The sequence below is a fragment of the Larsenimonas salina genome, from assembly GCF_023736155.1.
Taxonomy (GTDB): domain Bacteria; phylum Pseudomonadota; class Gammaproteobacteria; order Pseudomonadales; family Halomonadaceae; genus Larsenimonas; species Larsenimonas salina.
Genome location: NZ_JAMLJJ010000006.1, coordinates 1 through 57,535, shown reverse-complemented (window position 1 = coordinate 57,535; position 57,535 = coordinate 1). Strand labels below are relative to the sequence as shown.

At 60.5% G+C, this 57,535-nt stretch carries 51 protein-coding genes and 3 tRNA genes (1 of these 54 cut by a window edge); 42 read left to right on the top strand and 12 right to left on the bottom strand.

Going from position 1 to position 57,535, the window contains the following annotated elements; genetic code table 11:
* Together fdxA and mutS are read right to left on the bottom strand one after the other, a co-directional pair.
* Positions 1-97, bottom strand: the 5' portion of a protein-coding gene (gene fdxA / locus NAT23_RS12235) for a ferredoxin FdxA (RefSeq protein WP_251591663.1). It extends 227 nt beyond the left edge of the window; the window shows 97 of its 324 coding nt (coding positions 1-97); the start codon lies at positions 95-97; its stop codon lies off the left edge, out of view.
* A 157-nt stretch (positions 98-254) separates the two neighbouring features.
* A complete protein-coding gene (gene mutS, locus NAT23_RS12230) occupies positions 255-2,855 on the bottom strand; it encodes a DNA mismatch repair protein MutS (protein ID WP_251928757.1) in 2,601 nt (866 codons plus the stop codon).
* 95 nt (positions 2,856-2,950) lie between these two features.
* Here mutS and NAT23_RS12225 point away from each other — a divergent pair, with 95 nt between their 5' ends.
* From NAT23_RS12225 to NAT23_RS12185, 9 genes are all read left to right on the top strand, one after another.
* Positions 2,951-3,466, top strand: coding sequence for a CinA family protein (locus NAT23_RS12225; protein WP_251928755.1), 516 nt, complete (start codon positions 2,951-2,953; stop codon positions 3,464-3,466).
* Positions 3,467-3,609: 143 nt separating this feature from the next.
* Complete coding sequence (recA, locus tag NAT23_RS12220) at positions 3,610-4,671, top strand: recombinase RecA (RefSeq protein WP_251591644.1); 1,062 nt, start codon at positions 3,610-3,612, stop codon at positions 4,669-4,671.
* Positions 4,672-4,725: 54 nt separating this feature from the next.
* Positions 4,726-5,205 (top strand): regulatory protein RecX, encoded by a 480-nt coding sequence (locus tag NAT23_RS12215; RefSeq protein WP_251928753.1) that lies wholly within the window; start codon positions 4,726-4,728, stop codon positions 5,203-5,205.
* A gap of 194 nt (positions 5,206-5,399) precedes the next feature.
* Entirely contained in the window at positions 5,400-8,006 is a 2,607-nt protein-coding gene (alaS, locus tag NAT23_RS12210) for an alanine--tRNA ligase (RefSeq protein WP_251591634.1), read from the top strand.
* A gap of 60 nt (positions 8,007-8,066) precedes the next feature.
* Positions 8,067-9,323, top strand: coding sequence for an aspartate kinase (locus NAT23_RS12205; protein ID WP_251928752.1), 1,257 nt, complete (start codon positions 8,067-8,069; stop codon positions 9,321-9,323).
* Positions 9,324-9,483: 160 nt separating this feature from the next.
* Positions 9,484-9,669 (top strand): carbon storage regulator CsrA, encoded by a 186-nt coding sequence (gene csrA / locus NAT23_RS12200; protein WP_251591631.1) that lies wholly within the window; start codon positions 9,484-9,486, stop codon positions 9,667-9,669.
* Positions 9,670-9,805: 136 nt separating this feature from the next.
* A tRNA-Ser gene (locus NAT23_RS12195) sits at positions 9,806-9,898 on the top strand.
* 23 nt (positions 9,899-9,921) lie between these two features.
* A tRNA-Arg gene (locus NAT23_RS12190) sits at positions 9,922-9,998 on the top strand.
* 58 nt (positions 9,999-10,056) lie between these two features.
* Positions 10,057-10,133, top strand: a tRNA-Arg gene (locus NAT23_RS12185).
* 111 nt (positions 10,134-10,244) lie between these two features.
* Here the strand turns inward: NAT23_RS12185 and NAT23_RS12180 are convergent.
* From NAT23_RS12180 to lexA, 3 genes are all read right to left on the bottom strand, one after another.
* The gene (locus tag NAT23_RS12180) at positions 10,245-11,225 is read right to left on the bottom strand and encodes a tRNA dihydrouridine synthase (RefSeq protein ID WP_350028335.1); all 981 of its coding nucleotides are present in this window, start codon (positions 11,223-11,225) and stop codon (positions 10,245-10,247) included.
* Positions 11,226-11,330: 105 nt separating this feature from the next.
* On the bottom strand, positions 11,331-11,948 hold the full coding sequence (locus NAT23_RS12175) for an IMPACT family protein (protein WP_251928750.1): 618 nt from the start codon (positions 11,946-11,948) through the stop codon (positions 11,331-11,333).
* Positions 11,949-11,951: 3 nt separating this feature from the next.
* Positions 11,952-12,428, bottom strand: a complete 477-nt coding sequence (gene lexA, locus NAT23_RS12170) for a transcriptional repressor LexA (RefSeq protein WP_251591627.1) — start codon at positions 12,426-12,428, stop codon at positions 11,952-11,954.
* Between the two features lie 185 nt (positions 12,429-12,613).
* Here lexA and ccmA point away from each other — a divergent pair, with 185 nt between their 5' ends.
* From ccmA to NAT23_RS12105, 13 genes are all read left to right on the top strand, one after another.
* Positions 12,614-13,264, top strand: coding sequence for a cytochrome c biogenesis heme-transporting ATPase CcmA (gene ccmA / locus NAT23_RS12165; protein ID WP_251928748.1), 651 nt, complete (start codon positions 12,614-12,616; stop codon positions 13,262-13,264).
* On the top strand, positions 13,254-13,949 hold the full coding sequence (ccmB, locus tag NAT23_RS12160; protein ID WP_251928746.1) for a heme exporter protein CcmB: 696 nt from the start codon (positions 13,254-13,256) through the stop codon (positions 13,947-13,949). The genes ccmA and ccmB overlap by 11 nt, the downstream gene beginning before the upstream one ends.
* A 37-nt stretch (positions 13,950-13,986) precedes the next feature.
* Positions 13,987-14,739, top strand: a complete 753-nt coding sequence (locus tag NAT23_RS12155) for a heme ABC transporter permease (protein ID WP_251928744.1) — start codon at positions 13,987-13,989, stop codon at positions 14,737-14,739.
* 2 nt (positions 14,740-14,741) lie between these two features.
* Positions 14,742-14,918, top strand: a complete 177-nt coding sequence (gene ccmD / locus NAT23_RS12150) for a heme exporter protein CcmD (protein WP_251928743.1) — start codon at positions 14,742-14,744, stop codon at positions 14,916-14,918.
* On the top strand, positions 14,915-15,409 hold the full coding sequence (ccmE, locus tag NAT23_RS12145; RefSeq protein ID WP_251928742.1) for a cytochrome c maturation protein CcmE: 495 nt from the start codon (positions 14,915-14,917) through the stop codon (positions 15,407-15,409). Before ccmD ends, ccmE begins: the two co-directional genes overlap by 4 nt.
* A 31-nt stretch (positions 15,410-15,440) precedes the next feature.
* Positions 15,441-17,408, top strand: coding sequence for a heme lyase CcmF/NrfE family subunit (locus tag NAT23_RS12140; protein ID WP_251928741.1), 1,968 nt, complete (start codon positions 15,441-15,443; stop codon positions 17,406-17,408).
* Positions 17,405-17,938 (top strand): DsbE family thiol:disulfide interchange protein, encoded by a 534-nt coding sequence (locus NAT23_RS12135; RefSeq protein ID WP_251928740.1) that lies wholly within the window; start codon positions 17,405-17,407, stop codon positions 17,936-17,938. Before NAT23_RS12140 ends, NAT23_RS12135 begins: the two co-directional genes overlap by 4 nt.
* On the top strand, positions 17,923-18,420 hold the full coding sequence (locus NAT23_RS12130) for a cytochrome c-type biogenesis protein (protein ID WP_251928739.1): 498 nt from the start codon (positions 17,923-17,925) through the stop codon (positions 18,418-18,420). The genes NAT23_RS12135 and NAT23_RS12130 overlap by 16 nt, the downstream gene beginning before the upstream one ends.
* Positions 18,413-19,687, top strand: a complete 1,275-nt coding sequence (gene ccmI / locus NAT23_RS12125; RefSeq protein WP_251928738.1) for a c-type cytochrome biogenesis protein CcmI — start codon at positions 18,413-18,415, stop codon at positions 19,685-19,687. Before NAT23_RS12130 ends, ccmI begins: the two co-directional genes overlap by 8 nt.
* Before the next feature lie 53 nt (positions 19,688-19,740).
* Positions 19,741-23,244 carry a chromosome segregation protein SMC gene (gene smc, locus NAT23_RS12120; RefSeq protein ID WP_251928737.1) on the top strand — a complete coding sequence of 1,168 codons (3,504 nt, stop codon included), beginning with the start codon at positions 19,741-19,743 and terminating at the stop codon, positions 23,242-23,244.
* Between the two features lie 194 nt (positions 23,245-23,438).
* Positions 23,439-24,320: a cell division protein ZipA gene (gene zipA, locus NAT23_RS12115; RefSeq protein WP_251928736.1), complete on the top strand. Its 882-nt coding sequence runs from the start codon at positions 23,439-23,441 to the stop codon at positions 24,318-24,320.
* A gap of 115 nt (positions 24,321-24,435) precedes the next feature.
* On the top strand, positions 24,436-26,475 hold the full coding sequence (gene ligA / locus NAT23_RS12110; protein ID WP_251928735.1) for an NAD-dependent DNA ligase LigA: 2,040 nt from the start codon (positions 24,436-24,438) through the stop codon (positions 26,473-26,475).
* A complete protein-coding gene (locus NAT23_RS12105) occupies positions 26,472-26,759 on the top strand; it encodes a YheU family protein (RefSeq protein WP_251928733.1) in 288 nt (95 codons plus the stop codon). Before ligA ends, NAT23_RS12105 begins: the two co-directional genes overlap by 4 nt.
* A gap of 62 nt (positions 26,760-26,821) precedes the next feature.
* Here the strand turns inward: NAT23_RS12105 and NAT23_RS12100 are convergent, their stop codons facing one another.
* Positions 26,822-28,126: a 2-hydroxycarboxylate transporter family protein gene (locus NAT23_RS12100; RefSeq protein WP_251928731.1), complete on the bottom strand. Its 1,305-nt coding sequence runs from the start codon at positions 28,124-28,126 to the stop codon at positions 26,822-26,824.
* A 262-nt stretch (positions 28,127-28,388) separates the two neighbouring features.
* Here NAT23_RS12100 and NAT23_RS12095 point away from each other — a divergent pair, with 262 nt between their 5' ends.
* From NAT23_RS12095 to NAT23_RS12075, 5 genes are all read left to right on the top strand, one after another.
* Positions 28,389-30,020, top strand: coding sequence for an ATP-binding protein (locus NAT23_RS12095; RefSeq protein WP_251928730.1), 1,632 nt, complete (start codon positions 28,389-28,391; stop codon positions 30,018-30,020).
* The gene (locus tag NAT23_RS12090) at positions 30,004-30,735 is read left to right on the top strand and encodes a response regulator (protein ID WP_350028334.1); all 732 of its coding nucleotides are present in this window, start codon (positions 30,004-30,006) and stop codon (positions 30,733-30,735) included. Before NAT23_RS12095 ends, NAT23_RS12090 begins: the two co-directional genes overlap by 17 nt.
* A gap of 322 nt (positions 30,736-31,057) precedes the next feature.
* Positions 31,058-32,233 carry an NAD(P) transhydrogenase subunit alpha gene (locus tag NAT23_RS12085; protein WP_251591562.1) on the top strand — a complete coding sequence of 392 codons (1,176 nt, stop codon included), beginning with the start codon at positions 31,058-31,060 and terminating at the stop codon, positions 32,231-32,233.
* Entirely contained in the window at positions 32,230-32,529 is a 300-nt protein-coding gene (locus NAT23_RS12080; protein ID WP_251591561.1) for an NAD(P) transhydrogenase subunit alpha part 2, read from the top strand. The genes NAT23_RS12085 and NAT23_RS12080 overlap by 4 nt, the downstream gene beginning before the upstream one ends.
* The gene (locus NAT23_RS12075; protein WP_251928729.1) at positions 32,526-33,914 is read left to right on the top strand and encodes an NAD(P)(+) transhydrogenase (Re/Si-specific) subunit beta; all 1,389 of its coding nucleotides are present in this window, start codon (positions 32,526-32,528) and stop codon (positions 33,912-33,914) included. Before NAT23_RS12080 ends, NAT23_RS12075 begins: the two co-directional genes overlap by 4 nt.
* A 100-nt stretch (positions 33,915-34,014) precedes the next feature.
* Here the strand turns inward: NAT23_RS12075 and mnmC are convergent, their stop codons facing one another.
* The 3 genes from mnmC to NAT23_RS12060 all read right to left on the bottom strand — a co-directional run bounded on the left by mnmC (position 34,015) and on the right by NAT23_RS12060 (position 37,004).
* Positions 34,015-35,994, bottom strand: coding sequence for a bifunctional tRNA (5-methylaminomethyl-2-thiouridine)(34)-methyltransferase MnmC2/FAD-dependent 5-carboxymethylaminomethyl-2-thiouridine(34) oxidoreductase MnmC1 (mnmC, locus tag NAT23_RS12070; protein WP_251928727.1), 1,980 nt, complete (start codon positions 35,992-35,994; stop codon positions 34,015-34,017).
* A gap of 140 nt (positions 35,995-36,134) precedes the next feature.
* A complete protein-coding gene (locus NAT23_RS12065; protein WP_251928726.1) occupies positions 36,135-36,434 on the bottom strand; it encodes a YciI family protein in 300 nt (99 codons plus the stop codon).
* 3 nt (positions 36,435-36,437) lie between these two features.
* Positions 36,438-37,004 carry a septation protein A gene (locus NAT23_RS12060; RefSeq protein ID WP_251591553.1) on the bottom strand — a complete coding sequence of 189 codons (567 nt, stop codon included), beginning with the start codon at positions 37,002-37,004 and terminating at the stop codon, positions 36,438-36,440.
* Positions 37,005-37,156: 152 nt separating this feature from the next.
* Between NAT23_RS12060 and NAT23_RS12055 the strand changes: the two genes are divergently transcribed.
* Positions 37,157-38,053 carry a PHP domain-containing protein gene (locus NAT23_RS12055; RefSeq protein ID WP_251928723.1) on the top strand — a complete coding sequence of 299 codons (897 nt, stop codon included), beginning with the start codon at positions 37,157-37,159 and terminating at the stop codon, positions 38,051-38,053.
* A 64-nt stretch (positions 38,054-38,117) separates the two neighbouring features.
* Positions 38,118-38,738: an L-threonylcarbamoyladenylate synthase gene (locus NAT23_RS12050; RefSeq protein ID WP_251591549.1), complete on the top strand. Its 621-nt coding sequence runs from the start codon at positions 38,118-38,120 to the stop codon at positions 38,736-38,738.
* 70 nt (positions 38,739-38,808) lie between these two features.
* On the opposite strand, the gene NAT23_RS12045 is transcribed toward NAT23_RS12050, so the two are convergent.
* A complete protein-coding gene (locus tag NAT23_RS12045) occupies positions 38,809-39,684 on the bottom strand; it encodes an ion transporter (RefSeq protein WP_251928721.1) in 876 nt (291 codons plus the stop codon).
* Positions 39,685-39,853: 169 nt separating this feature from the next.
* On the opposite strand from NAT23_RS12045, the gene NAT23_RS12040 reads away from it, so the two are divergent.
* Entirely contained in the window at positions 39,854-41,806 is a 1,953-nt protein-coding gene (locus tag NAT23_RS12040) for an EAL domain-containing protein (RefSeq protein WP_251928720.1), read from the top strand.
* Between the two features lie 69 nt (positions 41,807-41,875).
* On the opposite strand, the gene NAT23_RS12035 is transcribed toward NAT23_RS12040, so the two are convergent.
* Positions 41,876-42,745, bottom strand: coding sequence for a CYTH domain-containing protein (locus NAT23_RS12035; RefSeq protein ID WP_251928716.1), 870 nt, complete (start codon positions 42,743-42,745; stop codon positions 41,876-41,878).
* A 103-nt stretch (positions 42,746-42,848) separates the two neighbouring features.
* On the opposite strand from NAT23_RS12035, the gene NAT23_RS12030 reads away from it, so the two are divergent.
* The 6 genes from NAT23_RS12030 (at position 42,849) to glrR (ending at position 50,571) form a co-directional block, all read left to right on the top strand.
* Positions 42,849-43,529: a TIGR00153 family protein gene (locus tag NAT23_RS12030; protein ID WP_251928713.1), complete on the top strand. Its 681-nt coding sequence runs from the start codon at positions 42,849-42,851 to the stop codon at positions 43,527-43,529.
* A 63-nt stretch (positions 43,530-43,592) separates the two neighbouring features.
* Positions 43,593-44,861 (top strand): inorganic phosphate transporter, encoded by a 1,269-nt coding sequence (locus tag NAT23_RS12025; RefSeq protein ID WP_251928710.1) that lies wholly within the window; start codon positions 43,593-43,595, stop codon positions 44,859-44,861.
* A 190-nt stretch (positions 44,862-45,051) separates the two neighbouring features.
* Positions 45,052-46,365: an amino-acid N-acetyltransferase gene (gene argA, locus NAT23_RS12020; protein WP_251928693.1), complete on the top strand. Its 1,314-nt coding sequence runs from the start codon at positions 45,052-45,054 to the stop codon at positions 46,363-46,365.
* 769 nt (positions 46,366-47,134) lie between these two features.
* Positions 47,135-48,616: a sensor histidine kinase gene (locus NAT23_RS12015; protein ID WP_251928690.1), complete on the top strand. Its 1,482-nt coding sequence runs from the start codon at positions 47,135-47,137 to the stop codon at positions 48,614-48,616.
* A 22-nt stretch (positions 48,617-48,638) separates the two neighbouring features.
* Positions 48,639-49,166 (top strand): hypothetical protein, encoded by a 528-nt coding sequence (locus NAT23_RS12010; RefSeq protein WP_251928687.1) that lies wholly within the window; start codon positions 48,639-48,641, stop codon positions 49,164-49,166.
* Positions 49,167-49,194: 28 nt separating this feature from the next.
* Positions 49,195-50,571, top strand: a complete 1,377-nt coding sequence (gene glrR, locus NAT23_RS12005) for a two-component system response regulator GlrR (protein WP_251928684.1) — start codon at positions 49,195-49,197, stop codon at positions 50,569-50,571.
* A gap of 11 nt (positions 50,572-50,582) precedes the next feature.
* Here glrR and xseA read toward each other — a convergent pair whose 3' ends face one another.
* Positions 50,583-51,920, bottom strand: coding sequence for an exodeoxyribonuclease VII large subunit (xseA, locus tag NAT23_RS12000; RefSeq protein ID WP_251928682.1), 1,338 nt, complete (start codon positions 51,918-51,920; stop codon positions 50,583-50,585).
* Positions 51,921-52,042: 122 nt separating this feature from the next.
* Here xseA and guaB point away from each other — a divergent pair, with 122 nt between their 5' ends.
* The 6 genes from guaB (at position 52,043) to NAT23_RS11970 (ending at position 57,413) form a co-directional block, all read left to right on the top strand.
* Positions 52,043-53,509 carry an IMP dehydrogenase gene (guaB, locus tag NAT23_RS11995; RefSeq protein ID WP_251928680.1) on the top strand — a complete coding sequence of 489 codons (1,467 nt, stop codon included), beginning with the start codon at positions 52,043-52,045 and terminating at the stop codon, positions 53,507-53,509.
* Positions 53,510-53,623: 114 nt separating this feature from the next.
* The gene (guaA, locus tag NAT23_RS11990) at positions 53,624-55,198 is read left to right on the top strand and encodes a glutamine-hydrolyzing GMP synthase (RefSeq protein WP_251928678.1); all 1,575 of its coding nucleotides are present in this window, start codon (positions 53,624-53,626) and stop codon (positions 55,196-55,198) included.
* A 101-nt stretch (positions 55,199-55,299) separates the two neighbouring features.
* Complete coding sequence (locus NAT23_RS11985; RefSeq protein WP_251928675.1) at positions 55,300-55,776, top strand: hypothetical protein; 477 nt, start codon at positions 55,300-55,302, stop codon at positions 55,774-55,776.
* A gap of 13 nt (positions 55,777-55,789) precedes the next feature.
* Complete coding sequence (locus NAT23_RS11980) at positions 55,790-56,434, top strand: dCTP deaminase domain-containing protein (protein ID WP_251928673.1); 645 nt, start codon at positions 55,790-55,792, stop codon at positions 56,432-56,434.
* Positions 56,435-56,478: 44 nt separating this feature from the next.
* Positions 56,479-56,880 (top strand): hypothetical protein, encoded by a 402-nt coding sequence (locus NAT23_RS11975; RefSeq protein WP_251928670.1) that lies wholly within the window; start codon positions 56,479-56,481, stop codon positions 56,878-56,880.
* Positions 56,881-56,882: 2 nt separating this feature from the next.
* Positions 56,883-57,413, top strand: coding sequence for an Nmad2 family putative nucleotide modification protein (locus NAT23_RS11970; RefSeq protein ID WP_251928667.1), 531 nt, complete (start codon positions 56,883-56,885; stop codon positions 57,411-57,413).
* The last annotated feature ends 122 nt before the right edge of the window (positions 57,414-57,535 follow it).

Genomic DNA, 57,535 nt, shown 5'->3' with positions numbered 1-57,535 from the left:
GAAAGTTCGGCCCTTCATAGAAGCAGTCCACCGGGCAGACTTCGACGCAGTCGGTGTATTTGCACTGGATACAGTTTTCGGTGACGACAAACGTCATTGTTGTTACTCCTCGGTCACGGATCGGCACGGTTCTTGGACCTGTGTGCCGTTATGGTCGGTATTCTAGGTGGGGCGAGCGCGTGGCAGCAAGCCAAGCGCGCGCGTCCCTTTATCAATAATGGTGAATAGCCTGATCGGCTTAGAGTGACGCAGCTTTAAAGCGTGCTCTTTAACCGGTAGATCGCATCCAGCGCGTCGCGCGGCGAAAGTGTATCAGGATCAAGGCGCTCAAGCGCCTCGATCACCGGATGCGAAAGCGTTTCGAACATGTCGCCCTGCGAGGGCGATGCCGGGCCACCTTGCGGTGAAGGTTCAAGGGCATCGTGCGGTGAGGGGGCAGGCGTCGGTGTGCCCTCGAGGCGCTCAAGACGAAGTCTTGCTCGTTCGATGACCGGGCGAGGCACGCCCGCGAGCTGGGCAACCTGAAGCCCGTAGCTCTGATTGGCTGCGCCGGGTTCGACCTTGTGCATGAAAACGATCCGCTCGCCGTGCTCGACCGCGTTCAAGTGAACGTTGGCCACGCCTTCGTGCTGGTCGGCCAGAGCGGTCATCTCGAAGTAGTGCGTGGCAAAAAGCGTGTACGCGCCGACCTGAGTCAGGTGCTCGGCGCTGGCCCAGGCAAGCGATAGGCCGTCGAACGTGCTGGTGCCGCGGCCGATCTCATCCATCAGAACCAGACTTTCATGCGTTGCGTTGTGCAGGATGTTGGCGGTTTCGGTCATCTCGACCATAAAGGTCGAGCGTCCGCCGGCCAGGTCGTCCGAGGAGCCGATGCGGGTGAAGATGCGATCGATTGGCCCGATCAGAGCGGCATCGGCCGGTACGAAGCTGCCGGTATGCGCTAAAAGCACGATCAGGGCATTCTGGCGCATGAAGGTCGATTTACCGCCCATGTTCGGCCCGGTAATGACCAGCATGCGGGTATCGCCGTCAAGGCCCATGTCATTGGGCACGAATGGGTGATCGGAGACCCGCTCCACCACCGGGTGGCGGCCGCCCTCGATTCGAAGGCCCGGCGTTTCCTGAAGCGCCGGGCGCGAAAGCGCGAGCGTCTCGGCCCGCTCGGCGAAGCAGGCCAGTACATCCAGTGAGGCAAGGGCCTGGGCGGTGGACTGAAGCGCGGTCAGTACCTCGTTCAAGGTCTCGATCAGTTGATCATAAAGCCACTTCTCGCGCGCCAGCGCCTTGCTCTTGGCCGAGAGCGCCTTGTCCTCGAATTCCTTGAGCTCGGGCAGGATGAAGCGTTCGGCATTCTTGAGCGTTTGGCGGCGGATGTAATCAGCGGGTGCCTCGCCGGACTGGGCGCGAGACAGCTCGATGTAATAGCCGTGTACACGGTTATAACCGACCTTCAAACTCGACAGGCCAGTGCGCTCCTTTTCGCGCCGCTCCAGCTCGACCAGATACTCGCCTGCGTGTTCGTGCAGACCGCGCAGTTCATCAAGTTCGCTGTCAAAGCCTTCGGCAATGACGCCACCGTCGCGCACGACGACCGGCGGGTTCTCGACCAGTGCCCGATAAAGCGTATCGGCAAGCTCGGGATAGGGCGCGATGTGTGGGGTCAAATCGTCGAGCGCGGTGCCTTCGGGCAGCGCATCGAGCGCGTTCTGAAGTGAGGGCAGTTGAAGAAGGGCGTCTCTCAGGCGCGCAAGATCTCTTGGGCGCGCGCTCTTGAGCGCCACCCGGGCAAGAATGCGCTCGATGTCGCCAATCGGGCTCAAAAGCGTTCTGAGCGCCTCGCTCTGCGCGTCCTGCAGCAATAGCTGTACGGCGTTTTGACGCGCCGCCACTCGGGACTGGTCCCTGAGGGGGCGGTTCAGCCAGCGTCTTAGAAGGCGAGCGCCCATGGCGGTACAGGTTGTGTCCCAGATGCCTGCAAGCGTATTGTCGCTGCCGCCGGCCAGGTTGCGATCGATTTCGAGGTTGCGACGGCTGGCGGCGTCGATCACGATGGCGTCGTCGCGCTGCTCGACCCCGAGCGAGGTGATATGAGGAAGCTGGGTTCGCTGGGTGTCGCGCACGTAATCGAATAAGGCGCCGGCGGCGGTAATCGCGTGAGGCAAATGGGCACAGCCGAAGCCTGTGAGGTCCTTGACCTTGAACTGATCGCACAAAAGCCGCTCGGACGTGTCGTAATCGAACTGCCAGTCGTTCAGTCGGCGAAGGCCGGTGCGCTCGGCAAGCTGGCCCGGGAGCGTCAGCGAATCGCGTACCAGAAGCTCGGCCGGGGCGAGGCGATGCACTTCTGCGAGCATGTCGTCATCGCTTGTGGCCTCAAGGACTGCAAATCGGCCGCTCGAGAGCTCGAGCCAGGCCATGCCCCAACCACCGTTGGCGGCGTGAATCGCCAGCAGCAGATTGTCGTGATGGGCTTCGAGCAGTGCCTCGTCATACAGGGTGCCTGGCGTGACGATACGAACGACCTGGCGCTCGACCGGGCCCTTACTGGTTGCCGGGTCGCCGATCTGCTCGCAGATGGCGACCGATTCACCGGCCTTGACCAGTCGCGCCAGATACGCCTCGGCGCTGTGGTAGGGCACACCGGCCATCGGGATTGGCTGGCCGGCGGATTGGCCGCGCGCGGTAAGCGTGATGTCTAAAAGCTTGGCCGCACGCCGGGCATCTTCATGAAACAGCTCGTAGAAATCGCCCATACGGTAGAACAACAGGATGTCCGGATGCTCTCGCTTGATCTTGAGGTATTGGGCCATCATGGGGGTGTGCGTTGGGGCCTTTTGCGTCACGATCGTGCTCATCTGCGTTGGATCATCGATAGGAAGGCGCAAGGGTAGCATGGCCCCTTGATCGGATGTAGAGACAGGGGCGTATCACACCATCGAAGGGAGTGAACATGAACGAGGACATTCTGGCGCTGTCGGCGCGCCTTGGCGAAATCTGCCGCGCGCGCGGGATCACGATCACAACGGCCGAATCCTGCACCGGTGGCGGGGTGGGCTGCGCGATCACGGCGGTTTCCGGCAGCTCCGAGTATTTCGAGACCGGCTTTATCACCTACTCAAACGCTGCCAAGACGCAGCAGCTCGGGGTCAGTGCAAGCGAGCTTGCCGAGCACGGCGCGGTAAGCGCGGTCGTGGTGAAGGCAATGGTGGCCGGTGCGTGCCGGGCAAGCGGGGCGCACTACGCGGTCGCCCTGAGTGGCGTTGCAGGCCCGGGTGGGGGCAGCGCCGAGAAGCCTGTCGGTACGGTATGGATCGGATTTGGGTCGCCCAATGCGTCGGACGCGCTATGCTATCGTTTCGACGGTGATCGTCATGCGGTGCGAACGGAGGCTGTCGAGCAGGCGCTCGCGGGGTTGATCGAGCGCTTGAGTGGTGTGCCTGACCCCAACGATTCATCCATACTGTAAATAGAGCTGTATATCTGTACATGGTTTTGGCGATCCATTATACTGCCACCCCATGAGAAATGATCGGCCGGCCCCGAAAGAAACGCGCGTGTGACGTCGCAGGCTCGAGCCGCTGATTCCCCTGATTTTCGAAGGAGGCCTTAATGGCACAGGACGACAATCGCAGCAAGGCACTCAACGCCGCGCTTTCCCAGATCGAGCGTCAGTTCGGCAAGGGTGCGGTCATGCGGATGGGCGATACGCCCCGGGTGTCGCTGCCGTCAGTATCCACCGGCTCGCTTGGCCTCGATGTGGCGCTTGGCATCGGCGGGCTGCCGTACGGTCGGATCGTCGAGATCTTCGGGCCGGAATCCTCGGGCAAGACCACGATCACGCTGTCGGTGATCGCTCAGGCCCAGAAGCAGGGCAAGGTGTGCGCCTTTATCGATGCCGAGCACGCGCTCGACCCGAGCTACGCTGAAAAGCTCGGCGTCAATCTCGATGACATGCTGGTCTCCCAGCCCGATACCGGTGAGCAGGCACTTGAGATCTGCGACATGCTGGTGCGCTCCGGCGGCGTTGACGTCATCATCGTCGACTCGGTTGCGGCACTGACGCCGCGCGCCGAGATCGAAGGCGAGATGGGCGATTCCCACGTGGGCCTTCAGGCGCGTTTGATGTCACAGGCGCTTCGCAAGGTGACCGGTCACATCAAGAACGCCAACTGCATGGTGATGTTCGTCAATCAGATCCGCATGAAGATCGGTGTGATGTTCGGAAGCCCCGAGACCACCACCGGCGGTAACGCGCTGAAGTTCTATTCGAGCGTGCGGCTTGATATTCGCCGTACCGGCTCGGTCAAGCAGGGTGACGAGGTGGTCGGTAACGAAACCCGCGTCAAGGTCGTCAAGAACAAGGTGGCGCCCCCGTTCCGTCAGGCCGAGTTCCAGATCATGTACGGCAAGGGCATTCACCACGCAGGTGAAGTGGTCGATCTTGGCGTGCAGTGTGGGCTGGTCGACAAGGCCGGTGCCTGGTACAGCTATAAAGGCAACAAGATCGGCCAGGGCAAGGCCAATGCGTCCCAGTATCTGGAAGAGAACCCGGCCGTCATGAAGGAAATCGAAGACCAGATTCGCGGCCAGCTTCTCGATACGCCTGCCCCGGAGTCTGATACCGAGCAGGAAGGTGTCGCTGCCGACACCGACCCGGACGAGACAATCTGATCGAATGCACTGAAACGGACCCCGCGATGCGGGGTCTTTTTGTTGGATGCTGCTATGGCCTTTAACGCTCCCCCTTCAAGTGACACTCCCAAAACCTCCCCGCGCGACGCCGCGATCATGTTGCTTGCGCGCCGCGAATACAGCCGTCATGAGCTCGAAGAACGTTTGACGCGAAAGGGGCATGCGCTTGACGACATTGCCCCCGTTCTTGATGCCTTGATTGATGAGGGGCTTCAAAGCGATGAGCGCTTTGCCGAGCATTTCGTGCGCGGGCACGTGCTTCGTGGCAATGGCCCCTTGAAGATCCTGTCGGGGCTTCGAAGTCGCGGCATCGATAAAACACTTGCCAAGGAGGCATTGGCTGCAAGTGAGGTCGACTGGTACTCGGCGGCCTGCGAGGCGCTGCAGAAACGGTTTTCAGGCCCTGGTGACAGCGCGCCTGAAAAGGCCAAGCGACTTCGTTTTCTCGCCTCGCGCGGGTATGAAAGTGCACACGCCTACCACGCCATAGAGGTTGCCTTTTCAGACGAATAAGTCTTCGATTCCTACCGAGCAAGCTCCCAGCCTGATTTTCGATCGCCGGTTCTCGGCATGATTGCCCTTTAGTCGCAGCGTGAAGGCGTTATACTAGATCGTCATACAAGCGGCTTGGGGAGGCGTTTTTTAACTCCCGGCCCGTCGACGTCGATGATTTTGGTGCACAACGGCGGCACCACCACGGGAGCATTATGAAAAGCGCAGCACTACGACAGGCGTTTCTTGATTTTTTCGAGCGCGAAGGGCATACCAAGGTGCCTTCCGGCTCACTTGTCCCCGAGAACGATCCTACCGTTCTGTTTACCGTTGCCGGTATGGCGCCGTTCAAGGATGTCTTTCTTGGGCGTGAGCAGCGCCCTTATACGCGCGCGGCGAGCGCGCAGCGCTGCGTACGTGCCGGCGGCAAGCACAATGACTTGGATAACGTCGGTTACACCGCGCGTCACCATACCTTTTTCGAAATGCTCGGCAATTTCAGTTTCGGCGATTACTTCAAGCGCGAAGCCATCGATTTTGCCTGGCGGTTTCTGACCGAAGAGCTTGGCCTGCCCAAGGAAAAGCTCTGGATCACGGTGCACGTCAGTGACGATGAGGCGGCGTCGATCTGGCTTGATGAGGTTGGGGTGAGCCCGGACCGGTTCTCGCGACTCGATGAAGACAACTTCTGGCAGATGGGCGAAACCGGCCCGTGCGGGCCAAGCTCGGAAATCTTTTTCGATCACGGCCCGGAGGTGGCAGGCGGCCCGCCGGGAAGCCCTGATGAAGACGGCGACCGCTACATCGAAATCTGGAACCTGGTCTTCATGCAGTATGACCGCGACAGCGAAGGCACCATGAACCCGCTGCCCAAGCCGTCAATCGATACCGGCATGGGGCTTGAGCGCATGGCGGCCGTGCTTCAGGGCGTGCATTCCAACTACGAGATCGACCTGTTCGAGCGCCTGCTCAAGGCAGCGGCTTCAGCCACCGGTCAGACCGACATTCAGCAGCCGTCGCTGCGCGTCATCGCAGACCACATCCGCTCGTGCTCCTTCCTGATTGCCGATGGTGTACTGCCTTCCAATGAAGGTCGCGGCTATGTGCTTCGTCGTATCATCCGTCGGGCAGTGCGCCATGGCCACAAGCTCGGTCAGGATGAACCGTTTTTCCATACGCTGGTCGAGGCGCTCGATCAGGAAATGGGCGAGGCGCATCCCGAGCTTCACAAGGCACGAGCGCAGATTGAGCGCGTGCTGCTCAAGGAAGAGGAGCAGTTCGCTCGCACGCTCGATCACGGCATGAAGCTTCTGACAGACGCCATCGAGACGCTCGAGGGTGACACGCTTGACGGCGATACCATCTTCAAGCTGTACGACACCTATGGCTTCCCGTTCGATTTGACCGCCGATGTGGCGCGTGAGCGCGGTATTGGACTCGATGAGCTCGGCTTCCAGCGCGCCCTTCAGGCGCAGCGCGACCGTGCTCGTGCTGCCAGCCAGTTTGGCGCCGATTACACCCCGAGCGTCGAGCTCGAGGGCACGACACAGTTTACCGGCTATGAAGCGACCTCCGGCGACAGCGTAGCGGTCATCGGGCTGGTCGATGACGATGGCAATGTTCAGGAGCGCATCGACGAAGGGCAAACTGCGGTCGTAGTTCTTGCGGAAACGCCTTTTTACGCCGAGTCCGGCGGTCAGGTCGGTGACACCGGTGCGCTGGTCAGTGGCGATACCGTGTTCGAGGTGCGAGATACCCAGAAAAAGGGCGCCCACCACTTTCATTACGGCCGGGTCACGCGGGGTGCGTTGACGCGGGGCGAAACGGTACGTGCTGATGTCGATGCCGAACGCCGCGCCGCCATTCAGCGAAACCACTCGGCGACCCACCTTTTGCACGAAGCGCTTCGCCGCGTGCTGGGCGAGCATGTCCAGCAGAAAGGCTCGCTGGTCAATGAAGAGCGTCTTCGCTTCGACTTCAGTCATTTCGAGGCCGTCTCACCTGAGCAGCTCGAGCGGATCGAGGCCATCGTCAATGAGCAGATTCTTGCCAACGCACCGGTGAGTGTCGATCACATGAGCCTTGATGACGCCAAGCGCAAGGGCGCGCAAGCGTTGTTTGAGGCCAAATACGGTGAAAACGTGCGCGTGTTGACCATGGGGAGTGAGGCGTTTTCCATTGAGCTTTGCGGTGGTATCCACGTGTCGCGCACCGGTGATATCGGCACTTGCCACATCGTGACCGAAGCAGGCGTTGCCGCAGGCGTTCGTCGCATCGAGGCGGTCACCGGTACGCGGGCGCTGGCCTTTTACCGTGAGCAGGAAGATAGCCTCGAGCGCATCGCCTCGATGCTCAAGGCGCGTCCGGATCAGCTTGAAAGCCGCATTGAGGGCCTGCTTGGTCATCAGCGTGAGCTCGAGAAAACGCTCGAAGCGCTCAAGGCCAAGTTGGCAAGCAGTGCCGGCAACGATCTGCTGTCCGAGGCGCGTGATATCAATGGTGCCAAGGTCATTGCCCGCCAGGTCGATGGCGTAAGTGGCAAGGATCTGCGCACATTGATGGATCAGCTCAAGAGCAAGCTGGCCTCCGGCGTAGTGGTGCTCGGTACCGCTCAGGAAGGTAAGGTTAGCCTGATTGCGGGCGTCACCAGCGATCTGACCGATCGGGTCAAGGCGGGTGAGCTGATCAACGTCGTGGCCGAGCAGGTTGGCGGCAAGGGCGGCGGCCGTGCCGACATGGCGCAAGCCGGCGGAAAGGACGCAGCCGCACTGCCTGGCGCACTGGAAAGTGTCTTTGCCTGGACGTCTCAAAAACTGGATTGAACGGGCGACAAAGTTCCGGAGAGAACCTACAATTCATAACATAGGTTAAATAGGAATCGCATGGCCTTATACGTACAAAAATTTGGCGGTACTTCCGTCGGGTCGGTCGAGCGCATCAAGTCGGTCGCGGAGCGCGTCAAGCGGTTCCGCGATCAGGGCCATCAGGTCGTGGTGGTGGTCTCGGCGATGAGCGGTGAGACCAACCGCCTGATTGGACTTGCCGAAGAGATCAACGAGGAACCGACGCCTCGCGAAATGGACATGCTGGTCTCGACCGGTGAGCAGGTCACCATTTCGCTGCTGGCGATGGCGCTTCATCGACTCGGCGTTCCGGCGACCTCCTATACAGGGGCGCAGGTCGGTATTCGAACCGACAGTGCGCACACCAAGGCGCGGATCCAGAACATCGAGACCAACGATCTCCAGCAGGACCTCGATGACGGTCAGGTGATCGTGGTGGCAGGGTTTCAGGGGGTCGATGATGAAGGCAACATCACAACGCTTGGACGGGGTGGGTCTGACACGACCGGTGTGGCGCTCGCTGCCGCACTCAATGCCGATGAATGCCAGATCTACACCGATGTCGATGGCGTCTACACCACCGACCCGCGCGTCTGTTCACGGGCGCGCCGACTGAAAACGGTCACGGTCGAGGAAATGCTTGAGATGGCAAGCCTTGGCTCGAAAGTACTTCAGATTCGCGCTGTCGAGTTTGCCGGAAAATACAATGTGCCACTGCGGGTCCTGTCGTCCTTCGATGAAGAAGGCGAGGGCACGCTGATCGTTGCTGAACACCAGGAGAGTGATACCACCATGGAAGAGCCGCTCATCTCAGGCATCGCGTTTAATACCAACGAAGCCAAACTGACGGTATTGAGTACGCCTGACGTACCCGGCGTGGCTTCCAAGATTCTCGGCCCGATTTCGGACGCCAATATCGAAGTCGATATGATCGTTCAAAACGTTGCACCGATCGGCGATCACACGGATTTCACCTTCACTGTTTCGAAGGCAGACTACCGCCAGACCCAGAGGATCCTTGAGAACACGGTGCTGCCGTCTCTCGGGGGCGGCGAAGTGCGCGGCGACGATCAGATCGCGAAAGTGTCACTTGTGGGTGTCGGCATGCGCTCTCACGCAGGCGTTGCCTCAAAGATGTTTCGTGTGCTGGCCGAGGAAGGCATCAATATCCGAATGGTGTCCACTTCAGAGATCAAGATTTCGGTCGTGATCGATGAGAAGTTCATGGAGCTTGCCGTGCGTTCACTGCACACGGCATTCGGACTCGATCGGGATGATGTAAAAGAAGAAGCTTAATCGAAGTGGAGCACGGGAAACGATTTCTTGCGTGTACCGCGGCGTTTTACGTTTATTTAAACTAGTTTAAAGTCTTGTGTTGTTGGAACGCGGCGTTATCTTCCCCCATAATGCCGCGTTTCAATTACTGGACGCTGTAGCTGAAAGGGAGTTCTTTATAATGCTGATACTTACCAGGAGGGTCGGTGAGACGCTCATGATTGGGGATGAAATAACGGTGACCGTGCTGGGTGTCAAAGGCAACCAGGTTCGCCTGGGCGTCAATGCACCGAAAGATGTGTCCGTTCACCGCGAAGAAATCTATCAACGAATTCAGCAGGAAAAAGACGACGACACCCCGTCGTGAATGCACGGCCACATGGCGTGTTGCAGGCGCCAGTTATAGCGTAACCGATCTTGCCGACAAACTTTTTTGGACCGATTTAAAAACCGCTCTAGACAATGTCTTTTAAAATCGGTAATATGCGCGCCGTACCGATGAGGGAGAGGTGGCCGAGTGGCTGAAGGCGCTCCCCTGCTAAGGGAGTATAGGGTTTATAGCCCTATCGAGGGTTCGAATCCCTCTCTCTCCGCCACATCGGCACAAAGCTGTTTGAAAGCGCCCGTAGCTCAGCTGGATAGAGTATCTGACTACGAATCAGAGGGTCGGAGGTTCGAATCCTCCCGGGCGCGCCAAACTGCTTGTTTTATGATGAGCAACTGGGTGCACCGATTCAGTGATTATCATAGTTATGCGCCCGTAGCTCAGCTGGATAGAGTATCTGACTACGAATCAGAGGGTCGGAGGTTCGAATCCTCCCGGGCGCGCCAGAATACGAAAAAGGCTTCCTTTAAACAGGAAGCCTTTTTTTATGTCGGTCACATTTAAATGTCGGTCATATTTAAAAAGGGTGTTCTTGGCCGACGACGCCAGATTTCGGGTCAAAGTGTTGCGGCCAGGCCATCAACAAGGCGCGGCAGTTCCTTTTCACGCTTCAACGCATGAAAGTGCGCCTCGGCCACGGGATTGTTTAAGCGCATCATGTTGAGCCACTGCTTCAGAAGCGACAGTACCACCTTGGCGGGCAAATCCTGGTGCGTGCGTTCAAAGTAGTTCAAAAGCGTTTGTGCGTTGACGGACCAGGGCGTTGCCGGAATCGTCTCACCGGTTGCCCGCCAGGTTTTAATGCGCCGGGCGAGCCAGGGGTCGGCCAGAAGGCCACGCCCGATCATCGCCTGTGAGCAGCCAGACAGCGACGTTGCACGCCAGTAGTCGGGCAGGCACTGAATGTCGCCATTGACGACCACCGGCATTCGCACAGCATGCCGTATTCGGCTGACCCACTCCCAATGCGCAGGCGGTCGATACCCTTCCTTTTTGGTGCGCGCGTGCACCGTGAGCCATCGGGCGCCAGCGTCCTCGCAGGCGCGGGCGCAGGCAAGCGCGAGCTGCTTGTCGTCAAAGCCAAGCCGAATCTTGGCCGTGACCGGAATATTGAACGGCGCGAGCGCATCGCCCACGGCCTGAATCAGCGCGTTCATGTGCGCAGGTCGTCGCAGGAGCGAGGCGCCGCCGTCGTGTCGATTGACAAGCTTTGCCGGGCAGCCGAAGTTGATGTCGATACAGGCTGCGCCAAGCCGCGCGGCCTGGGCGGCGTTGTTCGCCATCATCACGGGGTCCGAGCCCAAAAGCTGCACGTGCACCGGTGTGCCATCCGTGGTGCGTGAGGCCGTCTTGAGTTCAGGGCAGAGCCGATAGAATGTGCGCGGTGGCAAGACTGTGTTGGTCACGCGCACGAATTCGGTCACGACCCAGTCAAGGCCGCCCTGTTCACAGAGCAGAGCACGTGTGGTGGCGTCGATGACGCCCTCCATGGGGGCAAGGCCGAGCGCGCCGGCAGGAAGGTATGGCAAGGTAGACACGAAGCGATCACTTGGTTGGAATGGCACGGGGGCGCTGATAGTAAGAAGCGAGTGGTCGAATGGCAAGAGAGGCTGCGCGTAGGCGCCAGAGGTAGTGCGCAGTGCTCAGGGGTCGATCAACTGTACGCTACCGGCCAACCGGGCATTGAGGGCGCTCAGATCAAGCGTGTGATCCATCGGCCAGGCAAGGGTCAGGCGCACTCCGGTCGCCGAATACTCGACCTGCTCGATCAGTGCGTCGTGCTGGTCGGCCCATTGGCGGGTGCCTTGTTCGCCAGCAAAGGGGATTTCGAGCTGTATGGGCGTTCGTGGCATGAAATTCGAGGTTGGAAGTGTCTCCAGTGCAAGCGTTACGCACTTGGCGTAGGCCCGAGCCAGACCGCCGGTGCCAAGCTTGATGCCGCCGAAGTAGCGAATCGCCACGCAGGCGATCTGGCCGATCTGACTGCCCTCGAGCGCCTGATACATGGGGCGACCGGCCGTGCCGCCGGGTTCGCCGTCATCGGAAAAACCGATGGCCTGCTGTTCGCCCGGCGCGCCGGCAATGAAGGCCAGGCAGTGATGGCGTGCGCTCGGATGGTGCGCTCGCGCCCGGGCCAGCAGCCGTTGGGCGTCATCGGGGGTATTTACCTGTGCGACCCAGCTGATGAATCGGCTTTTTTGAACGTCGAACTCCGCCTCATGCGGGGCATCGACACTCGGTGCGGGAATCGGGTAGGGCATCGCTTACGCGACCTGGTCGGTTGGGTGGCGGGCCACGCCCATGACCAGACCGAGCACCTGAATGTCGTCGTTTTTAAGATAAATCGGCGGCATGGTGTCGTTGGCGGGCTGAAGTCGCACGCCGTGTTTTTCGATGTAGAGCTTTTTGAGCGTCACTTCCTGATTGTTGATCAGGATGACCGCGGTCTCGCCGTTTTCCGCCGACTCAAGGCGCTCGATGATGATGATATCACCGTCGAAGATATTGCAATCGATCATGGAATCACCGCGCACCTTCAGTGCGTAGGTGTTGCGGCGCACCATCTGGCTTGGAATGCGAACGGTGTCGTTGACGCTACAGGCCTCGATGGGCATGCCGGCGGACACATAACCAAGCAGGGGAACATCCGTGAACTGATCGGATTGGACATCTTCCCAGGCGTTGGCGTCCAGCGGCAGGTTGGGCAGGCGGTGCAGGAAGTGCGGTTCGGCAGTCGACATGACAGGAGACTCCTTCGGGCGATCCTGGAGGGAGGGGGCATCATAGCAGGGAGCGGTCGGGATTATCATCTCCTGGATAAGCCATGGCGTGTGGCCCGTATTGGACGTTCGTAGTAAAGTGTCGCGCTCGTGAACGAAGGGCGCGCCGTGATGATCCCGCGCGTGACAACGAAAGGCAGGTAGGTTTGAGGGTTCAACTCGAAGGGCGGCAGCTTGGCTGTGAGCGCGATGAACGGTGGTTGTTTCAGGCGCTCGAGTTTTCGATCGAAGACGGCGATCTCTGCCGCGTCGAAGGTCCAAACGGCAGCGGCAAGACCAGCCTCATCAAGATGCTGACCGGTCAGCTCGAGCCGAGCGAAGGCGCGGTGCTGTGGCAGGGAAAACCGCTTCCAAAAGCCCGCGCTGCATTTCATGGCGCACTGGTCTACAGCGGCCACCTGTCAGGTGTGAAAGAGGCGCTGACGCCACTGGAGAACCTGAGCTGGTATCAGGCGATTGGCATCGATGACGATGCCCGCTCGGTGGCGGCGCGCTGGCAGGCGCTCGACGCCGTCGGGCTCAAGGGGTTCGAGGATATTCCGGTCGCGCAGCTCTCTGCCGGTCAGCGGCGACGGGTTGGTCTGGCCCGGCTTCATCTATTGAACCGGCCGCTCTGGATTCTCGATGAGCCGTTCACCGCCATCGACCGTGAGGGGGTTGCTGCGCTTGAACATTTGGTAGCTGAGCACTGTCACAAAGGTGGCGCGGCTATCGTGACCACACACCACGCCTTTTCAAGCGTTGCGTTTACTCGCCGCATTGGCCTTGATGGCCACGGAGGTCATCATGTCCTCTGAGGGCGGTCACAGCTGGGCACGCGCCTTTCGGTACACCTTTGTTCGGGACCTGCGGCTTCGCATTCGCCATGGCAGTGAGTGGGGCAGTCCCTTGATCTTTTTCGCGCTGATCGTGACGCTCTTTCCGCTGGCGACCACGCCGGATCGCACGGTGCTTGTCACGTTCGCGCCCGGTATCTTGTGGGTCGCCGCGCTTCTGGCCGTGCTTTTGTCGCTGGATGCGCTGTTCCGTGAGGACCACGACGACGGCACGCTCGAGCAGATGTTGCTCTCGCCGGTGCCGGCCTGGCTGCTGGTGCTTGCCAAGATGTGCGCCCACTGGGTCATGGCCGGGCTGCCGCTGGCGCTGATGTCGCCGATGCTGGGCTTGATGCTGGCCTTGCCGTCGTCGGTATTCTGGGTGACGGCGCTTTCGCTTGCGCTCGGCAGTGCCACGTTGATTCTGATCGGGGCCATTGGTGCGGCGCTAACAGTTGGTGTGCGCCGCGGCGGGCTTTTGCTTGCGCTGATGGTTCTGCCGCTCTACATCCCGGTGTTGATCTTCGGTGCGGGCGTGGTGCGCCTTGCGCTCGACGGCATTGACGTCACGCCGTATCTGGCGATTCTTGGCGCGATGTTTGCCGCGGCGCTTGCGCTGTCGCCGTGGGCAAGTGCCGCGGCCCTGCGTCTTGCCCATAGTGGCTGAACTCACACTCTCTCTTGTCTAGTTGAGCAAACGACCGATGTGGCAATGGATACATAAATGGGCCTCGCCAAAGCACTTCTACCGCGTGAGTACGCGGGTCGCGCCCTGGCTCTGGGGGCTTGCCCTGATCTTGCTGACGGTCGGGGCGCTGTGGGGCCTTGCGTTTGCACCGGCCGATTACCAGCAGCACGACAGCTTTCGCATTATCTACGTACACGTGCCGAGCGCGATGCTTGCCGAGTCGTGTTTTGCACTCATGGCCGTGTGCGCCGTGGTCTTTCTGGTCTGGAAGATCAAGCTTGCCGACATCGTTGCCAAGGTCGCTGCGCCCTTCGGCGCCAGCATGACGTTTGCCGCGCTTTTTTCAGGCGCCGTGTGGGGCATCCCCACCTGGGGGACCTGGTGGGTGTGGGACGCGCGCCTGACCTCAATGCTGATTCTGCTGTTTCTGTACTTCGGCATCATCGCGCTACGCTACGCCTTTGCCCGCGAACACAGCGGCGGCCGCGCCGCGGCGGTGCTGTCGCTGGTGGGGGTGGTCAATCTGCCGATCATCAAGTACTCGGTCGAGTGGTGGAATACCCTGCACCAGACAGCCTCATTTAGCCTGACCAAGGCGCCGTCGATGCCTGAAAGCATGTGGGTGCCGCTTCTTTTGATGATGCTTGGCGCCTATGCGCTGTTCGGCGCCGTGGTGCTGTCACGAACGCGCAACGAGATTCTTCGCCGGGAGCATCGCGCCCGCTGGGTTCGGGCGCTGATTACAGACACCTGCGACAAGGAACACTGATCGTGGCATTTCAAACACTCAACGAATTTCTGAGCATGAACGGCTATGGCGTCTACGTCTGGTCGGCGTGGGCGGTGGTCGTGGGCGCCTGGGGTGTTCAGGCCGGCTGGGTGCACCTCGAGTACCGCCGCGTGCGCGCCGGTATCCTGCGCCAGATTCGCCGTGAGGCGCGCTCATGAACGCGGTTCGAAAACGCCGGCTCATGATCGTGCTGGGGCTGGTGGCGCTGGTCGCCGTGGCCGTAACGCTAATGCTCTTCGCGCTGCGCCAGAACATCAACCTGTTCTATAGCCCCGAGCAGATCGCTGGCCAGGAGGCCCCGACAGGGCGCCAGATCCGTGCCGGCGGCATCGTCGAAAAAGGAAGCGTTGACCGCAATCAGGACTCGCTTGTGGTCACGTTCACGGTCACCGACTTCAAGGCCCGGGTGCCGGTGCGCTTTGACGGCATCCTGCCGGATCTTTTCCGGGAAGGGCAGGGCATCGTCGTGATCGGAACGCTTGACGCCTCGGGCACGCTTGATGCGTCGCAGGTGCTTGCCAAGCACGATGAAAACTACATGCCCAAGGAAGTGGCGGATGTGCTCGACAAGGAAGGGCTTTCGCCCGAGGATTACCGCGCGGCCCGGGCCGAGGGCAAGCTCTCCTACCCCGAGGCCGACCGGCCATGACGGGATGGTCGCGCCGAGATAGAGATGGATCATGTTGATTGATGTATTGCCCGAATACGGCGTCTACGCGCTGATACTGGCACTGGCGCTGTCACTGCTTCAGGCCGTGGTGCCCCTGATCGGTGCCTGGCAGCGCCGTCCGCTTTGGATGGCGTTTGCCCAGCCCATGGCCTGGGGGCAGTGTCTGTTTTTGAGCCTTGCCTTCGTGGCCCTGGCGCTCGGTTTTCTGTTCAACGATTTCAGCGTCGATTACATTGCCAATAATTCGAACTCGGCGCTGCCCTGGTATTACCGGCTCTGTGCGGTGTGGGGCAGCCACGAAGGTTCGATGCTTCTGTGGTCGTTGCTCCTGTCGCTTTGGGGGCTTCTGGTCAGTGTCTTTTCAAGATCACTCCCGCGGGACATGCTCGCTCGGGTGCTTGGCATCCTGGGCATCATTTCGAGCGGGTTTCTGCTTTTTATCCTGCTGACCTCCAACCCGTTCACCCGCACGCTCCCGGCGGCGCCGGCCGAGGGCGCCGATCTCAATCCGCTGCTTCAGGACCCGGGGCTGATCGTGCATCCGCCAATGCTCTACATGGGCTACGTTGGCTTCTCGGTGGCGTTTGCCTTCGCGATGGCCGCGCTCCTTGGCGGTCGGCTGGACGCCGCCTGGACGCGATGGGCGAGGCCGTGGACAACGGTTGCCTGGGCGTTTCTGAGCCTCGGTATCGCGCTTGGCAGCTGGTGGGCCTACTACGAGCTGGGCTGGGGCGGCTGGTGGTTCTGGGACCCGGTCGAAAACGCCTCTCTGATGCCCTGGCTCGTGGGTACGGCGTTGATGCATTCGCTCGCGGCCACCGAAAAACGCGGCACCTTCAAGAGCTGGACCGTCCTGCTGGCGATCTGCACCTTTTCGCTGTCGCTTCTGGGCACGTTTCTGGTGCGCTCGGGCGTACTGACCTCGGTGCACTCCTTTGCAAGCGACCCCTCCCGCGGCATCTTCATTCTGGCGCTTTTGGGGCTTACCGTCGGCGGCGCGCTTCTGGTGTTCGCGCTCAGGGCGCCGCAGGTCAAGAGCCCGGTGTCGTTTGGCTGGCTGTCGCGCGATGCGTTCCTGCTGTTCAACAACATCATTCTTCTGGTGATGGCGATCACCGTGCTTTTGGGCACGCTCTATCCGCTGATTCTGTCCTCGCTCGGGCTCGGCTCGATTTCGGTCGGCCCGCCGTACTTCAATGCACTCTTCGTGCCGCTTGCCACCGTGTTGTGTCTGTTCATGGGCCTTGGGCCGCTGTCGCGCTGGAAGCGCATGCCCAAAGGCGAGCTTATCAAGCGCTGTGCACTGGGTGCGCTGGTGGCGCTGGTGGTCGGCATCGGCGCGCCCTTGATGGTGGGCGAGCGGCCCTGGCATGTGAGCGTGGCGCTTGGGCTGGTGTTGGCGCTGTGGGTCGCGATGACCTCGCTTCGAGACGTCGTGGCAAGCGCTTTACGTCACGGCCTCAAGGGGCCGGCGCGGTTGTCGCGAAGCCATTACGGCATGGTGCTTGGCCATCTCGGGCTTGCGGTGTCGATCGTTGGCATCACGCTGGTGTCGAATTATCACGTGGAGCGCAACGTGCGCTTGAACGTGGGGCAGGCGGTCGAGGTTGGTGGTTATCGGTTCAAGATGACCAACCTGGCCGATGTGCCGGGGCCGAACTACCAGGCCACCCGCGCCACGCTTCAAGTCACCCGAGACGGCGCACTGATCGATCTGATGCACCCCGAAAAACGGTTCTACACCGCACGTCGTCAGGCGTTGACCGAAACGGCGCTGGATGCAGGACTTACGCGGGACCTGTACGTCGCCCTCGGTGAGGAGCTCGACAATGGTGACTGGGCCCTTCGGGTGCAGGTCAAACCCTTTGTACGCTGGATCTGGCTGGGTGGTGTGCTGATGGCGCTCGGCGGCGGGCTTGCCGTCTGGGACAAGCGCTACCGCCGCCCCATACGACGTTTAGGAGAAAAACCGTCATGAACCGTCGCTGGCTATTGTTCATTCCTCTGGCAGGCTTTCTCGTGCTGGCTGTCATGCTCTGGGTCGGGCTTGGCAAGGACCCGTCCTCGCGGGATTCGGCGCTGATCGATCAGCCGATGCCTGAGTTTTCGCTGACGGCGCTCGATGACCCCACGGTCACCATCGAGCGCGCGGACCTGCTTGGTCATGTCACGCTGGTCAACGTCTGGGGGTCGTGGTGCCCAACCTGCAAGGACGAAATGCCCCAGCTGCTGGCGCTTCGAAAGGCCGGGGTGCGCATTCTCGGCGTCGACTATAAGGACACCCGCGTCGATGCCCGAGACTTCCTGAACCGCTTCGGCAACCCATTCGAGCTCAGCGCGTTCGACCCTGACGGCACCCTCGGGCTCGATCTTGGCGTCTACGGCGCGCCGGAATCGTTCATTGTCGATGCCCAGGGCGTTGTGCGCTATCACCACACGGGTTACATCAAGCCCGACGACGTCAAGGACACCATCCTGCCGGAGATACAATCGTGGTCCTCTTCCTGAGACTCGGGCTGATACTGACACTTGCGCTGGCAACACTCAGCGCCCGGGCGGCCATCGAGGTGCACACCTTTGATGACCCGGCGCTCGAGGCCCGCTATACCCGGCTGATCGATGAGCTTCGCTGCCCCAAGTGCCAGAACGAATCCATCAGCGCGTCGAACTCGATGATCTCGAAGGACATGCGCGCTCAGGTTGCAACACTTTTGGCGCAGGGCAAGAGCGACGACGCGATCAAGGCGTACATGGTCAAGCGCTTCGGCGACTACGTGCTGTACGACCCGCGACTTGAGGCGCGAACCTGGCTTTTGTGGGGTGGGCCGCTGCTTGGGCTGTTGCTTGGCGGCGTGATTATCTGGCGAGTCGTGCGGGCGCGCCGCCAGAGCGCGCCCGGCCAGCTCAGCGCGCCCGAGCGCGCGCGGCTCGAGGCGCTTCTGGCCGCGCACGAAGAGCCGTCCAGGTCGCGGGAGCATCCAAATGACTGATCTCTGGAGTGGCCTAGCGCTACTGACACTTTTGGCGCTCGTCTTCGTGGCGCTGCCGCTTTTTCGGGCGGCAAGACTTCACCGCACCCAGAGCGCACTCGAGGCCGAGGACGGCCAGAGCGGTGAAAACGTAAGGCTTTATCGCCGCGAGCGACAGGCCATCGAGTTTGAGCGTGAGCAGGGCGAGCTGACCGAAGACGAGGCGCATCAAAGGCGTCTGGAACTCGATACACGCCTGCTTGAAGAGACCGAAACCATAAAGGGAGCCGCGCTTGATGCGCCTGCCCGGGGCCGGTGGCTGGTCGCTTTGGCCGCGCTTTTGCTGGTGGCTGGAAGCGGTGTAACGTACCTGAGCGTCGGCAGTGCCGATAATCTGGCGCTCTATGACACTGCCCAGACCCTCAAGGCCACGCCCGAGGCCACGCTTTCGGACTACATCGAGGCGCTCGAACCCTACACCGAGACCCAGGCCGATAACCCCCGCGTCTGGGAGACGCTGTTCCCGCTCTATCGTCAGGCGAGCCGCTTCGGCGACGCCGAACACGCCCTCGAGCGCATCATCGCACTCGGTGAGCGTACGCCGGAGCTGGTCGCGCTGCGGGCGCAGATGCGCTATTTCGATCACGGCATGCAGCTTGATGACACCGGCCGTGCCCTCCTGGATGACGCGCTTGCGCGCGCCCCCGATAACCCGACCGCCAACAGCCTTGCCGGGCTGGTCGCGTTTCATGGCGCCGACTACGCCGAGGCGATCGACCGCTGGCAGACCGCAGCGGCGCGTTATCAGGAGCCGGGCAGCGTGCGGGCCATGCAGGAAGGCATTCGAATCGCCCGCGAGCGCGCAGGGCTGACGGCTGACGGGCAACACGACGCCGAGACCCAACGCGCGCCCAAGGCTCAAGCTGCCTCACAGGTTGATGTGGCGATTGCGAGCCGGGTCGACGGCGATGTGCCAGACGCTACCACCGTGTTCATAATCGCCCGCGACCCGACCACGCCCGATGGCCCGCCGCTTGCGGTCAAGCGCTTGACCTACGCGCAGTTGCCGGCCGAGGTGACGCTGACCGACCGCGACGCGATGGCGCCGACTCTGGTACTGTCGAGCGCCTCGACCGTCGAGGTGCAGGCTCGGCTGTCACGCTCGGGAAATGCCGCGCCCCAGCCGGGTGACTGGGTCAGCGACACCCAGCGTGTGGCGGTGTCCGACGCGCCGGCGGTTCGACTCACGATCGATCATCGCCTTGATTCCGACGGGGGCAGGGACTGACTTTGCCCATCGAAACCGCTAGCATCACCGCTTTTTAACCAACGGCAGCGCCCATGCGACTCAAGTCGATCAAACTGGCGGGCTTCAAGTCCTTTGTCGACCCCGTCACGGTTCCGTTCGAAAGCAACATGACCGCGATCGTCGGGCCCAATGGCTGCGGCAAGTCGAACGTGATCGACGCCGTGCGCTGGGTCATGGGCGAATCGTCGGCCAAGATGCTGCGCGGCGAATCGATGGCCGACGTCATCTTCAATGGCTCCACCGGGCGCAAACCGGTCGGCCAGGCTTCAATCGAGCTGATGTTCGACAACCGCGAAGGCAAGGTCGGCGGCGTCTACGCCCAGTACGCCGAAATCTCGGTCAAACGGCTGATCACCCGCGATGGCCAGTCGCTTTATTACTTCAACGGCCAGAAATGCCGGCGACGTGACATCGCCGATCTGTTTCTCGGCACCGGCCTTGGCCCGCGCTCCTACGCAATCATCGGTCAGGGCATGATCTCCCGGCTGATCGAAGCCCGCCCGGACGACCTGCGCGCCACCATCGAGGAAGCGGCCGGTATCTCCAAGTACAAGGAGCGCCGCCGCGAGACTGAAAACCGCATGCGGCGCACCCAGGAAAACCTCGAGCGGCTGGACGATTTGCGTGAAGAACTCGACAAGCAGCTCGAGCGGTTAAAGCGCCAGGCCGACGCCGCCCGGCGTTATCAGGAACTTAAAGACCGTGAACACCGCCTCGCCGGTGAGCTTGCGCTCATGCGTGGGCGTGACCTGCGCGCCCAGCAGCAGCGCCAAGAGCACGAGGTTCGAGCGATCGAAACCAACGTTGAAAAGCACGTGTTCGGCGTACGCGAAAGCGAGCGGGAGCTCGAAGAGGCGCGCAGCGCCCACGACGAGCTGGCCCAGACCCTCGAACAGCATCAGGCGGCCTTCTACGACACCGGCGCTGCCATCGCGCGCATCGAGCAATCGCTTGAGCACGCCCGGGCGCGGGAGTCGCAGTTGAGTGCCGATCTGGACAGCGCCCGGCGCGATCTCACTGAGCTTGACGGCCTCAAGGACCAGGATCAGCAGCGCCGCCAGGACATCGAGACCCGCCTGGGCGAGATCGAACCCGAGCAGGGCGCGATCGAGGAGCAACAGGCGATGCTTGCCGCGCGGCTCGAAGAGGCCGAGGAGGCGCTCGAGCAGGCGCAAGGCGACTGGGACCGCTTCAGTGAAAACGACCAGAGTGCGCGGCACCAGGCCGACCGGCTTCAGCAGGCGCTCAAGGCGCAGGAGCAGCGCCTGAGCGCGCTCGAGACCCAGAAACAAAAGCGCCAGAGCCAGCGTGATGAGTTGCCGGATCATTCCGCACTCAGCGCCGAGCACGAGGCAGTGCGTCTGGAACTTGAAGCGCTGGATGAGCGGCTTTTTGAACTCGACGACCAGCGCCAAGACCTGCAAAACGCCCGCCGCGAGACCGCAGAGGCCCTTGAGGCGCATGGGCGTACCCTTGCCGAGCGTCAGGCCGAGCAGCACAGCCTTCAGGGCGAGCGTGCCTCGCTCAAGGCGCTGATCGATGCAGCGCTTGCTACCGGCGATGATGAACTCGAACACTACCTCGAGACGCTTGAGTGGGCGCAGACGCCGCGTCTGGCCGAACGTCTCGAGGTCACGCCTGCATGGGCAAGCGTCGCCGAATGGGTGCTGTCGCCGTGGCTGACCGCGCGCCTGGGCGAGGCGCTGCCTGACGCCGTTGCCGACCAGGCGCTTGCTCGTGGCGAACTCGCGCTCATCGCGCAGGGCGGGGCGGGACCAGAGACGGTCGAGCCGGGCACGCTCGGCGCGCACGTCAAAAACGCCGACGCGCTGCTGCCCTGGCTCAACACCATTGTCTGTGTCGACAGCGCGCGCGACGCGCTTTCCCGACGGGCGGCGCTTGCCCCGCATCAGAGTGTGATCTCGCGCGACGGCGTCTGGGCTGGCGTGAACTGGGTGCGCAGGTTGGGCGAGGCGCACGCGCAGGACAGCGTTTTGGCCCATCGGGCACGCTTTGACGACGTACAGGCCCGGCTGGACGCGCTCGGTGAGGAACTCGAGACGCTGGAGACACGTCTTGATGAAGACAAGCAGGCGCAAGCGGCTCGGGACGACGCCATCGAGGCGCTGCGGCTCGAGGAAAAGCGTCAGACCGAGGCGCGCCAGCAGGCCGCACTCAAGGAAAGCAATCTGGCGACGCGGCTCGAACACATCGAAGGTCGGCGCGCCGAGCTTGATGACGAGCTTTCCGATGTGTCGATGCAGCGCGAAGAGTTGGCGCTTGAGATCGAGTCCGCGCGCGAGCAGTGGGATCAGGCCTTGGCGACGGTCGAGGACAACGCCGCCCAGCGTGAGCAGCTCGAGCGCGCCCGGCACGACGCCCAACAGGCTCTTGCCGGGCTTAGAGCGCAGGACGGCCCGCTTCGTGAGCAGCTCAATCAGTTGACGATGGAGCATCAGCGGCTGTCGACCGAGCGTCAGGGGCTTGATACCCAGTTCGAGCGCAGTGGCGATCAGCGTGAGCGCCTCAACGAGAAAATCGAGCTCCTTACCGAGCAGCTTGAAGACGTGCGTGCGCCGCAGGAAGAGCACCGCGAGACGCTTGAGGAACTGCTTGACCGTCGCGGGCGGGAAGAACAGACCCTGAACGCGCACCGCGACCGGGCCCACGAGCTGGCCGAGCGCATGCGCACCCGTGAGCAGGCCCGACAGGAGCATGAACGAACGCTAGTCACGCTCCGGGAATCGCTCGAACGGGCGCGGCTCGAGGTGCAGGCGCTGTCCATGAAGGCCGACACCCAGGATGAACACCTGCGCGATCTGGAGCACGATCCGGCGGCGCTTGCCGAGCATCTGCCGGAGGAGGCCGAGATCGACACGTGGCAGGACACGCTCGAGCGCACGCGCGAGAAGATCAAGCGCCTGGGTGCGATCAACCTGGCCGCGATCGAGGAGTACGATCAGCAGGCCGAGCGGCGCGACTATCTCGAAGCCCAGCACGGGGAGCTGACCGAGGCGCTGACCACGCTTGAAAATGCCATCCGCAAGATCGATCAGGAAACGCGGGTGCGCTTCAAGACCACCTTCGATCAGATCAATGCGGGCTTCGAGGAGCTCTTCCCGAAGGTCTTCGGCGGTGGCACGGCGTGGCTGACGTTGACCGGCGATGACCTGCTCGAGACCGGTGTGGCCATCATGGCGCGCCCGCCCGGCAAGAAGAACAGCACGATTCATCTGCTCTCCGGCGGAGAAAAGGCGTTGACGGCGCTGTCACTGGTCTTTGCGATCTTCAAGCTCAATCCAGCGCCGTTCTGTATGCTCGATGAGGTCGATGCGCCGCTGGATGACGCTAACGTCGGGCGGTACGCCAATCTGGTCAAGGACATGTCCGAGACCGTTCAGTTTATCTACATTACGCACAACAAGATTGCGATGGAGGCGTCCCAGCAGCTGATGGGCGTGACCATGCAGGAGCCCGGCGTCTCACGGCTGGTGTCGGTCGGGGTCGATGAGGCGGCAGCGCTTGCCGAAGCATGATGGGAATGCATTCCGTGACAGTTTTATGCTATTAAAATGAGCGTTTATCGCACAAACTAGTCTGTCTTGGGTGACAAGACGCGTCAGCCCTCACTGAAGGCGACATGAGCGGGCCATTAAAAAGCGCCTTTCGAATCGAATGATTGCCGAGCGCCAGGGGTAAGCGCACGGCTACAACTACAGGCAAGATACCCATGGAATTGAGAGAGTGGTTGATAATTCTCGGCTTGTTGCTGGTGGCCATCATCGTGATCGACGGTGTCCGACGACTGAAGCACCAACGGGGTATCCCACGGCTTGATCTGTCCAAGGATCTGGACGTAACCGACGAACTCGACGAGCACAAGCGCCATTCCCAGGTGAATTGGGAATTGCCCAACGGCGGCGCGCGCGCGGCTGGCGGCGAACGTTCATTCGACGATGAGCATGACGATGAGGTGCTCAATGCGCGAGCGCGCGATGTCGATGAACCGCTGCGCCGCGCCGAGGCCGAACGTGATGATCTCGAGCCCATGGCCGATGACCGGGAGCCGGCGCCTGAGCCTGTCAGCGACAATGTCCACCATCATCCGGTGGTCGAGCGAGCGCTTCGAAACGCCGTGCCGGCCGATGCCATGGCTCGCGATACGCTTGGTCGTGCCGATGAGCTGATCGTGATCAGCGTGTTCGCCCGTGAAGGCGTCTTCGACGGCACCTCGCTCTTGAATCTGATGCTTGCCTGCGGCCTTCGCTACAGCCCCGACATGAACGTATTCCACCGCTTCGAAACCGAAGACGACTACAGCGCGCTTCAGTTCTCGATGGTCAACGCCGTCAAGCCCGGCACCTTCGACATCGAAGGCATGGACGACTTCTCGACCCCCGGCGTGACCTTCTTGATGCCGCTGCCCGGCGCCGAGGACAGTAAATCGGCGTTCGAGGCCATGCTTGAGACCGCAATGGTGATCGTTCGTAACCTCGGCGGTGAGCTGAAAGACGAAAATCAGAGCGTCATGACCGCCCAGACCATCGAATTCGCGCGCCAGCGAGTGCACGAATTCGAGCGCCGCTGGCGGCTACACCGTCAGCAGGGTTAGGCGGTGGTGAGATATACTTTGGCGTGCCGTGCGCGCCACACCCAAAGGAGCCGCTCGGCTCCTTTTTTGATGATTTACCCCTGAAGACCTCATTTACCGAAGGCCGTCATTGCCCATGAGTGCGACCATCCCCGCCCCGATCCAAGAACAGGCCGACGACCTGCGTCGCCAGATCGACGACGCCAACCACCAGTACTACGTCGAAGACGCCCCGACGCTTCCGAATGCGGAGTACGACCGCCTGATGCGTGAGCTGTACGCGCTCGAGCAGGACTATCCCGCGCTTGTGACGCCGGACTCACCGACGCAGCGCGTCGGCGCCAAGCCCGACGCCGGCTTTCCCGAGGTCGAGCACACGGTGCCGATGCTCTCGCTCGATAACGCCTTTGACGAGACGGAGCTCAGAGCGTTCGGCACCCGCATCGCCAAACCGCTCAAGATCGAGGCCTGTGCGCTCGAGTTCTGCTGCGAGCCCAAGCTCGATGGCGCTGCCGTCTCACTGGTTTATGAGCGTGGCCAGCTGGTGCACGGGGCGACGCGCGGCGATGGCCGCACCGGTGAGGACATTACCTCGAACCTGCGCACGCTGCGCTCGGTGCCGCTGCGCCTTCGCGGCTCGGACTGGCCCGAGCTTCTGGAGGTGCGCGGTGAGGTCTATATGCGCCACTCCGGCTTCGAGGCGCTCAACGAGCGCGCCCGCGAGGCCGGCGACAAGGTCTTTGCCAACCCCCGCAACGCCGCTGCCGGAAGCCTCAGACAGCTCGACCCGAGCATTACCGCGACGCGCCCGCTGGAATTTTGCGCCTACCAGGTGGCTCGCATCGATGAGACGCGCGAGCAGCCGACCCATTCAGCGAACATGGCGCTGCTGCGGGACTGGGGGTTCAAGACCAACCCCGAGCTTTCCGTCGTGACCGGGATCGAGGCGGTCATTGCGTTCTGCGCGCAGCTTGGCGAGAAGCGCGACGGGCTCGATTACGACATCGACGGCGCCGTGCTCAAGGTGAACGACTTGCGCCATCAGCGCACGCTCGGGTTCGTCTCCCGCGCCCCGCGCTGGGCGATTGCGTTCAAGTACCCCGCGCAGGAGCAGATCACCCGCGTGCGTGACGTCGAATTTCAGGTCGGGCGCACCGGTAAGCTCACGCCGGTGGCCAAGCTCGAGCCGGTGCAGGTGGCCGGGGTGACGGTGTCGAATGCCACGCTTCACAACATGGATGAGATTCGACGGCTTGATTTACGCATCGGCGATACGGTCACGGTCTATCGGGCCGGGGACGTGATTCCCAAGGTGGTCGGTGTGCAAACCGACAAGCGCCCGAACGATGCCCAGGCCATCACACTGCCCGAAACCTGCCCCGTGTGTGGCTCCGGCATCGAGCAGATCGAGGGTGAAGCCGATGCGCGCTGCTCCGGCGGGCTCTATTGCGGCGCTCAGCGCCGTGAGGCGCTCAAGCATTTCGCCAGCCGCCGGGCGATGGACATCGATGGGCTCGGGGTGAAGCTGATCGATCAGCTGGTCGAGCGCGAGTTGGTCAAGACCCCGGCCGATCTATTCAAGCTCGAGTGTGAAACGCTCGCCGAGCTGCCGCGGATGGGGCAGAAATCGGGCCAGAACCTGATTGAGTCGTTTGATAAGGCCCGCTCGACCACGCTTGCCCGCTTCATCTACGCCCTCGGCGTGCGCGAGGTCGGCGAGACCACCGCCGCATTGCTTGCCAACCACTTCGGTACGCTCGAGGCGCTGATGGCGGCTTCCGAAGCCGCGCTGGTCGAGATCAACGACATCGGGCCGATCGTTGCCGCCCACGTGCGGGCCTTTTTCGACCAACCCCACAACCGCGAAACGATCGAGGATCTGATCGAGCAGGGGGTGACGTGGCCTATTGTTGAAATCGATGCGGTTGACGCGCCGCTCAAGGGGCAGACCTGGGTGCTGACCGGCACGCTCGAGACCCTGACCCGCGATGACGCCAAGGCCGCGCTCACTGCGCTCGGGGCGAAGGTAAGCGGGAGCGTATCGAAAAAGACCCACGCCCTCGTTGCCGGCGCGGCGGCGGGCAGCAAGCTCGACAAGGCGCGTACGCTCGAGGTTCCGGTCTGGAGCGAAGACGAGCTCGTTCAATTACTTGATCAACATGGAGCACGCTCATGAGTGCACGTACCCCCGACGGTGAGCGGTTTATCGAAGTGCCTTCCAAAATGGTGCCGGCAGAAACGCTGATGGCCCTTTTAAGCGACTTCGTGACCCGTGAAGGCTACGACACCACTGACACCAGCGATGACGGCACGAACGGCTGGGCCGCCGCACTCAAGGCGCGGCTAGAGCGCGGCGAACTGATGATCGTGCATGACCTTGAAACCGAAAGCACCGAGGTCATGAGTCGTGAGCAGTGGGAGGCCTTCGGCCGCCAGGCCTTTGATGATGAGGAAGGCTGAGACGCGTGTTTCAGGCATGAAAAAAGCGCCCCGAAGGGCGCTTTTTTTACGGCGTGCTCTGACTACGCGAATAGCAGCGGCACCACCAGACTCGAGATCAAGAGGATCAACGCGCCGCCAAGGCGTGAGGAGATCTGGGCAAACGGCATCAGCTGCATGCGCTTGGCCGCCGACAGGACAGCCACGTCACCGGTGCCGCCCATGTTTGCCATGCAAAGCCCCGCGGTAATGGCCGATTCGACCGGGTAGAACCCGACCAGCTTGCCGAGAAGGCCTGCGCCGAAGGCAGCGCCGGCGACGACCGCGAACACGATCATGACGTAGGTGATGGAGATGGCGTCAATGACCTGGCCGAGGTCGGTGTAGGCGATACCGATGCCGAACAGCAGGGCAAAGGTCCAGTTCTTGGCGACGAACTTGAACCAGTGGGATGCGGCGTCGTTGGCGAACTCGGGCATCAGGTTGGCGATCTTGACCACGGCCACCAGAACGATCATCAGCGCGTACGGATGCAGCGGGATGACACTTCCAAGAATCTGGCCGGCGGTAAAGAACGTCAGCGCGAGCACCAGGCCGATGCCGAGCTTGGAAATGTCGACCGGGGTGGATTTTTCATCGATCTCAACGCCCGGCATCATCTGACCGTTGCCGGAAAGCGACGGAATGCGGTTGGACAAGCCGTTGAGCAGGCCCGCGATGATGATGGCGAACACGTTACCAAGCGCCAGCGCCGGCACCAGAATCGAGATGTAGTAGCTTGCCGGCTGACCCAGAAGCTGCTCATAGATCTGGCTCATCGGGACCGCGCCTGCGCCCATGCCGCCGCCCATGATCGGGAGGGTAATGACGACAACGGCGTCCTGCGGCGAGAAGCCCATGATCCAGCCGACGATGACGGCGAACAGGCAGGCAAACGCAACCGCAGCCAGAAGCGGCAGCGCGAAGCGGGTGCCGACCTTGACCAGGATCTTGGAGTCCATGCCGAGGATGCTGCCGGTAATCAGCGCCGCGATGTAGAAGTTCAGGAAGCCGCCACCTTTCATGAAGCTGGTGACGTTGTCGATGATTCCCTGGGGCAGGGCGCCGGCGTAGACCAGGGCTGCTGCGCCGAAGATCGAGAGAATCGCGCCGCCGCCGAGGTAGCTTTTGATGATGGGCAATCGGTCGCCCAGAAATCCGAGCAGCTCACCCAATACCATCATGACCAATAGCGCACCGATCATGCCGGTGGGCAGGGTGCCTGTGTACATGGCGGTGACCATGACGAGTGCGATGACGGCGAAAAGCAGAATCGGGATGCCGAAGATTTTCGGGGTGGTCGAGCTGAATGTCGCTGCATCGGCAGCGCTATTTATACTGTTGTTCATGGCGTTCTCCAGACGTGGGCCCCATCGGCTCTAGGGTGGCCGGCGGGGATGGCCGTTCCAGTCGCTCATGGCCGCGCGGGGGAGGTGGCGGTCCGAGGTGGCTGCGAGAATACGTGTTTGAGCGGCAACGCCAATCTTTGCGTAATTAAAAAATCCTTTCGTAACTAAACAAAGCGCAATGATGCTTTGCGGCATATTTGCCAAAGCGACAAAATGCCACCAAGGTCGATAAATCCATATGGTTCGAGTACGAACGTCTCCGATGACACCTCCCCGACGTTGGCGCCTCAGTGCGCTGATCGCTTTAGTGACCACCGCCTTGATCGTAACGACGCTGGCGCTCGCGTTCTGGGTCTTCAACACACAGCTGATGGCGAGTCTCGAACACGCCAACGGCGATCGCGTCGAAAATCTGGCTCAGGCGATCGCCCTGCGCAAGGACGTGGGCCTGGCGCTTAAGGGGCCTGCGCCTGTCCCTGTTGCCACCGGTCAGCCGACCTCCGAGCTTCAGCGCACCATCGACCGCCTGAGAGCGACACTCGATGTGGATTTTATTGTCGTCATGACGCCGGCCTCGCTTCGCTTGACCCACCCGAACCGAGCGCGCATCGGTCATCATTTCATTGGTGGGGACGAAGTGGGGGCGCTGACTCGAGGCGAGTCGTACGTGTCCTACGCCAAGGGCACGCTTGGCATCAGCTTGCGTGGCTTTTCGCCGGTGATGGATGCACAGGGCAATGTGATCGGCGCCGTATCGGTGGGTGTGACCATGAGCAAGCTGTCGCCCCTTCTTGACCGCAACCGTTGGGAGCTTCTGGCAACGCTTGGCGCGATAGGCGCGCTTGGCGCCGTGATCGCGGTCTGGTTTTCCCGCACCGTCAAGCGCCAGCTCCTGAACATGGAGCCCCGGGATATCGCGCATCTGGTGCAGGAGCGCGAGGCGATGCTCGATGCCATGCAGGATGGGGTGCTGGCGATTGACTCGACCGGGCGGGTGCGTCGGATCAATCCGGCGGGACGACGGCTGCTCGAGCGCCTCGAGCGGGCCCCGCTTGCCGCCGGCGACCTGCTGGAAACGCGGTTTCCAGAGCTTTCGATGCTGGCCGATAACCACCTTGAGGGTGCCCATCAGACCGTTCAGCTCGACGACACGACGCTTCTGGCGACGTTCAGCCCGATTTTATGGAAGCAGGAACGTCAGGGCGGCCTGATCACGTTTCGCGACAAGAACGATGTGCATGTGCTGGCCGAGGAGTTGACCGGCGTTCGACGCTACGCCGAGGCGCTCAGAGCCTCAACGCATGAGTTCAAAAACAAGATCCATGTCATTCAGGGGTTGGTGCATCTGAAGGATTTGCCCGCCCTTGAGCGCTACGTCAAGGAGATCATGGAGCACCGCGTGACCCCGTCGAACACGCTGGGTGGGCAGGTGCAGGAGCCGGCGCTGGCCGGGTTCCTGCTCGGCAAGCAAAGCGAGGCGCGTGAGCGCGCGATCACCCTTGATCTGCAGGTGTCAGCGCGGATCGGCGCGCAGAGTCACTCCCGCACGGTGCACGATTTGGTCAGCATCCTCGGGAACGTCCTCGACAACGCCTTCGAGGCGCTGGCAGAGACCCAGGCGCCTCAGGTGTGTCTACTAATGGACCGCGAAGGTGAGAGTCTTTCGATCCAGGTTCAGGACAATGGACCGGGCATTGACCCCGCGATTGCCGATAGACTGTTCGAGCGGGGCGTCTCCGGCAAGGGGGCGCATCGAGGGCTCGGGTTGTCGCTGGTCAAGGAGCGGCTGGACACTGCCGGTGGTGACATCGCGGTCTATTCCACACCGGGCGAGGGCACCCTGATCGAAATGATGTACCCCTATTGGAGCGACGACGATGTCGATGAGCAGTGACATGCGCGTAATGATCGTGGAAGACGACCCCATGGTCATGAAACTCAACATGGAATACCTCGCGCGCGTCGAGCACATGACCCTGGCCGCTCGCTGCTGCGATCTAACCACCGCTCGGGTGGTGCTGGAGCGCGAGGTCATCGATATCGTGCTGCTCGATGTCTATCTGGGCTCGCGCAACGGGCTGGAGCTTCTGCGTGAGCTTAAAACCCGGGTCAACCCGCCCGAGGTTATCCTGATTACCGCAGCCTCCGAGCTCGACACGGTGCGTGAAGCGCGGCGGCTTGGCGTCAGTGACTATCTGGTCAAGCCGTTCGAGTTCAAGCGCTTTCGTGAGGCGCTCTTGAGCACGCGATGCCAGCGCGACACGCTGAGTCAGGCCAGTGACCCGCTCGATCAACACCGGCTCGATACGCTTTTTCGCGCCCCACGTCAGGAACCGCGGCGCCCGTCAGGGCTGCCCAAGGGCCTGACCCATCACAGCCTCGTTCAGGTCATCGATGCGATTGTCGCCCTGAGCGATGAGACGTTCTCGACCGAGGACGTGGCGCAATCGACCAGCATGTCACGCGTGTCGGTGCGCAAGTACTTAAAGTATCTATCAAGTCGCAAGGTGCTCGATGAGGCGTTTATCTATGGCCAGATCGGGCGCCCGTCGTTTACCTACACCTGCCTCGATCACGATCAGCTCGAGCAGCTGCGCACGCCTCAGTGAGTTCGCCCTTCGGAGGGGTATAAGCGAAACATTATGGCGTTCATAACGAGGGACGGAGGCTGGTTATTGCAATGATTGCTCCACCATATCAAGGCGTTACCGTCCAAAATGAGCCATAAGGGTCATGTTATGGTAGCCATAAACGATGTTTATCTATATGTTTTTAAAGGATTTTTTCCGAAAGTCTCTTGTCTTGCCCTGCGTTTTTAAGAATACTCTCCCCGTAGATCCAAGCCAGTCCGTCTTGTAGTTGCCGTTGCAGCGCATCCGTCCCACCCGGGTTCCGATGATGGCGCTGCTTCGTCCTTTAGGAGCCCAATGAATGCTGAGTATCCGAGTTTTGCGCGAATCCCGCGCGCCCTCGGCCGATGCCCTGACGTCCGGCGAGCGCCGTGTCGCGCTTGATCCGGCCACGGCCGGCAAGCTGGCCATGGCCGTGTCCAAGGACGCCGAGAGCCCGGTCGTCACTATCGAATCCGGAGCAGGCACGCACGCCTTCTTCAACGATGAAGCCTACGCCGATACCCGCGGTGTGACGGTTGCCGACGATGACAGCGGCCGAGGCGATGCCGAGCTGGTGCTGTGCGTACGCCCGCCCGAGCCTGAAGCCATCGACCAACTGGCCGAAGGCAGCGTGCTGGTCGGGTTGCTGGCCCCGTTCCAGAGCAAGGCATTGATCGAGCGCTGCAAGGCACGCAAGATCACCGCGCTTTCCATGGAGCTGGTACCGCGTATCTCTCGCGCCCAGAGCATGGACGCCCTGTCATCCCAGGCCGCCGCTGCGGGCTATCACTGCGCGCTGACCGCCGCCCACGAAGCAAGCGTCTTCTTCCCGATGCTGACCACCGCCGCCGGCACCATTCGCCCGGCCCGCGTGATCGTGGTCGGTGCAGGTGTTGCCGGTCTTCAGGCCATTGCCACCGCGCGTCGTCTCGGTGCTCAGGTCTGGGCCTACGACATCCGCGCGGCCGCGCGCGAGCAGGTCGAATCCCTTGGCGCGAAAATGATCGACACCGGCGTCGACGCCTCCGGCGAAGGCGGCTATGCCCGTGAGCTGACCGAGGACGAAAAGGCCAAGCAGGCCGAGGCGCTGGCCAAGCACCTGTCGACGGCGCACGCCGTCATCACGACCGCTGCCATCCCGGGGCGTCGTTCACCGCAGATCATCTCCGAAGACATGGTCAAGCGGATGCAGCCGGGCAGCGTCATTGTCGATCTGGCCGCTGAAGGCGGCGGTAACTGCGCGCTGACCAAGGCGGGTGAGACCGTGATGTCCGGTGGCGTCAAGATCATCGGCCCGACCGACATTGCCTCCGAGCTTCCGGTCAACGCCAGTGAAATGTACGCCAAGAACCTGTTCAACCTGTTGAGCCCGTTCATCGAAGACGGCGAGCTTAAGCTCGACTTCGAGGACGCGGTCATCGGTCCGATGTGCATTACCCGCAATGGCGATGTCGTGCACGACGGCGTTCGTAAAGCTCTGGAGGAATCGGCATGATCGAAGGTGTTGCAGCCCTGTACATCCTGATGCTGGCGGCGTTCGTCGGCTTCGAGGTGATTTCCCGCGTTCCGGTCATCCTGCATACCCCGCTGATGTCCGGCTCCAACTTCATTCACGGCATCGTGCTGGTCGGCGCCATGATCGCGCTTGGCCAGGCCGAGACCGGTCTTGAAATGACGATCGGCTTCATCGCCGTGCTGCTGGCGGCCGGCAACGCCGTGGGTGGCTACGTCGTGACCGAGCGCATGCTCGAAATGTTCAAATCCAGCGACAAGAAGGAGCAGGGTAAATGAGCGGTATTGTCGAACTGGTGTACTTTGCCACGGCGGTCACCTTCATCCTCGGGCTCAAGCGGATGTCGCATCCGACCACGGCGCGCAGTGGTATCCACTGGGCCGGGATCGCGATGGCGGTCGCAACCGTTGCTACCCTGTTTCACCCTGAAATTCAGGGACGCTACATCCTGATGCTGTTGGCGGTCGCCATCGGTGGTGGCGTGGCCTATCTTGGTGCGCGCAAGGTCGAGATGACCGACATGCCGCAGATGATCGCCATCTATAACGGCATGGGCGGCGGTGCGGCGGCTGCGATCGCAGCGGTCGAGCTGATTCGTGTGGCTGAAAATCCGATGCTTGCCGAAACCCATGGCGCGATGGCGCTGTGGCTTGGCGTACTCGGCGCGTTGATCGGCTGTGTGGCCTTCAGTGGCTCGGTGGTTGCCTGGGCCAAGCTCGATGGCCGCATGCAGAAGTCCTTCAACTTCAAGAACCAGCAGTGGGTTAACCTCGCGATCATTGCAGTGGCTGTGCTCTTCGGCATCATCATTGCGACCACTACGCCCGGTCCGTTCACGCTGATCGTCTTCTTCGTACTGGCGCTGGCGTTCGGGGCTATGATGGCGCTGCCGATCGGTGGTGCGGACATGCCGGTCATCATCTCGCTGTTCAACGCCTTCACAGGCCTTGCGGTCGCGATGGAAGGCTTCGTGCTCGATAACGCAGCCATGATCATCGCCGGTACCGTGGTCGGTTCCGCCGGTACGCTTCTGACTCAGCTGATGGCCAAGGCCATGAACCGCAAGCTCAGCAGCGTGTTGTTCAAGCAGTTCGGCGGTGCGCCCAGCGGTGAGAAGACCGAGGTCGAAGGCTCGATGAGGCCAACCGACCCGTCCGACGGTGGTATCCAGATGGCGTACGCCGACAAGGTCATCATCGTTCCGGGCTACGGCATGGCGGTTGCCCAGGCGCAGCACAAGATCTGGGAAATGGTCGAGCTTCTGACCGAGCGCGGCGTCGACGTCAAGTTTGCGATCCACCCGGTCGCCGGCCGTATGCCGGGCCACATGAACGTACTGCTTGCCGAAGCCGGCGTGCCTTACGACATGATCTACGACCTCGAAGAGATCAACAACGAGTTCGAAATGGCCGACGTGACGCTCGTTATCGGCGCCAACGACGTGGTCAACCCGGTCGCCAAGTCCGACCCGGACAGCCCGCTCTACGGCATGCCGATCCTGAACGCCGATCAGTCCAAGAACGTATTGGTCATCAAGCGTGGTCAGGGCTCGGGCTTCTCGGGCGTGGAAAACCACCTGTTCTACCTCGACCACACCCGCATGGTGTACGGCGACGGTCAGAAAGTGGTCGGCGAGATGATCGCCTCGATCAAGACGCTGTAAGCGGTCTCGATCGAAAAAAGCGCGCCTTAGGGCGCGCTTTTTTTTGGCTGGATGTTGGCGGCGCTGAGCGCTGTTCGGGCCTGGATTGGATCGATACCGATCAGACCGACGCCGTGCCTCGAATGAGGTCACTGATCAACCGGCGCCCCGGGTTCAGATGATCCACAAGCCGAGCTGGAAGCGGGCAGGGTTCGTCCGTAATCATCGAGACCAAAAGCTCCGCCGAGAGTACCGTGCTTGAAAGCCCGCGTGAGCCGTGGCCGGCGCTGATCCAGAGGCCCGGGTGGTACGCCCCGGGCTGTGTGCTTTGAAAGCGCCTGGCGTCCTTGCCAAGGCCTGCATAGTCCCTTGCCCACTGGGCGAAGACCGGCACCGGCCCAACGTAGGGCGACTTGTCCGGCGTGGCGCTTCGAAGCGCCGCGCGGCCATCGAGCCTGGCGCTTTCGGCGCGTGCGCCCAGCTCGGGCAGGGCCTGGCTCAGCACCTGCACATTGGTTGCGTGATCCGCATCGCGCAGCTCGGTGCCGGTGTCGTTGGGGTAGAACGAGGCGCCGAAGCTTTGCACGCCGTTGATCGGCGGCGGCGCGTAGCCGTTGCCGCAGACTACCGTTTCAAGCACCGGAGTGTCTTCAGGCACGCGCATCTGGCTGACCTGGCCGCGAACCGGCTGAAAGGGCAGGGAAGCGAGCTCGGCAAACTGCCGGCTTTGATACGCCGTGGCAACGACGACGTGGCCGGCCCGCAGCGGCTCACCGCACGAAAGCGCGACGCACCAGCCCTCAGCGTCGCGGGTGAGCGCGCTCACACGTGTCTGGTGGTACGTGATGTTTGTGTGCTCGAGCAGGCGCGCACACAGGGCGTTCGGGGCCGCCCAGCCGGCGCGAGGGAAAAAGAGGCCCCCGGTCGCGGTCGGCTGGCCGGCGCGGGCCGAGGCCGCCTCGCGGTCGAGCGAGTGGAGTATTGAGGTCGGCAGGCCGTAGGCGGCAAGCACCTTCGCTTGACGCGCGGCGTCCTTGTCAGTCAATGCAAGCGTCAGCACGCCGCAGTCGTCCCACAGTGTGCGCGCCGGGTCGAGGATGTCGAGCAGGCGACGGGTGTGCTCGAGTCCGCTCAGATACACGAGGCTCTGATCGTTTGGCGTGGCGGCAAGCTTGATGTAGAGCGCGCCCTGGTCGTTACCGGAGCCACCGCCTGCGACGGCCTCATCGACCACATGAACCTTCACGCCACGCCGGGCGAGGGCATGGGCAGTGGTGGCGCCGGCAAGCCCCGCGCCGATCACTACCGCAGACGCATGAGGTGTGATCGCGGGGCGGTGAAACCAGGGGGTGGCCCTGCGCCGGGAATCTGTCGGCGGCGTATCGAGCCGGCCGACCAGCATTTCCCGCTTGCGTCCGAAGCCCGCCACCTTGTTGAGCTCGAAGCCTGCCGCTTTCAGCCCGCGCTTGACGATGCCTGCGCAGGTGAAGGTGGCAAGCGTGGCGCCCTTGCGGCTTACCCGCGCCATCGCCTCGAACAGGGCCGGCTGCCACATGTCGGGATTTTTCGAGGGGGCAAAGCCATCCAGAAACCAGGCATCGACGCCACCATCAAGCTCGGACAGCATCTCGCAGGCGTCGCCGAAATGAAGGTCGAGCGTAATGCGCTCCCCAAGCCACAGACGGTGTATCCCCGCAACCGGCTCGGGCCATTGGCTTCGAAGCGCGTCGCTGTAGACGGCGAACTCTGGCCAGAGCGCGTGCGCGCGCGCCAGGTCGTCAGCGCAGAACGGGTGTTTTTCCGTTGAGACCAGATGCAGCCGCGCGGTTGGCGGGGCGTGTTCCTCGAAACAGGCGCAGGCGCAGAGCACGTTGAGACCGCTTCCGAAGCCGGTTTCGCCGATGACGAAGGGGCGGTCGGTAGACCAGTGTCGAAAGCGCTCCGGCAGGTCATTGTGGCGAATGAAGACGTGCTCGGTCTCAAGTCGCCCATCCTCGCGGGAGTAGTACACGTCGTCGTAGTCGGTGGCGGTCGGGCCGGTCTCGCGCCAGTCGAGTCGAGCAGGCGTGAGCGAGAGATCAGAGGTCGGTTTGGCAGTCACGAGGGATTGAGCGGTCGCAGAAGTGAGTGATCAAAAATTGGGCAATAGCGCGCCCGCGGCATGACGACACCGATGTGTCGAATCATCCGCGGGCTCTTCACATGGTTATCCACAGAAGGCGTGGATAACCCCATGGCCGTTTATGGCAGTACGTTCTTGAACGGTTTGACGCTCACCGACGCCGTGACACCGGCGCTGACGTAGGGGTCGTCATCGGCCCAGCGCTTGGCGGTCTCGAGCGAATCGAACTCGGCAACGATCAGGCTGCCCGTGAAACCGGCATCGCCCGGATCATTGGCGTCGATGGCCGGAAAGGGGCCTGCCATCAGCAGGCGGCCTTCATCCTTGAGTGCGTTCAACCGTGCCAGATGTTCGGTGCGAACGCCTTGTCGAAGCGACAGGCTGTCATCCACATCCTGGGTCATGATGGCGTAGAGCATGCGTTACTCCTTGCGATTGGGTGCGTTGATGGAATCAGGGTTGTTCTTCATGTGGCGGGCCAGATAGACCCCTTGCATCAGGATGAACAGCAGGGTCAGCCCCATCATGCCGAAGAGTTTGAAATCGACCCAGGTCTCTTCACTGAAGCTTTTGAACACGAAGATGTTGACGGCGCCGAGCACGAGAAAGAAGGCGACCCAGGCCAGATTGAGCCGGGTCCAGACCTGCTTGGGCAGGGTCAGGTTCTTTTCCATCATGCGCTGAATGAGCGTTTTGCCACCAAAAAGCGGCGACAGCAGAAACGCGACGCCGAACAGCCAGTTGACGATGGTCGGCTTCCATTTGATGAAGTCGCCGTTGTGGAAAAGAACCGTCGCCCCCCCGAGCACAACAACCAGGGCAAGCGTGACCAGGTGCATCTTTTCGATCTTGCGATAGCGCCACCAGGTAAACAGAACCTGAGCGATGGTGGCCGGAATCAGTACAGCGGTGGCAAGAACAATGTCCTTGGTCATTTGGTAGACGATGAAAAACACCGCAATGGGTAAAAAGTCGATCAGCATTTTCATGAGCGAGCGCGATCTCCATGAGGGCGTGGGCTCGTGGGTCGGCCGGGGCCGGCGTGTGGGGGAGGAGCTTAGCACGGCTCTGGCCCGGTTGAGCAGCCCGGCCGGCGAGCTGATATGATGCGCTGGCATCCAATGACGCGAGAGTTTCGAACATGCCCCTGGCGCTTCCCGAGCGACTCGACGCCGCTTACGGCCTCGATTTTCACATGCACTCGACGGCTTCCGACGGCGCGCTGTCGCCGACCGAGCTGGTCGAGCTGGCCGCTGCCCGCGACGTGCAGGCGATGGCCCTGACCGATCACGACACCATCGAGGGCGTCAGTGAGGCGGTCGCGGCGGGCAAGCGTTTAGGCGTTGCGGTGCTGCCGGGCGCGGAAATCTCGTGTCAGTGGCGCGGCGTGACCATTCATATGGTGGCGCTGCTTCCGAAGCGGCCCGGAGCGGCCCTGACGGCCGGGCTTGCGGACCAGGCACGGTTTCGCGCCGAGCGTAACGTCGAGATCGCGCGGCGGCTCGAGCGCATCGGGCTGACGGATGCCTACGCCAGGGCGCAGGCTCAGGCCGGTGAGCGCGAGGCGCTTGGACGACCGGATTTCGCTCGAGCGCTGGTCGAGGCGGGGCTGGTGGATGATGTGCAGTCCGCGTTCAAGAAGTATCTCGGCGCGGGCAAGACCGGCGACGTCAAACAGCACTGGCCAAGCCTTGGTGATGCGGCCTCATGGATTGATGCAAGCGGCGGGGTGGCCCTCATCGCGCACCCGCTTCGCTATAAGCTTACCCGCAAGAAGATGGTCACGCTGCTCGATGATGCCCAGGCGGCCGGCTGCATCGGCGCCGAGCTGGTCAGCGGCTTCCAGAACCCCGACCGGGGCCGCGACCTGGCCCAGATTCTAACGCGCCGCGAGATGTATGGCTCACTTGGAAGCGACTTTCACGCACCGGGCGGGCCGGTTACCCCGGGTCGATTCAGTCCCATTCCACGCACCGCGATCGCGCCGGTCTGGGCCCATCCTCGCTTGGCCGAGTGGTGCGCGGCCGCAACCGGGTAGAGCGGTCGTCTATACTGATGATCGCCCAACGATTACACGATCACTTTGTTTTAAGGACGTCGCCATGAGCCAGTTTCTAAGTATGCATCCGGACAACCCACAGCCCCGGTTGATCCAGCAGGCGATCGACATCGTTCGCAAGGGCGGCGTTATTGCCTACCCGACCGATTCCGGCTACGCGCTGGGGTGTCTTCTGGGTGAGAAGAAAGCAGTCGAGAAGATCAAATGGTTGCGCCAGCTCGATGATCGGCACAACTTCACCCTGATGTGTTCCGATCTTTCCGACATTGGCACCTACGCCAAGGTCGACAACAGCGTGTTTCGACTGTTGAAGGCGCACACGCCCGGCGCCTATACCTTCATTCTGGACGCCACCAACGATGTGCCGCGGCTGCTGTTGCACCCCAAACGCCGCTCCATCGGGGTTCGAGTGCCCGATCACGTCATCACGCACGCGCTCTTGGACGCCCTTGGCAGTGCCATGATGAGCGTGACGTTGATTCCAGTCGGTGAGACGCTGCCGATGACTGATCCGGAGGAGATTCAAGAGCGCTTCGGCGCGCATTTGGACGCTGTAATCGACGGCGGTGCCTGCCACCTCGAGCCCACCACCGTGGTGGATCTTCGCGACCTTCCCCCCGTGATTTTACGTCACGGCCGTGGCGACAGCGCCGCCTTCGAGTAACGCCCCACCCCCATGCGCGAATCGAACAAGTTTAAATATGCTTAATACTCTAATTTAGACTTGTTCGGTTTCAGTCATCCGAGGCCTTCTCGCGAGGGTCCTCGGTTTCCTCATCAAGCCAGGTGCCGCAGGACTTGCAGTATTTGGCGTCCTTGTCATGGCCTTCGCGACCACAGCCGGGGCAGGCTTCCTCGGACTCCTGGTCGAGCCGAATGGTGCGAATGACCTCGGCGGAGAACACCCCGGTCGGTACGGCCAGAATCGAATAGCCGAGGATCATCATGATGGCCGAGATGAACTGGCCAAGTGGCGTGATCGGCGCGATGTCGCCATAGCCGACGGTTGTCAGGGTCACGATCGCCCAATAAAGGGCCCTTGGAATGCTGGTGAAGCCCGCCTCGGGCGGTTCGATCAGATAGATCAACGAGCCGAACACGGTAATGATCGACAGCACCGCGATCAAAAACAGCAAAATCTTGCGCCGGCTTCGGTTAAGCGCCTGCATCAAGAGCCGACCTTCACCGACGAATTCCATCAGACGCAGAATTCGAAAGAGTCTCAGTACACGCATGATGCGAATGACCATCAGCGTCTGGGCGCCCGGCAGCAGAAGGCTCAGCCAGCTGGGCAGGATGCTGATGAAGTCGATGACACCGTAAAAGCTGAAGATATAGCGTTTGGGTTGTGCAAGGCACCAGATACGCGCCAGATATTCGAGCGTGAACAGGCCCGTGAACCCCCATTCGACCCAGCCGAAATAGGTACCGAAGCGCTGATTCAGATGCGGGACGCTGTCGAGCAGGACGCAGGTCACACTCAGAAGGATCATCGTGATCAGGGCGATATCGAAGATCTTTCCGGCGCGGGTATCGGATTCGAAGATGATCTGAAAAACACGCGCCTTGAAGCTCTTCTCAGCAGGCGTGAACGGGGATGAGTGCGTCACGTGTGTCTCCGGCGTAGGGCGAAATGGGCTGCAGGCAGGGTATTCAGTGCCTTGATCCGGCGCCGTTATCTAAAGAATTGCATTCGATCCCGCCACGGCGGAGCACGGGGCAAGCGTTCAAGTATAAGCAACAATCGATTCGATCGCAGCTGGTGAAGGAAGAAACACGATGGGCGAAACACGTGCCGACCGGGCACTCACACGCAGCGATAAGGGGCGTCGCGAGGTCGAGCAGTCGCTGGATACGCTGAGCGACCGACTGGAAACCGCCCTGTGCGAGACCGACCGTGGCGAACTGCGCGATCGAATCGATATGCCGCGTGTCGAACGGCTGTCGGCGCTTTGTGCGGTTCTGCTCGATCGAATCGAGGGCGCAGGCGCCTGCAGCACATCGGCGCACACCGGGCTCGACGGGCTGTTGCGGCGCGCCATCGAAGCCCGTGACAGCTATGCCCGAAAGCTTCACCTGATTCTTAGCGGCAGCCGCGACGGCGTGTTCGAATGGGCACTCGACGAGGACCGAATCCACCTGTCGCCCCGCTGGTTCAATACGTTAGGCCTTGCCCCGCTTACCGACCCCCAGCCGCCGACGGTGTGGCTGTCACGTATTCATGCCGACGACCGTGGGCCCTTTCGCCGCGCAATCGATGATCATCTGGCCGACCGCACCCCAACGCTTGATCTCGAGTATCGAATCCTCGATGGCGCCGGCCACTGGCGGGTCATGCATTGCCGCGGCATCAAGGACGCAATGACCGGAGAGGCGCCGACCTGGCTGATCGGCACCCACACCGACGTTACGCACCGGCACTACACCGACCCGGCCACGGGCCTCGGTAACGGCGAACTGCTCGATCAGCTGCTGGATGACGCCTGCCGCGCGTCGGATGACGCCCGTTTCTGTCTGGTCTCGATCGGGCTTTCGAACGTGTGCTCGGTGATGGAATCGAGCCTGCCTCACTACGTCAACGGGCTTTTGAAGTACCTGGGCGACGAGCTGGCGGAGGTGTTGCCTGACAACACCCCGCTGATACTTCTGCCCGAGCACACCTTTGCGGTCGTGCTGAAGGCCTCCGATTCGTCCGAGCTCGAGGCAAGCCTTGTTGAAATCGAAGGCGTACTTTCCCGGCCTAAACCGTTCAAGAACAAGCGCGTATGGCTTTCCTACGCGATGGGTACGGCCGCCTTTTCGCCCACTCAGGGGCTTTTGAGTTCATCCATTCGTGCGCGTGCGCGCCTGGCAACCCAATACGCGGCGCGGCGCGGCGTTGGTTTTCGCTGTCAGTATTCGGACGCGCTCGAGCTTTCCGAGCGTCAGGCCAGTACCGGTGAGCAATTGATTCGTCAGGCGCTTGACGATGATGGTGTGCGTTGCCTGTTCCAGCCGATCGTGAGTCTGCGGGAAGAAGGGCGCATTACGGCTTTTGAGGGGTTGATGCGCCTACAGACGGCCGACGGACTGGTACCGCCCGCCTGTTTCATGGACGTGGCCGAACAGAGCGCGCTGATTCATGAGCTGAGCCGGCGCATGATTGACAGGGCGCTTTCCCTGATGACGGAAGAAGCCTTCGAGGCGCGTTACGGCACCGAGTTCACGCTCAACGTGAACCTCTCTCGTCAACAGTTGCAGGACGATACGCTGGTGACGTGGCTGAGCGACCGGCTGGACCGTTACGGCGTGGCACCTTCACGGTTTCAGGTCGAAGTGACTGAATCGACTGTTCTGGCAAGTCTTGCGCACGCCCAGACAACGCTGAATGCCCTGCGGGATATGGGCATTCGGGTGGCACTCGACGACTTCGGCAGTGGGTACTCGTCGCTGTCGCAGTTGAGCGAGTTGCCGCTGGACACCATCAAGTTCGACAAGTGCCTGATTCAGGATATCAAGTCGCTGCCCCGAAAACGCCACGTCCTGGCGTCAGTCAGCGAGCTGTGCTTTCGACTGGGCTATGACGTGGTGGTAGAGGGGGTCGAGGACCTGGAAACACTGGCCATCGTCCGCGGGCTCGGTGTCGATACGATTCAGGGGTTCGTTTACTGCGAACCCCGATCGGCCGAGGATCTGTTGGCGCAGGTGGGGCGTTTTCCGGTGCCAGCTCGTTACACCCCCTCAAGCGCCTAGTGTTCGTGGCCGTGCGCGACTTCCAGTGGTGTGCATCTTTGGGGTGTGCGCCCCTTTTGGCCGTGCAACTTAATTACCGTAGCAGTGCGTGAGCAGGGCAAGGCCTGCAAGGCTTGCCTCATGCGTCAGCGGTGAGCCATCCCGAAGCGCTCGAGACAGCGTCCTGCCGGCGTCTGCTACCGACGGCTCGTCGCTTGTGGCCAGAACGTCGGCGCTTTTAACCGCTCGGCTCAAATGCGCGGGATCATCACTGTCACTGAAGGCGTCAAGCGCCGCGGTCAGCGTGTCGAACTGCCCGCAGTCATCGCTAGAGGGGAGTGACGGCAGCGGCCAGTGATTGGCGGCAAGTCGGCCTGCGCGAGCGGCCTTGCTGGCGTTGGCCGGGCGCAGCGGTGTGACCTCTGAAAGCGCGGTGGCCAAACGCGCCAAGACGCCGATGGCATCCTTCGTTTCGCGTTTCAGCTCGAGCTCGACCTCGCAAATGCTGCAGCGATGCCCGTGGGCCTCGATGTGGCCCTGGTCAAAGGCAACCTCGATCGGTACTCCCTCATACTCGAGCGCCCAGCTGGTGCGGGTGAAGTCGGTCGTGAACACCGGCTCGAGCGCATCAAGCGTCGCTTGGTCAAGCTCGACCGCCTCGAGATCATTCAGCACCTTCGTGTTGAGTTCCGGGGCAGGGCGGACCCATTCCCACTCGCCACGCTGACTGATGCCGCCCGTTTCACGCCCGGCGGTCTTTAGGGTCTGTACGATTTCATGGTCGGTGACGCGAAGCCGCAGTGCCATTTTAAGAGCGTTGAGCCGGGCCTCGGGCGTGTCGTAGTAGGTGTTTTGAAGCCACTGGTGCTTGGCGTTCAGGCCGCTCAACAGTGGGTGCGCCATCAGGGCGTCACGTGCGTCCGGCGTTGTTTGCAACTTGAGTTCGGTCTCGATGGCCACTGTGTCGATCCGTTCTTTTTAAAGGTGAATGTTAATTTTTCATGACGATGGAGTGCGCAGTTTATATACTGGCGGCGCCATTCCCAACGTACGTTGAATTCTCATGGTAAGTCATAATCCATTTTCAGCGCTTTTCGGGCGCTCTCCGTTTCAGCCGCTGCTTGAACACATAGTTAAAACTACTGAAAGCGCCGACCTCCTTCTGGCTTTCTACGATGCCACCCTGCGCGATGACTGGGACAAGGCGGGCGAACTTCGCAACCAGATCAGTCAGTGCGAGCACGAGGCGGATGAACTCAAGACCAAGCTTCGCCTGAACTTGCCCAATACGCTGTTTCTGCCGGTCTCGCGTTCGGATCTGCTGGAACTGATCAGCGTTCAGGACAAGATTGCCAACAAGATCAAGGACATCGCCGGCATTATGCTCGGGCGTAAGATGCATGTGCCTGAAAGCCTGGAAGAGCCGATGCGGTTGTATCTGAAAATCGCGGTCGATACCGTGTATCAGGCTCGCAAGGCGCTGCACGAGCTCGATGATCTGATCGAGTCCGGCTTCGGCAGCAACGTCTACGGGGTGCTCCAGGGCTTCATCAAGGAATTGCATGAGCTCGAGCATCAGGCCGATGATCAGCAGGTCGCGATCCGCCGTCAGCTGTTCGAACTCGAACAGAACCTGCCACCGGTCGAGGTGGTGTTCTTGTACCAGATCATCGACTGGGTCGGCGAAGTGTCTGATTGCGCCGAACGTGTCGGTGCCCGCCTGCAGATTTTGCTGGCCCGTTGAGGTGGCGACCTCGCCGCCTCCGGGCCTTTATGTACGCTTTGAAGTGAAGATATCTGAACGCTTATGACCATCATTGCCCAGTACGGCGACCTATTCATTATTCTCGCCTGTGTGTTCGGTTTTTTTATGGCTTGGGGGGTCGGCGCCAACGATGTCGCCAATGCCATGGGCACCTCCGTCGGGTCCAAGGCCATCACCATCAAGCAGGCGATCCTGATCGCCATCGTGTTCGAGTTTCTCGGGGCCTGGCTTGCCGGCGGTGAGGTCACCTCGACCATCCGCAAGGGCATCATCGACCCGGAGCTGCTCGCCCAGAATCCTCAATACCTTGCCTACGGCATGTTGGCCTCGCTGTTGTCGGCTGGCATCTGGCTGATGATCGCCTCCAACAAGGGCTGGCCGGTCTCGACCACGCACTCGATCGTCGGCGCCATCGTCGGTTTCGGCCTGGCGGGGCTTGGGCCCGAGAGCATCGAGTGGGGCACGCTCGGCCAGATCGTCTCCAGCTGGCTGACCTCACCGCTTCTTGCCGGGCTTATCGCCTATCTGCTGTTCCGTTCGGTTCAGCGCCTCATTTTTGAAAACAGCGACCCGTTCGCCGCGGCCAAGCGCTACGTGCCGGGCTATATGTTTCTGGTCGGCTTCATCATCTCGATGGTGACGCTGCTCAAGGGGCTCAAGCACATTGGTCTTCATCTGTCGTTTGTGGACAGCGCGCTGTTGTCGGCAGGAGTGGGGGCGATCATCATGCTGATCGGGATCCTGCTCGAGCGCCGTATCGGGCGTGAGCCGACCAAGGAAAACGACAGCTTCAGTTTCGCAAGCGTCGAGCGCGTCTTTGGCCTTCTGATGATGTTCACGGCGTGTGCGATGGCCTTTGCCCATGGCTCTAACGACGTGGCCAACGCGGTCGGGCCGCTGGCGGCGGTGGTCAGCATCGTCAATACCCATGGTGATCTGGGAGCGGCTTCGAGCATGCCCGGCTGGATTCTGCTGCTTGGTGGCGCCGGCATCGTCGTGGGTCTGGTGACGTTGGGCCACAAGGTTATTGCGACCGTGGGCACCGGCATCACGGAACTGACGCCGAGCCGCGGCTTTGCGGCAACGCTTGCCGCCGCCACCACCGTGGTGCTGGCTTCCGGTATTGGCCTGCCAATCTCGACTACGCACACGTTGGTCGGCGCGGTACTCGGGGTGGGCCTTGCCCGCGGCATGCACGCACTTAATCTGCGCGTGCTCGGGACCATCGTGGTGTCCTGGCTTGTCACGTTGCCCGCCGGCGCGCTGCTCTCGATCATCTTCTTTTTCATGTTCAAGGGCATGTTCGGCTGAGCCGATCGACCGTCTCAAAAAAGCGCGGCTACTGCCGCGCTTTTTTATGCGCGGTATTTAGGCCTGGTACTTAGGTTCGTTGCTTGGGCCCGGTACTTGAGCCCGCCACTTATGTCCAATGCCCGGATGAACGCCTGTGGCCCCCTTGCTATAGTGCGCGATGCATAACACCGTTTTTCAGGAGCTTTCGTTGAACACATCCTTCCCCTTTGCCGACTGGTTTCGAAGCAGTTCGCCCTACATCAACGCCCACCGCGGGCGTACGTTCGTTCTGCTGATCGAGGGGGAGGCCCTGCAGGAAGGCTGGCGTGATTCGCTCGTGCACGACATTGCGCTATTGCACATTCTTGGCGTGAGGGTGGTGCTGGTCTTCGGTATTCGCCCTCAGGTCGAGGCGGCACTTACTGACGCCGGTCTTCCTGTCAAGCGGGGTCGCACTCCGCGAGTGGTCGACTCCGCCGCGATGGCACTGATCGAGCATGAGGCGATGCGTCTTCGCTTGGCGCTGGAAGCCCAGTTCTCTCTGGGGCTGCCGAACACGCCAATGTACGGCGCCGACATTACTGCCGTCAGTGGCAATCTGGTCATGGCCAAGCCGTTCGGTATTCGAGGCGGCGTCGATTACATGCATGAGGGAGAGGTTCGGCGCGTGCGCTCGGAGGCTATCGATTCGATGCTCGATCAGCGCCATCTGGTTATCCTGCCGCCGATCGGGTACTCGAGCACCGGCGAGGTGTTCGACATCAGTGCGGTGGATGTCGCGCTGCACACGGCCACCGCGCTAAAGGCCGACAAGCTGATTCTGATGGGAGAACAGGCCGGGTTCAGCGACCCGCGGCTCGGGCTTCAGCGTCAGCTGAGTCCAGCGGACGCCGAACGTTTTCTGGGGGAGAGCGCCTCGCTTGGCGAGGAGCTTCGCCGGCATATGGAGGTGGCCTGCCACGCCGCCCGCCAGGGCGTCTCGCGCACACACCTGCTTTCCTGGCGTGATCGCGACGCGCTTTTGGGTGAGCTTTTTACCCGCGATGGCGTCGGCACCATGATTACGCGAGACCGCTACGAACAGCTTCGTGACGCCGAATTGCACGACATCGGTGGGCTGTTGGCGTTGCTGCAACCGCTGGAGGAGAAGGGTGTCCTGGTTGCCCGTTCGCGCGAGCGCCTCGAGCATGACATTCATGATTATCTGGTGATCGAGCGTGACGGCATGATCATTGGCTGCGCGGCGCTGCACCTGATGCCCGAGCGCAGCTTTGCCGAGCTTGCCTGTGTCGTGGTGCACGACAGTTACCGCGGCGGCGAGCGGGGCGACGTATTGCTTGGCGCCATCGAGCGACGTGCCCAGGAGCGCGGTGTCACCACCCTGTTTGCGTTGACGACCCACACGGCCCACTGGTTTTTCGAGCACGGCTTTGAGACCGGCTCGCTCGAACGCCTTCCGCCTTCGCGCCAGCAAAATTACAGCCCGACTCGAAATTCGAAGGTCTTGATCAAGACCCTGTAATTGACCGACAGCTCAGGTGCTTACCGTGTTGGGCTTTGGCGACAGTCAAAGAAAACACTGTATTCAAATAGAGACGTTGTATGAATATGATTTTAAAGGGCTTTTTTTAAAGCCCTTTTTTGATGTCTCTAAATGGCAACACATTTTAGAGCGCACGCCTGTTCCATATCCGATTTTTTGAGTCTTGCGACAGGATTATAAAGCCATTATTTTTCATGCTATTGATTTTAAAGAATTATTTAAATAATGGCACGGTTTTGGCACTAGTAATTGCGTGAAGCGAAGCGCTGCACAGGGCGTGATCGAGGCCAACGTCTCCCCCCTTGTTCGTTTTGTTTCTTGAAAGTGCAAAAAGTGCGATGAAAAAAAGAGCACCTACGGAATGGGTGTATTCGAGCGAGCTTTCGCTCAGGGCATGGACGTCACCTCTCCCATGGATGGGAGAGACCAAATTCAGTGCCAAGCCTCCTGGCTTGGTGCTACCGAATTGAAGCCGGTGCCTGGCACAGAGTCTCTCCTGACGTTTCCAAGGAGGCTCGTCGGCTTCACGAGACCACAAGGTCTCACGGCGCAATCGGGATAAGCTGGTCAGGCAGTGCCCGGCTGCGTCTGCATTACCCTTCAGTTCCCTGCGTACCTTAAGCCGACATTTGTCGGCTTTTTTTATTCACGTCAATCTCGTCAAACCGTGTTTGAGTGGATGGTGGGCGCGCGTATCGTGTTAGGATATGTAAAGGAACTTTCGATTATCTGCGTGAGCCTAACGACCATGGCCAACAACGTCTCCCGCCGCTGGCGTCCTCGCTCCCTGCCTCAACTGGTACTTCTGGCATTCGTGATGGTGATGCTGCCGATGGCAGTTCTTATCTTCCAGGCCGGTCAGACCCTGTCCGAGCTTTCCGAGCTTGCCGATGTCAGTGCTCGTCAGGCCGTCGACCAGACGCGCCGGGCCAGAACACTCACAAACCTGTCGGTCGAAATGGAGCGAAGCGCTCGTCAATACGCGGTGCTGGAAGACCCCGGTCTTTTAAGCATCTACAACGAGCGGGCCGAGCGCTACCGTGAGCTGCTGAACCAGCAGGCGACGCTTCTGGGCAACGACCCCATCATCGACGTGCTCGAGAAGGAGCTGACCGGGCTTCAGGCGCTTAGTACGGCGCCGCTCAAGGAGATCAGGGAGGGGCTCTCCGATTTCCAGAGCTTTTCACAACATACCGATGAGTTGCTTAACAAGACCCGTGACATCGTCGATGCCCGTATCGACACCATTCGAGCGCGGGCCCGAGAGGTCAAGCGTCAGCTCTGGCTGCAATCGGCGATCCTGATTCCGGTCAGTCTTGCGCTGATTCTGTTTTTTACCTGGCTGATCATTCGGCCAATCAAGCAGCTCGAAACCCGCATTCTCGGCATCGGTAGCGGCGACCGTCAGGCAGAACCCGTCCGGCTTCAGGGGCCGTCGGAACTGGTTAATCTGGGCGAGCGGCTGACGTGGCTTTCCACCCGGTTGGAAGAGCTTGAAGCGCAGAAGCAACAGTTTCTGCGCCATATGTCCCATGAGCTCAAGACGCCGCTTGCAAGCATTCGAGAGGGCACCGGCCTTCTTGCCGATGGCATTGTCGGCGAGCTGGCGCCGCGTCAGCGCGAGATCGTCCTGCTGCTTGATGAAAGCAGCCAGGAGCTTCAGACCCTGATCGAGCAGCTGCTTGATTACAACCTGCTTCAGCACAACCGGAAGCTCCAGGTTAAACGCTTCGATGTCTCGCACATGGTGCAGGAAGTGCTCAACAAGCATCATCTGGCGCTCGAGAGCAAGGCCATGGCGGTTAGCTGGTCTCGCTACCGCCTGCCGTGGCAGGCCGATCGTACCCGCACCCTGCGCATCGTCGATAACCTGGTGTCCAACGCGGTCGCCTACGGTGAGGACAACGGCAAACTGTGGGTGCGCACGTTCGTGCACGACGAGATGCTCTACATCGAAGTGGCCAATACCGGTGAACCGATTGCCGATAAGGATCGGGATCACCTGTTCGAGCCGTTCTATCAGGGGGCGTCCAAGCGCAAGGGTCCGCTGAAAGGGTCGGGGATCGGCCTGTCAGTGGCCTCCGACAGTGCCGCCGCCCAGGATGGCACGCTCGAGCTTGTCGAGGATGATGATGGCGAGGCCGCGGTCTGCTTCCGTCTGATTTTGCCCTGGCTCGGTGAGCGGCTCGAAGAAAACGATAACGATGAACAGGCTGTACAAAACGCCTGATAAAACCAGGAAGTGAAGGGTCATGAAATATACGAAACTACTGGCAGGAATGGCGCTGGCCGCGCTGCTTTCCGGGTGCCAGATGATGAACACCGACGCGACGGTTTCAGGCGGTAGCGCAAACTGCTTCTATTACGGGCCACCGGTGCTGGTGGAGGGCGAGTGCCTTCTGCCCAACTGGGTGTCCTTCGGTCTCAAGGCGCAGCGCGAGGACAGTGACTGGCGTCGTGACATGCTGAAACAAACCGCTGACGATACTGCACAGGATCGTCTGGCTCGCGCTGTGGTATTGTCCTGGAGCGGAAAGGATCAATGGAAACAAGCCGCCGAGCTCTACAAGCGCGATATATCCGGCGCGCCGAGTGCGCTTCAGCCCCTGTTGCGCTACTGGCTAAATGACCTCGAAGCCCGCCGCAGTCTAGTGACCAACGTATCAAGCAACGACCAGCAGGTTCAGCGTTTGCGGCGCGAAAACGCCGAGCTTTCCAAGAAGCTCGATGCCCTGACTGCCATAGAAGAGAGTATGAACGCGCGGCGCCGCACGCCCTGAGCGACGCCCGATAGAGGAGCGATCCCTGGTGACTGCAGCTACGGCCCATCTGTTACTCGTCGATGATGATGCGAGCCTGTTACGCCTTTTGAGCATGCGACTGGAAAGCCGCGGGTACAAGGTCACCACGGCCGGCAGCGGCCGTGATGCGCTGAGTGCCATTCAGACCGAACGCCCGGATCTGGTGCTTTCAGACCTGCGCATGGACGAGATGGACGGCATGGCGCTGTTTCACGAGGTGCAGCGCCGCCACCCGGGACTCCCCGTGATCATTCTGACCGCGCACGGCTCGATTCCGGACGCCGTCAGCGCGACCCAGAAAGGCGTCTTCAGCTTTTTGACCAAGCCGATCGACAAGGACGAGCTGTTCACGGCGGTGTCCGAGGCCCTCAAACAGACCCCCAACGTCGGTCAGGACGACCTGACCTGGCGTGAAGCGATCGTGACCCGAAGCGCCCAGATGGAGCAGCTTCTGGATCAGGCCAAGATGGTCGCCGGCAGTGACGTCAGCGTATTGATCACCGGCCCTTCCGGCAGCGGTAAGGAACTGATGGCCAACGCGATTCACCGGGCGAGTGGCCGAGCGCATCAGCCCTTCATTGCGATCAACTGCGGCGCGCTGCCGGAACAGCTCCTTGAAAGCGAGCTGTTCGGCCACGCCAAGGGCGCGTTCACCGGCGCCTCTCATGCCCACGATGGCCTCTTTCAGGCCGCCAACGGTGGCACGCTCTTTCTCGATGAAATCGGCGATATGCCGCTGGCGCTTCAGGTCAAACTGCTTCGCGTACTGCAAGAGCGCCAGGTGCGCCCGCTTGGCAGCACCCGCTCGGTACCGATCGATGTCCGGATCATTTCGGCCACGCACCGCGATCTGGCCCAGGGCATGCAAAACGGCGATTTCCGCGAAGACCTGTATTACCGCTTGAACGTGGTCAATCTGCGCCTGCCATCGCTTGCCGAACGCGCCGAGGACATCCCGCTTCTGGCCAAGCATCTGGTCAAGCAGATCGCGACGCGCCACCAGTCAAGCGTCAACGGCTTTTCACCGGAGGCGCTGTCGCTTCTGACCGGCTACGAGTGGCCCGGCAATGTGCGCCAGCTCGTCAATGTGGTCGAGCAGTGTGTGGCGCTTTCGACCTCGCCGATCATCAGTCAGGGGCTGGTCTCTCAGGCGCTGGCTTCCGATGAGTCGGTGTTGCCGTCATTCAATGAGGCGCGGGCGGGGTTCGAGCGCAGCTATCTGATCAAGGTGCTCAAGATGACCGACGGCAACGTGACTCAGGCCGCGCGCATCGCCGGCCGCAACCGCACCGATTTCTACAAGCTGCTTGCCAAGCACGACCTCGAGGCCGCGCGCTTCAAGGTCGCAAGCGACGCCGAGCCGCCCCGGCAATCTAACGCGTAAAGCACGGCTTGCTAACGTGAAAAGCGCCGTTTGATTTCGGCGCTGACGCGCCCCTCCGCCAACCGAATCGTGATTTTCTCTCCCGGCGCCGTGTCCTTCGCGCGCCGGATCACCTCTTTATCGGCGTTTTCGGCAATGGCGTAGCCCCGCGACAGCGTCGCCAGCGGGCTTACGATATGAAGCCGGTGCGCCAGACCCTCGAGCGTGCGAACGTGCCTGTCTTTCTGTCTCGCCATTGCCTCACTCAGGCGCCTGTCCAGTGATTCGAGCCGGGCCGCGGCCTGCTCAACGGTCTTCCGGGGCGGCTGCCGCTCGAGGCGCGCCTCCAGAAGCGCCACGTCACGCCGTTTCTGGCGCAGCATCTGCATGATCGCGTAGTTCAACCGCCGCTCGAGCTGTTCGAGCGTGGTGCGGTGCTGGGCGAGCTTTTCGCCGGGGTGCTTGAGCGAGAGCCGGGCGCGGTCGAGCCGCTGACTGGCCTGAATCAGGGTGTGATCCATTGCCCGCATCAGCCGCCGCGCCAACGCGGCCAACTGCTGTTTGATGACGTGGGCATCCGGCACCAGTTGCTCGGCGGCGGCAGACGGCGTGGGCGCTCGGGCATCGGCGGCAAAATCGGCAAGGGTGGTGTCGACCTCATGGCCGACGGCGCTCATCACCGGAATCGGGCTTTGAAAGATCGCCCGGGCAAGCCTTTCATCGTTGAACGCCCATAAATCCTCGAGGCTGCCGCCGCCGCGGGTGACCAAAAGCGCATCGACGCTATCCTCGCGTGCGGCGCGCTCGAGCGCCTGGACGATGGCCGGTGCCGACGCGCCGCCCTGTACCGGCACCGGAAATACGCTCACCGCCATGAACGGCCAGCGTGTTCGAAGTACGGCCAGCACATCCTGAAGCGCGGCGCCGGTGGCCGAGGTCACGATGCCCAGATGCCGGGGCGGGTAGGGCAGTGGCCGCTGATTGGCGAACACGCCTTCCTCTAAAAGACGCGCCTTGAGCGCCTCGAACGCAGCCAGAAGCGCGCCTTCGCCTGCGGGCTTGGCGGCCTCGACGATCAGCTGATAGTCGCCCCGCGGCTCGAACAGCGACACCCGCGCCTGCACCGCGACCTGATCGCCCTGATTGAGCGGGGTGCGCACGAACATCGCTTTCGTTCGAAAGAGCGCGCAGCGCACCTGAGCGCGCTCATCCTTCAGGGTGAAGTAGACATGGCCCGAGGCCGGTCGTGAGACCGTCGAGACCTCTCCCTCGACCCACACCAGGTCAAAATGGCGGTCCAGCAGCAGGCGCGCACTGCGGTTGAGCTCGTGCACCGACAGCGCGTTGGGCGATTCAGGTAAGTCGGCCATGTCTATCCGTTTGAAATAAAAGAAGGTTTGTGGTTCGGATTGTGCGCGGGCGGGCAAGGGTTTACAATGCGCGATTACCTTTTCCCGCCGCATCTACAACCTGACCATTGGGCGTGTCCGACATGTTACGTATAGCGCAAGAAGCTCTTACGTTTGACGACGTATTACTCGTTCCCGGCTACTCTAACGTGCTTCCCAAGAACGTTAGCCTCAAATCCCGCCTGACCCGTAATATCGAACTCAACATTCCGCTGGTGTCCTCTGCAATGGATACCGTGACCGAAGCCCGCCTGGCCATCGCCATGGCCCAGGAAGGCGGCATCGGCATCATTCACAAGAGCATGACCATTGCCCAGCAGGCCGCTGCGGTCAAGAAGGTCAAGAAACACGAGAGCGTGATCGTCAAGGACCCGGTGACCGTCAGCCCCAAGGCGCGGCTGCAGGATCTTCTGGCCATGGCCGACGAACACGGCTACTCCGGCTTCCCGGTCGTCGAGGGTGAAAAGCTCGTCGGCATCGTCACCGGCCGCGACATGCGTTTCCAGCCGGACGTGGGCAACCAGGTCGCCGACATCATGACCCCACGTGAGAAACTGGTCACGGTGCTCGAGGGTACGCCGCTTGATGACATCAAGGCGCAGCTTCAGCAGCACCGCATCGAAAAGATTCTGGTGGTGAGCGAGGACTTCGAGCTGCGCGGTCTCGTGACCGTGCGTGACATCGAAAAGGCCCGCACCTATCCGAACGCCGCCAAGGACAGCGACGGCCGCCTGCTGGTCGGCGCCGCCGTCGGCACCGGCCCGGAAACTCCCGACCGCGTGACCGCCCTTGCCGAAGCAGGCGTTGACGTCATCGTCGTCGACACCGCCCACGGCCACTCCCAGGGCGTGCTCGACCGCGTCAAATGGGTCAAGGAACACTACCCTGCGGTGCAGGTGATTGGCGGCAACATCGCCACCGCCGCCGCCGCGAAGGATCTGGCGGAAGCCGGCGCGGACGCCGTCAAGGTCGGCATCGGCCCCGGCTCGATCTGCACCACCCGCATCGTCGCCGGTGTTGGCGTGCCGCAGATCAGCGCCGTGTCTGACGTGGCCGATGCGCTGAAGGCGTACGGCATTCCGCTGATCGCCGATGGTGGCATCCGCTTCTCGGGCGACATCGCCAAGGCGATTGCCGCCGGCGCCAACTGCGTGATGATCGGTGGCCTGCTTGCCGGTACCGAAGAAGCGCCGGGCGAGGTCGAGCTCTATCAGGGCCGTACCTACAAGGCATATCGCGGCATGGGCTCCATGGGCGCGATGTCTCAGACCCAGGGCTCGTCGGATCGCTACTTCCAGAGCAAGGAAGAGGGCGTCGAGAAGCTCGTGCCGGAAGGCATCGAAGGTCGCGTGCCGTACAAGGGCGTGATGAGCGCCATCGTTCATCAGCTGATGGGCGGGCTTCGCGCCTCAATGGGCTATACCGGAAGCGACAACATCGAAACCATGCGCACCGTGCCCCAGTTCGTGAAGATCACCGGCGCAGGCTTTGCCGAATCCCACGTGCACGACGTGCAGATCACCAAGGAAGCGCCGAACTACCGCGGTTAAGTTCGAGCGTTTCGAGCCGGAGAGGGAAGCTGCGGGGGACTCATTCCAGCGCACGCTTCCCTCTTTGTTTTTAAAGCAGGGCTCCGGCCGAGCCCCTGAAACAGTGGTTCACTGATGACAGACATTCACTCCCACAAGATCCTGATCCTCGATTTCGGCTCCCAGTACACCCAGCTGATCGCCCGTCGCGTGCGCGAACTCGGCGTGTACTCCGAAGTGCGCGCCTTCGACATCACCGAAGACGAGATTCGCGAGTACAACCCCAACGGCATCATCCTCTCCGGCGGCCCGGAATCGGTCTCCGAGCTTGATTCCCCCCGCGCGCCCGAGTGCGTGTTCGAACTTGGCCTGCCGGTGTTCGGCATCTGCTACGGCATGCAGACCATGGCCGAGCAGCTCGGCGGCGCCACCGAAGGCTCCGAAAAGCGTGAATTCGGCTACGCCCAGGTCGAGGTCATCGCCGATGACGAACTGCTCGACGGCATCAAGGACCACATCGCCGACGACGGCAACGCCATGCTGGATGTGTGGATGAGCCACGGCGACAAGGTCGCCCGCGCCCCCGAGACCTTCACGGTCACGGCCTCCACCCCGACCTGCCCGATCGCGGCGATGACGTGGGCAGAAAAACGCTTCTACGGCGTGCAGTTCCACCCGGAAGTGACCCATACCCTGCAAGGGCAGCGCATCCTCGAGCGCTTCGTGCTCGAAATCTGTCAGGCCGAGCAGCTCTGGACCCCAGCGCAGATCATCGAAGACCTCTCTGCGCGCGTGCGCGAACAGGTCGGTGATCGCCACGTTCTGCTTGGCCTCTCCGGCGGGGTGGATTCCTCGGTGGTCGCGGCGCTTCTGCACAAGGCCATTGGCGATCAGCTCACCTGCGTGTTCGTCGATAATGGTCTTCTCAGAAAGGACGAAGGCAACCAGGTGATGGACACCTTCGCCTCCCACATGGGCGTGCGGGTGATTCGTGTCGATGCCGAAGACGAGTTCCTGACCAAGCTTGAAGGCGTCAACGACCCCGAAGCCAAGCGCAAGATCATCGGCAACACCTTCATTGACGTGTTCGACCGCGAAGCCGCCAAGATCGACGGCGTCGAGTTCCTCGCCCAGGGCACCATCTACCCCGACGTGATCGAATCCGCCGCCTCGAAAACCGGCAAGGCGCACGTGATCAAGTCGCACCACAACGTCGGCGGCCTGCCAGACACCATGAAACTCAAGCTGGTCGAGCCGCTCAGGGAACTGTTCAAGGACGAAGTGCGCAAGCTCGGCCTCGAGCTTGGCCTGCCGTACGACATGGTCTACCGCCACCCGTTCCCCGGGCCGGGCCTTGGCGTGCGTATCCTCGGTGAAGTCAAAAAGGAATACGCCGACATCCTCCGCGAAGCCGACGCCATCTTCATTCAGGAACTGCATAACTTCGACTGGTACCACAAGACCAGCCAGGCCTTTGCGGTGTTCCTGCCGGTGAAATCCGTGGGCGTGGTTGGCGATGGCCGCCGCTACGAGTGGGTGATTGCCATTCGCGCGGTCGAAACCATCGACTTCATGACCGCCCGCTGGGCGCACCTGCCGTATGAGCTGCTCGAGAAGGTCTCCAACCGGATCATCAACGAGATAAGCGGGGTCTCGCGCGTGACGTATGATGTGAGCAGCAAGCCGCCCGCGACGATCGAGTGGGAGTGAATACTACGGAAATTATTAGTTTGCATGTAGGGTAGGCTGTATAAATATAAGGGCTATTGTAGCCCTTATCACTTGATAATTTTTTAAAATTAGGGCTAATTATGGCGAATATACCAGTGGCTAGAGATTTGCAATCTCAGCAATATAAACATGATATGAAGAATCATTTTGATATCATCTCTCTTTCTAGAGTAGATAGGCTAAAGCATTATGGGTTGCACTTCGCTAAATACTCAGGAAGGTTAGTACGTGGAGAAAACGAAAAAATACCAGTAAGACGGACGGCTGTTGATATACTTTTGGTTTGTTTGAGCTCAGCCAATGCACTTAACCAAAAGTTGGTTTTTGACAGTAGCGTTCCAGCTTCAATTCTGAATTACACTGATTATAGTGGAAGATTTTGTGATGCATGTGAAAAGATAGACCATTTAGAAAATTTTAGAGAGATTGCTCTTGAGGCAAATCAAAATATCTTTAGCTGGGTTTTGATTTTTTTTGAAGAAAATAATATAAATATTGAAGATAGCTTGCGTGATAGACGTAGAGAATTAGAAGATAGATTGCCATATTCAGTATAAAAATGGGGTGATTATGTTTTACGGGGGAGAATGGGTTAGACGGAACGGAAAAGAAATATTTGAGCCATTCTATGAGAGAAATGTTGACTGCTCAGCCTATACTATGACTCTAGGCGCAGAAGCCTTTATTAGCAGATCTAATGATCATTCTGATCAGCAAGAAGCAACAATGCTTGATAAAGATTCAACCTTAGTTATCCCTGCAGGTCAGTTTGCTTACCTTTTGACTAGAGAGAATGTAAAAATACCCGAGGATGTTTTTGCGTTAATAAATATTAAGAATAAATTTAAGGTTCAAGGGTTGGTAAATGTAAGCGGTTTTCATGTCGATCCTGGTTATAACGGCAAGCTTATATTTGCCGTTTTTAATGCAGGTTCGAAAGATATTTTTTTACGAGGTGAAGAAAGAATTTTTTTGATCTGGTTTTCTGAGTTAAAAGAGTCAAGCGCTCAATATGCATATGGTAAAGATGGTATTAAAAAAATTGAGAGTGACCTGATGAATCAAATACCCCAACATAGTGCATCCTTAAGCTCGCTAGACTTACGTATGAGAAAAATAGAAAAAAGTACAACTGATGTTAAGCGCAGTATTAAAGCTATTATTATTGGTATTTTCATTAGTGTTGTGGCAGGGGTGGCTTTGAAGCTTTTTTGAGTAAAAATAGCTTGCATTTTATACTTTAGAGACTAGGAGGTAACATGCCAAAAGCTTACTTTTTAAATGACGGACCAGATGGTTTTGATTCTTCGACTTTAAAAGAATTTTTTTCAAAAAAGTATAGTGTTGTAAATGGTTTATTTTCTAGTGGCGAAGAAGTAGATGTAAGAAGCGATGTCGCTGTAATCATTTACCCGCTTTCTAATGGTGAAAGTGAGTACATAAAAAAATCAATCGCATCTTGTAATCAGATCGGATTGAAAGTAATTGCAGTTTACGTTGAGGATATAGGTGAAATACCAGAAGAAATTGCGATAGGCGGTTTTTCTTCTATCTTTTTTGAATCAACTGAATTGGAAAATGTTTTAGAAGGGAAGGCGGTGTGGGAAAAACCGGATGGCAAAAAATCTGGATATCAAGACATTAAAAGAAATAAGTGCTAAAAATGAAAATACACTCTTACGTAGTAGAACACGATCTGGGATTTGCTCCAAATCCCTTTTGGGGGTTTCTTACGCTTGCTAATTGTAAACCTAGAATTCGTAAGTTTTCCAACGTCGGGGATGTAGTGATAGGTACAGGTTCTGCAAACTATGGAAAGCAAAACTTCTTAGTTTACTGGATGAAAATTGATAAAATTATCAATTTTAACGAATACTGGAATAATCCAATATACGACACAAAAAAACCAAATCTATATGGAAGCATGTTTCAGCAATATGGCGATAATATCTACTTTACCGATAGTGATGGTATAATACGTCAAATAGATTCTTTTCACAGCTTGCCAAATGGTATTATCAGCGAAGAGAATCTGGCTAGGGATGTCTTGTTTACCGATCGAGTTCTCATATCCAATGAGTTTGCTTATTTTGGTAAATCTGCCCCAAAAATACCTTCTGAATTTTCTAACTTCGTTATCAAGGGGCAAGGTCATAAAAACCATTTTGAGCGCGACTCTGTTACTAATTTTTAGGCTCTTCGTCGCTGGGTGTGGAATTCGCCCCCTGAGCTGGGCCAGGATATGACCTCCACATGGACAGGAGGTACGACATGGACGGCACGCAGATTCTGACCCTCGGCCTAGGCCTTGAAGCG

Excerpts from the sequence above, each read along its gene's own strand:
- mutS (WP_251928757.1), bottom strand. The coding sequence starts at position 2,855 with ATGAGCACGATCGTGACGCAAAAGGCCCCAACGCACACCCCCATGATG.
- NAT23_RS12225 (WP_251928755.1), top strand. The coding sequence starts at position 2,951 with ATGAACGAGGACATTCTGGCGCTGTCGGCGCGCCTTGGCGAAATCTGC.
- recA (WP_251591644.1), top strand. The coding sequence starts at position 3,610 with ATGGCACAGGACGACAATCGCAGCAAGGCACTCAACGCCGCGCTTTCC.
- NAT23_RS12215 (WP_251928753.1), top strand. The coding sequence starts at position 4,726 with ATGGCCTTTAACGCTCCCCCTTCAAGTGACACTCCCAAAACCTCCCCG.
- alaS (WP_251591634.1), top strand. The coding sequence starts at position 5,400 with ATGAAAAGCGCAGCACTACGACAGGCGTTTCTTGATTTTTTCGAGCGC.
- NAT23_RS12205 (WP_251928752.1), top strand. The coding sequence starts at position 8,067 with ATGGCCTTATACGTACAAAAATTTGGCGGTACTTCCGTCGGGTCGGTC.
- csrA (WP_251591631.1), top strand. The coding sequence starts at position 9,484 with ATGCTGATACTTACCAGGAGGGTCGGTGAGACGCTCATGATTGGGGAT.
- NAT23_RS12175 (WP_251928750.1), bottom strand. The coding sequence starts at position 11,948 with ATGCCCTACCCGATTCCCGCACCGAGTGTCGATGCCCCGCATGAGGCG.
- lexA (WP_251591627.1), bottom strand. The coding sequence starts at position 12,428 with ATGTCGACTGCCGAACCGCACTTCCTGCACCGCCTGCCCAACCTGCCG.
- ccmB (WP_251928746.1), top strand. The coding sequence starts at position 13,254 with ATGTCCTCTGAGGGCGGTCACAGCTGGGCACGCGCCTTTCGGTACACC.
- NAT23_RS12155 (WP_251928744.1), top strand. The coding sequence starts at position 13,987 with ATGTGGCAATGGATACATAAATGGGCCTCGCCAAAGCACTTCTACCGC.
- ccmE (WP_251928742.1), top strand. The coding sequence starts at position 14,915 with ATGAACGCGGTTCGAAAACGCCGGCTCATGATCGTGCTGGGGCTGGTG.
- NAT23_RS12140 (WP_251928741.1), top strand. The coding sequence starts at position 15,441 with ATGTTGATTGATGTATTGCCCGAATACGGCGTCTACGCGCTGATACTG.
- NAT23_RS12135 (WP_251928740.1), top strand. The coding sequence starts at position 17,405 with ATGAACCGTCGCTGGCTATTGTTCATTCCTCTGGCAGGCTTTCTCGTG.
- ccmI (WP_251928738.1), top strand. The coding sequence starts at position 18,413 with ATGACTGATCTCTGGAGTGGCCTAGCGCTACTGACACTTTTGGCGCTC.
- smc (WP_251928737.1), top strand. The coding sequence starts at position 19,741 with ATGCGACTCAAGTCGATCAAACTGGCGGGCTTCAAGTCCTTTGTCGAC.
- zipA (WP_251928736.1), top strand. The coding sequence starts at position 23,439 with ATGGAATTGAGAGAGTGGTTGATAATTCTCGGCTTGTTGCTGGTGGCC.
- ligA (WP_251928735.1), top strand. The coding sequence starts at position 24,436 with ATGAGTGCGACCATCCCCGCCCCGATCCAAGAACAGGCCGACGACCTG.
- NAT23_RS12105 (WP_251928733.1), top strand. The coding sequence starts at position 26,472 with ATGAGTGCACGTACCCCCGACGGTGAGCGGTTTATCGAAGTGCCTTCC.
- NAT23_RS12100 (WP_251928731.1), bottom strand. The coding sequence starts at position 28,126 with ATGAACAACAGTATAAATAGCGCTGCCGATGCAGCGACATTCAGCTCG.
- NAT23_RS12095 (WP_251928730.1), top strand. The coding sequence starts at position 28,389 with ATGACACCTCCCCGACGTTGGCGCCTCAGTGCGCTGATCGCTTTAGTG.
- NAT23_RS12090 (WP_350028334.1), top strand. The coding sequence starts at position 30,004 with ATGTCGATGAGCAGTGACATGCGCGTAATGATCGTGGAAGACGACCCC.
- NAT23_RS12085 (WP_251591562.1), top strand. The coding sequence starts at position 31,058 with ATGCTGAGTATCCGAGTTTTGCGCGAATCCCGCGCGCCCTCGGCCGAT.
- NAT23_RS12080 (WP_251591561.1), top strand. The coding sequence starts at position 32,230 with ATGATCGAAGGTGTTGCAGCCCTGTACATCCTGATGCTGGCGGCGTTC.
- NAT23_RS12075 (WP_251928729.1), top strand. The coding sequence starts at position 32,526 with ATGAGCGGTATTGTCGAACTGGTGTACTTTGCCACGGCGGTCACCTTC.
- NAT23_RS12065 (WP_251928726.1), bottom strand. The coding sequence starts at position 36,434 with ATGCTCTACGCCATCATGACCCAGGATGTGGATGACAGCCTGTCGCTT.
- NAT23_RS12060 (WP_251591553.1), bottom strand. The coding sequence starts at position 37,004 with ATGAAAATGCTGATCGACTTTTTACCCATTGCGGTGTTTTTCATCGTC.
- NAT23_RS12055 (WP_251928723.1), top strand. The coding sequence starts at position 37,157 with ATGCCCCTGGCGCTTCCCGAGCGACTCGACGCCGCTTACGGCCTCGAT.
- NAT23_RS12050 (WP_251591549.1), top strand. The coding sequence starts at position 38,118 with ATGAGCCAGTTTCTAAGTATGCATCCGGACAACCCACAGCCCCGGTTG.
- NAT23_RS12040 (WP_251928720.1), top strand. The coding sequence starts at position 39,854 with ATGGGCGAAACACGTGCCGACCGGGCACTCACACGCAGCGATAAGGGG.
- NAT23_RS12030 (WP_251928713.1), top strand. The coding sequence starts at position 42,849 with ATGGTAAGTCATAATCCATTTTCAGCGCTTTTCGGGCGCTCTCCGTTT.
- NAT23_RS12025 (WP_251928710.1), top strand. The coding sequence starts at position 43,593 with ATGACCATCATTGCCCAGTACGGCGACCTATTCATTATTCTCGCCTGT.
- NAT23_RS12015 (WP_251928690.1), top strand. The coding sequence starts at position 47,135 with ATGGCCAACAACGTCTCCCGCCGCTGGCGTCCTCGCTCCCTGCCTCAA.
- NAT23_RS12010 (WP_251928687.1), top strand. The coding sequence starts at position 48,639 with ATGAAATATACGAAACTACTGGCAGGAATGGCGCTGGCCGCGCTGCTT.
- xseA (WP_251928682.1), bottom strand. The coding sequence starts at position 51,920 with ATGGCCGACTTACCTGAATCGCCCAACGCGCTGTCGGTGCACGAGCTC.
- guaB (WP_251928680.1), top strand. The coding sequence starts at position 52,043 with ATGTTACGTATAGCGCAAGAAGCTCTTACGTTTGACGACGTATTACTC.
- guaA (WP_251928678.1), top strand. The coding sequence starts at position 53,624 with ATGACAGACATTCACTCCCACAAGATCCTGATCCTCGATTTCGGCTCC.
- NAT23_RS11985 (WP_251928675.1), top strand. The coding sequence starts at position 55,300 with ATGGCGAATATACCAGTGGCTAGAGATTTGCAATCTCAGCAATATAAA.
- NAT23_RS11980 (WP_251928673.1), top strand. The coding sequence starts at position 55,790 with ATGTTTTACGGGGGAGAATGGGTTAGACGGAACGGAAAAGAAATATTT.
- NAT23_RS11975 (WP_251928670.1), top strand. The coding sequence starts at position 56,479 with ATGCCAAAAGCTTACTTTTTAAATGACGGACCAGATGGTTTTGATTCT.
- NAT23_RS11970 (WP_251928667.1), top strand. The coding sequence starts at position 56,883 with ATGAAAATACACTCTTACGTAGTAGAACACGATCTGGGATTTGCTCCA.